The following is a 57,671-nucleotide window of genomic DNA, read 5'->3' as shown; positions in this document are numbered from 1 at the left end:
ACGGGTCCACCCGTGAGACCTCCCACAGGACCCAGGACCAGGCCACGGCCCGGAGGACCACGGCGAGGGCGTACGCGTCCCCGGGCAGACCGCGACCGGGGTCGCTGGCGAAGGCGATGTGCAGCCACGTCGTGAGGAAGACCAGCGACTCGGCCAGCGCCCACAGCAGGTGCCTCGGCCACCGCACGGCGGACAGGGCCAGGAAGGGGAGGACCCACAGGCCGGACTGCACCGACAGGGACGACGCGGTCAGCGCGACGACGAGCAGCATGAGGGCGGACAGCTGGACCACCCCGCGCCCTCCCCCCGCCCGTCCCGGTGCCGACAGACGCACCCCCAGGCCCAGGGCCAGCAGCCAGCCCCCCACGGCCACGGCCGTCGTGAGGGCCGTCGGCACGGTGAGCCCCACGAGCCGGGGCACCATCTGGAGCGCGCCGTAGCCCGCGGGCTGACCCCACCACTGCTGCGCCGCGGAGAGCGCCTCGGGCTGGACGGCGACGAGGGGCAGGATCACGGCCAGAGCACCGAGGACCGCGCCCACCACCGTCTGCAGGGCGGGCAGCAGCCGGCCGCGCCGCCACGCGACGATGACGACCGCGGCCAGCACGAGCAGCGGGAACGGGCGGACGAGGCAGGAGAGTCCTAGGAGGACGCCCGCCGTCCAGCTGCGCTCGCGGCGCCACGCCCACAGGCCGAGCAGCAGGAGGCTCACCCCGAGCAGGTCGGTGGAGACGAGGGCGAGCAGGGCCAGCACCGGGCTCACGGCCAGGTGAGCCGCCTGCCACGGCCTCCCGGGTGCGAGGCTCACCAGCGCCAGCACGGCCAGGCCCACCAGCACCACGGACAGCAGTGCCCAGAGGGAGAAGATCCACTGCTGGGCCGCCAGACCGCCGCCGGAGCGGGGCGAGACCTGGGCCAGGAGCCACATCACCGCGCCGGGCAGCGGGGCGGTCCCCGTGGCGGCACCCTCACCGGCCCAGGGCAGCGAGCCCCGCGCCAGCGGGGAGCTGACGTGCACCACGGGGAGGTCGGAGTAGCACGCCCGCCAGAACTGGTCCGGCGTGCTCCAGCCCTTCATGAGGCAGTGGCCCTTCTGCCAGACCCCGAGCCCGAGGACCAGCGAGCCGAGGAGCGTCAGCGCGGCGGCGACGCCGGCCAGCCCACGGCCGCCGACCACGGCATACCGGCCCAACGGCCCGCCGACGACCCCCGTGGCCCGGGCGACGACCGGGTCCACCCAGGACGGCACCTGCCAGGGGCGGTCATCACCCCCTCCCGCCGTGCGCGGGTCCGCCGGAAGGCTCACCCCGTCGGCTCGGGCTCCGTGCCGTCACCGGGAGGCGCGGGCTGCGTCGGCGTGGGGGCCGGCGTCGTCGGGTCCGGGACGGTCGGCGCGGGGCTGGTCGGCTCCGGCGCCGGGCTGGTCGGATCCGGCTCCGTGTCGGTCGGCTCCTCCGTGGGCTCGGTCGTGGTGGGCTCCTCGGTGGTGGGCTCCTCCGAGGTCTGCGTCGGCTCCTCGCTCGTCGGGGCGGGCTCGGTGGCGGGCTCCTGCGTGGTGGGGGTGTCGTCGGTCGGACCCCCGGTCCCGACCCGTGGCGCGAACTCGAGCACCTCCTCGCCGTCGAGGGCGAGCCGCATGAACCCCCCCCACACCTGCGCCGGGAAGGTCCCACCGGTGATCTGCTCCAGCCCGGCGACGTCCTGCATCGGCACCGTGCCGTCCCCCTTGTACATCACCACACCCGCCGCGAGCTGGGGGGCGAACCCGTCGAACCAGGCCGACACGTTGTTCTCGCTGGTGCCGGACTTGCCGGCGGTCGGACGGCCGAGGTCCCCGGCCGCCATTCCCGACCCCTGGTCGATGACGTAGGTCATCGCGTCGGTCGTGTCGACCGCCGCGTCGCGCTCGACGCCGGCCTCGGTCTCGGGCTCGGCCTCGTAGGTGACCTCGCCGGCCACCGTCTCGACCCGGTCGATGAGGTAGGGGGTGGCGCGCTCGCCCTCGGCGGCGAGCGTGGCATACGCGTTCGTCATCTCCAGCAGGGTCGGCGAGGCGGTCCCCAGGACGTTGGTCAGGTCGGTGTCCAGGCCCGGGGTGTCCTCCGGCAGGCCGAGGTCGACGGCCGCCTCCCGGGTGCGGTCCGGGCCGATCTGCTCGTTGAGCTGCACGTAGATGGTGTTGACGGACTCGGCGAGCGCGACCCGCAGGTCGATGAGGCCGAAGGAGAGGTCCTGGAAGTTGTTGACCTCCGTCCCGTCCTCGCCGAAGGTCATCGGGGTGGGGCCCTCGAAGGTCTGGAGGGTGTCGACGCCGTCCTCCACGGCGGCGACCAGGGTCACCGGCTTGAAGAGGGAGCCGGCCTGGACCCGGGCGTCGGTGGCCGCGTTGAGCTGCGTCTCCTGGTAGTCGTCGCCGCCGTACATCGCGGTGATGGCCCCGTCGCCGGGTCGGACGGCGGTGAGGGCGACGGTGATGTCGTCCGTGCCCGTCCCGGTGGGACGGTAGAGGTCGACCGCCTCCTCCGCCGCCTGCTGGTGCCGTTCGACGATCGTGGTGGTGACCCGCAGCCCGCCGCCGTCGATCTCCGCGTCGTCCACCCCCAGGAGCTCCCTGAGCTCGCTGCGCGCCTGCTCGGCGATGTAGCCCTCGACCCCCTGCGCCGCCGTCGAGGGGCTCGGCTCCTGGATCTCGGGCAGGCCCAGGCCCTCCCGTTCCGCGGGCTCCAGCCAGCCCTCCTCGACCATGCCGTCCAGGACGTAGGCGACCCGGTCCTCGGCCCGCTGCTCGTTGCCCTCGGCGTAGTCGGGGTCGAACAGCGAGGGGGCGTTGGTGACGCCGGCGAGGAAGGCGCCCTCCTCGACGGACAGCTCGGAGACGTCCTTGCCGAAGTAGGCCTGGCTCGCGGTCTGGATGCCGTAGGCGCCCCGCCCGAAGTAGATGGTGTTGAGGTAGTTCTCCAGGATCTGGTCCTTGGAGAGCTCGTTGTCGATCTTGACCGCGATGATGACCTCGGTGAACTTGCGCTGCAGCGTCTGGTCGGCCGTGAGGTAGTAGTTCTTGACGTACTGCTGGGTGATGGTGGACCCGCCCTGGAGCCCGTCACCGGTCAGCGTGCGCCAGGCGCCGCGCGCCGTGCCGGTGATGGACACGCCCTCGTTTTCGTAGAACGAGCGGTCCTCGGCCGCGAGCATCGCGTAGCGGACGTGCTCGGGCACCTCCGACAGCGGCACCGCCTCGCGGTCGTAGCCACCGGTGAAGCGGGCCAGCTCGGTCTCGCCGTCGGCGTAGTAGAGGATCGAGCTCTGCGCCTCGGCGAAGTCGTTGGGTTCGGGGACGTCGGTCCGGTTGTAGGCCCAGGCGAAGACCCCCACGGCCAGCAGGATCGCCAGCAGCCCGAGTCCCGTCAGCCAGAGCAGGACCCGACGCAACCTCCCCCCGCGGCGCGGACGGGAGGGCCGGCGGCCGGTGGGGGGACGGGAGGCGGAGGCGGTGCTGGATCGGCTCACGCTCCCTATTGTGCCCATCTCGTCGGGGGGCAGCCGGAATGCGTCCGCGTTCGGCGGCGTTCCCCGTACGTGAAGGGGCGGCCCGCTGGGCCGCCCGTGGTATGTCGGCAAGGAGCATGGATGTCATCGGTCAGGGTCGCGATCGTCGGCGTGGGCAACTGCGCCAGCTCGCTCGTGCAAGGTGTGGAGTACTACCGCGACGCCGATCCCTCGGCGTCGGTCCCGGGGCTGATGCACGTGTCGTTCGGCGACTACCACGTGGGCGACCTGGAGTTCGTGGCGGCGTTCGACGTCGACTCCGCCAAGGTCGGCCAGGACCTCGCCAAGGCCATCCAGGCCGGGGAGAACAACACGATCTCCATCGCGCAGGTGCCGGACACGGGGGTGACCGTCCAGCGCGGCCCCACCCTCGACGGGCTCGGCAAGTACTACGCCCTCACGGTGGAGGAGTCGCCGGTCGAGCCGGTCGACGTCGTGCAGGTGCTGCGCGACGCCGAGGTCGACGTGCTCGTGTCCTACCTGCCGGTGGGCAGCGAGGAGGCCGACAAGTTCTACGCGCAGTGCGCGCTCGACGCGGGCGTGGCCTTCGTCAACGCCCTGCCGGTCTTCATCGCGAGCGACCCCGAGTGGGCGGCCAGGTTCGAGGCGGCCGGCGTGCCGATCGTCGGTGACGACATCAAGAGCCAGGTCGGTGCCACCATCACCCACCGCGTGCTGGCCCGGCTGTTCGAGGAGCGGGGCGTGGCCCTCGACCGGACCTACCAGCTCAACGTCGGCGGCAACATGGACTTCAAGAACATGCTGGAGCGCGAGCGGCTGGAGAGCAAGAAGGTCTCCAAGACCCAGGCCGTCACGTCCAACATGGCGCGCACCATGGCCGATCGGGACGTGCACATCGGGCCCTCGGACTACGTCCAGTGGCTGGACGACCGCAAGTGGGCCTACGTCCGCCTCGAGGGTCGCGCGTTCGGCGACGTGCCGATCAACCTGGAGTACAAGCTCGAGGTGTGGGACAGCCCCAACTCGGCCGGCATCATCATCGACGCCATCCGGGCGGCCAAGATCGCCAAGGACCGGGGACAGGGTGGTCCGGTCGTCGGGGCCAGCGCCTACCTCATGAAGAGCCCGCCCGTGCAGATGCCGGACGACCAGGGGCGCGCCGAGGTCGAGGCCTTCATCCGCGGCTGACCACCGGGCACGGCTCGCGTAGGGTCGGGGCGTGTCCGACCGCCCTCACGACGCCGCCGGGGTGACCTCCACCGGGCGCGACCGGCAGCGGATCGCCGCCGTCGCCCTCGACGCCGGCGACCTCGACGCGGCGGCGGACCGCTTGCGCACGCTCACCGACCAGGGGCACCAGGTGGTCCTGCTGTGGTGCCGGGGCGAGCCCGGGCCCGGGTTGCGCTCCTTCCGCGCGCGGGTGCCGGTGCGCGCCCGTCCGCCCCGCACCCCGCGCGAGCTCGCCGGGCGTCTGCGCCGGCCCGGCCCGGCCGCGTGGTGGCGAGACGGGGGGCCCCTCGCCCGGGCCCTGCGCGCCGATCCTCGGGCACGGCGCACGCTGGGCGGCGTGAACGCGCTGGTGCCGGTGGGCCCGCAGGCGCACCGGCTCTTCGACCGCGCCGGCGCCGCACCCGCCCCCCTCCTCCGGCTGGAGGATCTCGACGACAGGGCGGGCGAGGCGGCGGTGTGGACCACCCTGCACCGCCGGTCCCGCGCCGGCGGGGCCCGTCTCGACGCCGACCTGGCGCGGGAGGTGCTCGCGCAGCTCCCACCCGGCGGGAGCCGCATACCTCCTCGGCGGCAGGCCCTCCTCGTGCCCCTGGTCGTGGCGCTGCACGGCACCGGGGAGTATGCCCTGGCCGCCCGGCTCGCGGAGCGGCTCGACGACGACCCCGCCCACGGCCCGGACGCGGCGGTGCACCGCGCCCTGCGCACGCTCGTGGAGCTGTCCCGCACCGGGGAGGCACCCGCCGACCTCGACGACACGGTCCGGTCGGTGCTCGCCCGGGCCGACGACGCCCTCGGCGAGGGCGTCGACGACGTCTCCGAGGAGGTGGTCCGTGCCACCACCCTGGCCCTGCAGCTCCTCTTCCACCGCGAGCTGCACGCGGACGGCCTCGACTCACCCCTCGTCACCGACCCGGAGACCTTCCTGGCCGGCTGGCGCGCCTCCCGGGTGGGGCAGCTGCTGGCCGCGCCGGTGCCGCGGCTGCCACCCCATCCGCGGACGGGAGCCGTGCACCCCTCCGGGGACGGGAGCCGCGGACCCCGGGTCGTCGTCGCGCCCGGGTCCTACCCGCAGTTCGCGACGCCGGTGGTGGAGGAGCTGACCCGCCGGGCCGACGTCCGGGTCCTGGACCTGCGGGCGAAGGAGCAGCTGCGCGGGCTCGGCACCCGCGGGGAGCTCGTCGCGGCCCGGCTGCGGCAGGCGGCCGGGCAGGCCTGGGTGCCGGACTACGAGCTGCTGGAGGAGCTCGAGGCGGCCGACGCGCTCTTCGTCGACTGGGCCGACCGCGGTTCGGTCGCGGCGGTGATGAGTACCCCCACGGGGGTGCGGGTCACGCTGCGCATCCACAGCATGGACGCGCTCTCCCCGTGGATCCACCTGCTGGACTGGACCAGGGTGGACGCGCTGGTCCTGGTGAGCGAGCACCTGCGCAGGGTCGTCGAGGCGCTCCTGGGCGACCGGCTGGCCGGCACGCAGGTGCGCGTGGTGGGCAACGTGCTCGACCCCGCCCGCATCCCGACCGGCAAGGCGCCGGGGCACCGCAGGACGCTGCTCATGGTCGGCTGGGCCCAGCGGGTCAAGGACCCGCTGTGGGCGCTCGAGGTCCTCGCGCTGCTGCGCCGGGAGGACCCGAGCTGGCGGTTGGTCCTCGTCGGCGTCGACTTCCCGGAGAGCACGGTCGCCTCGCAGCAGGACTACGCCCGGGCCTTCCGCCGACGGCTGGCCGACGACGACGTCCGCGGCGCGGTGTCCTTCGTCGGCTGGACCCGTGACCTGGCGCCGCACCTGGAGGCGGCCGGTTTCGTCCTCTCGACCAGCCGCCGGGAGTCCTTCGGTCTCGCCCTTGTCGAGGGAGCGGCGTCCGGCGCCGTACCGGTGGTCCGGGACTGGCCGATCTTCGCCCCCCTCGACGGTGCCCGCAGCCTCTTCCCGGACGACTGGGTGGTCGGGTCGGTCGAGGAGGCGGCGGCCCGGGTCGTCGCGCTCGCGGAGGACCCCGCGTGGTCGGACGCCTCGGCGCAGGCCCGCGCGGTGGTGCAGGAGCGCTTCGCCGCCGGGGTGACCCGGACGGAGCTGGCCGGCGTGATCCTGGGGGAGTGAGCCGACGGCCCGGCGTGGCGGCCGGGTCGGGTCGCCGCCGGGGGCCCGCCGAGCAGGTCCTCAGCCCAGCAACCCCCGCTCACGGGCGACCGCGGCCGCCTCGGTCCGGCTGCTGACGCCCAGCTTGGCCAGGATGTTGGACACGTGGACGCTCACGGTCTTGGTCGCGATGAACAGCTGCCGGCCGATCTCGCCGTTGCTGCGCCCGGCGGCCACGAGCGCCAGCACCTCGCGCTCGCGCGGCGTGAGCTCGACCTCGAGCCGTCCCCGCGGGCCCTGCCCGCCGGTCGGCGGCGGCGGCGCCGTGCGTCCGTCGAGCGCGCCGATCTCGGCCAGCAGGGGGAGGGCGCCCAGCCTCTCGGCCTCCCGGCGCGCCTCGGCCAGGAGCTCCCGGGCGCGCGGCGCACGCTCCGGCCCTGCGTGGGCCAGGACGGAGGCCAGCCGGGTCGCCGACCGGGCGCGCTCGAAGCGGTGCCCCAGCCGGTCGAAGGCGTCGTGGGCCTCCTCCCACGCCCCGATCAGCTCCTCGGGGGCGGGAGGTGCGGCGTCGGCGCGCCACCGCAGCCGCAGGTGCTCGGCCCGCAGGCGCAGGGTCCAGGCGGCTCCCTCGGGGCCGTCGTCGCGGCCCAGTTCCGCACGTCTGCGGGCCACCGCACGCTCGTCCTCCAGCAGGCGCTCGCCGACGGCCACCAGCTCAGCCCGCTCCTGTCCCACCGCCGCGACCGCGCGACCGGCCAGGTGCCCCAGCAGCAGGGCCCCGAACCTGACCTGCGCCGCAAAGCTCGACACGTGCCACAGCTCCGTGACCGTGGCCACGGCACGGTCGTAGGCCGTGACGGCCTGGGACACCTCACCGGTGTCGCCCAGGATGTCGATCGCCGGCCCGGTCGCCAGCACCACGGCCCAGCCGTCGTGCACCGTCGACAGCGGCAGCGCCTCGAGCGCCCGCGGCGCCGACGGGTCTCCCCGACCGGCGAGGGTGTGCAGCGCCAACGCCCCCAGGAGCGCGGCCAGGGGGGCGGGCGGCGACTCGTCCCGGACGTCGGCCAGCCGGTCCACCTCCGGCCAGTCGCCGACCACGTAGGCGGCGATGCCGGCGAGCAGGCGCGCGTCGAAGCCGAACGGCGCCCAGGGCCGACCGTGCTGGCGGGTCAGCTCGGCGGCCTCCCGGTAGGAGCCGAGGGCCTCCTCGAAGCGGCCCTGCTCGAGGAGGATGCCGCCCAGCTGGTGCAGGGCGCGGACCAGCCCGGCGGCATACCCGCTGGGGCGCAACCGGTCGATGACCCTGGCCATCTCCTCCACCGCAGCCTCCGGCTCACCCAGGAACGACGTGAGCCGTCCGAGGACGGTGGCAGCCTCGGTCTGCAGCCGGTCCTGGCCCAGCTCACCGGCGAGGTCGTGGGCCGCGGTCGCCGCCCGGGTCGCCACCTCGAACCGCCCCCGGTCGGCCAGTGCCCGCGCGTGCACGACGAGGGCCCGCACCCGACGGGCGGTGCTCTCCTCCCCCAGCAGGTCCAGCGACTCCTCGGTCGCGGCGAGGACGCTCACCCCGGGCTCGTCGAGGAGCAACGACGCCTGGGCCAGGGCGACGAGGAGGTCCGCCCGTGCCGTCAGCGCCGAGGGGTCGACCACCGCCACCTCCTGACGGAGCAGCGCGACAGCCCTGGGCGCGTCGCCCGCGGTCACCAGCGCCTCCACCGCCTCCAGCACGACCGTCGTGCGGTCGACCTCGGCCTGGGCGGCGACCTCGGGAGGTTCGAGCAGCTCCAGGGCCCCGAGCAGGTGCACCGCCGCCTCGGCGGGGCCGCCGACGCCGAGGGCGTCCTGCCCGGCCTGGACCGAGGCCCGGACCGCGGTGACCGGGTCCTGCCCGGCGCGGGCGTGGCGGGCCAGCTCGGCCGCGGTGCCCGGCACCCGGCCGTCGCGGAGGGCGCGGGCGCAGGCGGCGTGCACCCTGGCGCGCTCGCCGGGCAGCAGGTCGTCGTAGACCGCCTCGCCGAGCAGGGCGTGCCGGAAGACGTAGCCGGCGTCGGGCACCGGGACCAGGATGTTGGCCTCGACGGCTGCTCGCAGCGCCTCGTCGAGCTCGTCGTCGGGGAGTGCGACCACCTCGGCGAGCAGCACGTGCGGGACCCGGCGGCCGACGCAGGCCGCCGCCCGCACCACGGTCCGGGTGTCGTCGGGCAGACGGTCCAGCCGGACCAGCAGCAGGTCCGCCAGGTCCGTGGGCAGCGCGTCGTCACCGAGCTCGCGGGCCACGACCAGTTCCTCGGCAAAGAACGCGTTGCCCTCGGCTCGTCGCACGATCTCGTCCACCGCCCGCTGGTCGGCCAGCCCGGGCCGGACCGCGTGGACCAGCGCGCGGACGTCGGCGTCGCGCAGCGGGCCCAGGTGCATCCGGTGCACGGCCGGCATCCGCCCCCACTCGGCCAGCGCGCGGCGGAGGGGGTGGCGGCGGTGCAGGTCGTCGGCGCGGTAGGAGACGATCACCGAGACCGGGGCCGTGAAGCCCCGGGCGAGGAGGACGGAGAGCAGGTCGCGGGTCGAGCGGTCGGCCCAGTGGACGTCCTCCACGACGAGCAGCAGCGGCCGGTCGGCCCCCAGCACCTCGAGCACGGCGTGCAGCGCCTCGACGAGCTCGGCCCGCGCCGCGCCCTCGTCGCGACCGTCGCGGCCCTCACGACCCCGCACCGACGGGGGTGCGGCACCCGGCCTCCCGTCCGTCGGCCCTGCGGGCTGCTGGGCGGTCATGGCCCGGACCGCGGGTAGCAGGCGCGCCAGGCCGGGGTGGTGCGCCACGACCGGGGCGAGGATCTCGCGCGCCTCGTCGTCCACCCGCCCGAGGATCTCGGTGAACGGCAGCAGGGGGAGAGCGCTGTCGCCGAGGTCCAGGCAGTGTCCGACCAGCACCCGCCAGCCCTGCTCCGAGGCCCGGCTGCCGACCTCGCCCAGCAGTCGGGTCTTGCCCACCCCGGCGTCCCCACCGAGCACGACCGCGGCCGGCCTGGGACGCTCACCCAGGCCGACCGCGGTCCCCAGCTCCGACAGCTCCCGCTGACGCCCCAGCAACGGGGTGGCGGCGCGTTCCTCCGGTCTCACGTCCCCCATCATGGCGCGCGGCACGGACAGGTCCAGCCCGGTGCCGGCGGACGGGGACGGGGGTCGCCCCGTCACCGGGCGCCGACCACGGCCTCGGTGCACGGGGCCGGTGCGGCACCGAGGGCCGAGGGCCGCGGCCGCGTCGCCGCCGCCCGGCGGTGCCGGCGCAGGCGGGGCAGGACGGGCCCGCCCCAGGCGCGGCGCAGCTGCTCGCGGCGGTAGGCACCCTCGGTCTGCAGGAAGGTGGTGGTGAACATGCGACGTCCTCTCTCGACAGCAGGACCCGGGTGGGTCCGACACGTCCAGAGTCGGCCTCTGAGGTAGGCCGGGACATCGGGCGATCTCCCTGACCTGCACCCGCCGGCTACCTCAGATGCTCCCCGGCTCACCTCAGAGACACCCCCGGCAGGGCCTGTCGGGCGGACCGGGCCGGGTGCCGTCGCAGTCCTAGGAGCGGGCGATGTCGGCGAGCACCTGCACGGCGGCCGACGTGTGGTCCACCGGTGAGCGGTGGTCCAGCGGCTGGGCGTCCAGGACCGACCCGGGCTCGACCATCCCCCACACCGGGGTGCCGCTGCCGCGGTAGTCGCTCCACTTGCTCGGCAGGAACGGGTTCGTGGCGAGCAGGCCCTGGGTGAGGGCGTCGCTCACCAGCAGGACGTCCATCCGCCGGCACATCGCCAGGAACTCGAGGTAGCCGAGGAAGGGCCCGGTGCGCACGCAGTCCTCCAGGCCCCGCCGGTGGACCTCCTGCTCGACCTCGTCGGGCCGCCCGGCGAACACGTGCAGGCAGACCTCGTCGCGCAGCCGCTGCGGCAGGGCCTCCAGGGCGGCGAGGACGCTCCCCATGCCCCGGGTCGCGTAGAAGTTGCCGAAGTAGCCGATGTGCCGCCGGTCACCGGGGAGCGGGTACTCCGGGTCGGCCATCGCGTAGAACTCCTCGGGGAGGGTCGGGTGGGGGGAGACCCGGCTGCGCTCCCGGACCCGGTCGACCAGCTCGGCGTCCTCGACCCGCTCGAGCATGAGCTCGCGCTGGTGCTCGTTGGTGAAGACCAGGGTGCCGGCGAGGGCGAAGGCGAGCTGCTCGGCCCACTCGAAGGAGTTCCCGCTGGCCGGCGGGGTGAAGCCCGCAGACCGCATACCCTCGCGCAGGGTGTCCAGCAGGGCGTCCTCCCGGACCGGGGCGTGCCGGACCGCGCCGGTGACGTCCCGGGAGAGGGGGTCGGAGAACTCCGCCGTCCACTCCACGCCGGGGCGCAGCACGGCGAGCCGGGCCGCGAGCACGTGGCTGGCCGTGAAGTGCGCGCGGCTGTACATCCGGAGGTAGCCCTCCCCCTCACGGTCCCACTCCAGCGCCCGCTGCACGCCGCGTCGGGTGAAGCCGGTGATCCCGCGCCACGAGGAGAACAGGGTGGGGCTGGGCAGCTGCTGGCGGCGCACCACGAGGTGGTCGGCGATGCGGGCCAGGCCGCGGTCGGTCCGGCGCTCGGCCGACATGCGGTTCTGCAGCACGTCGACCGGCCGGCCCATCTCGCGCACCCGCTTGGCGGCGACGATCGCGGAGGTGTCGACGAACGGCGGGAAGCAGTAGGAGACGACGAGGTCGCGCGCCGCCGGTGCCGGGTCGACGGGACCGGGTGCGGACCCGCCGCCGTCGAGGTCCTCGCCGGGGCCGGGCGCGGCGGTCGTGTCAGCCATCGCCGCTCACTCTAGTGCGGCGCCCGGCAGCAGGGGCAGGAGCCGGTCGCTCCAGGGCAGGGCCACCCGGCGGGTCGACCCCGGCGCCGCGAGCAGGGAGCGCACCCGCCGGCCCGCGGCCTCGCCCGGTCGGTGGCCGAGCCAGAGGACCTCCTCGGCCGCGAGCGCCCGGTCCAGGACACGGGCCACCTCGGCCGGGTCCGCGTCGTCGACCAGGACCAGCCGCTGGTCGATCCCCGCCCGGAAGGCCAGGTCCCCACCGCTGATCATGGCCCGGGTGCTGTCGGTGCTGGCCGGGTGCCACCACGTCACCGCCTCGACCGGGGACCCCGCAGCACAGGACCCCGCAGCACCGGACCCCTCGCGGGGACCGGTCAGCAGCGGCAGGAGGCGCAGGAGGCCGGCCTCACCACCCAGCCCCAGCACCGGCCGGCCCCGTCGGTCGAGCAGCCGGGCGTGCGCGGCCAGCCGGTGCGTCCCGTCGGTGCCCGACGCGGTGGCGAGAGCGCCGAGGTCGGGCAGGCGGTCCGGCTGCCACCGCACCCCCGGGCCCGGGGTGGTCGTGCGCGCCAGCCGGTCGCCACCCACCGCGACGCCCTCACCGGCCCCGAGCGCCCTGAGCAGCGCGGGGTCGCCCACCAGGGCCGTGGCCTCCGCGCCGAGCCGCAGGTCCCAGCTGGGCAGCGGGTCGGTGAGGGCCCGACCACCCTCCGGCCCGCCCAGGACCACGGTCCACGACCCGCACAGCGCCGCGGCCCGTTCGGTCGCGGCGGTGAGGCCGGGCCCGTCGGCGAGGAGCCGGTGCAGCAGGTGCGCCACCTCCGCGGCGCTGTCGAGCCCGTCGGGGACGTCCACGGGGTCACCCAGCACGAGGACCCAGGCCGAGGCGTCGCCGGTGACGGCGCGGGGCAGGCCCGGGTGGGCCCACAGGCTCAGCCCGCCGTCCGGCAACGGGTGCCGGCGCAGGCCCTCGGGGGGCCGCCCGGCCGACCCGGGCGGCAGCACGGCGAAGGAGCGTGCGCCCGCGCGGGGCGCGGAGTCGCGGGAGGCGGTGGACCGGTCCGTCCGTGCGGTGACCACCGACCCCCCGTGGGTCCCGGGCCGCGGCGGGCCCCCGACCCGACGTCGCACCGCCCGGCGCAGCCGCCCCGCGCCCCTGCGGAGCCGCGAGGCGCCCGGGCCACGGGTGTCTCGCGTGCGGCTCGGGCGGGCGACGGTGGACTGGGCGCCCCCCGGGACACGCCGCACCCCGGCCTCGGCGACGAGCCGCTCGAGGAGCAGACGGTCGTGGCGCAGCGGGTAGGGCAGCGACAGCATGGTCTCCAGCAGGACGCGGTCGTTGAAGGGCAGCAGGATGCGGTGCCCGAAGTCCCCGTCCACGAACTTGTGCCACCCCCACCGCCCCATCCGCTGCTCCCAGTAGAGGACGTCGTAGTCGTCGAAGCCCAGCAGCGCGTCCGCGTCCATCGGCACCCGGTCGAGGTAGCCGCCGTAGAGCTCCTCGACGAGGTCGTCGCCGACGTCGGCGCCGCTGCCGAGGTAGAGCTCGGTGAGCCGTCGTGGCGTGAGGACGTGCTCGGGTCGGTGCCGGAGGAAGGTCGTCCCGGTCTCCCCGCCGTTGCTCTGCAGCTGCACGAGGTCGGTGGGCAGGTCGGCCCACATGGCGTGCGCCGCGCCCCGCGAGGGCAGCAGGGGGGCGTACGTGCGACGGTGCAGGACGTCGAAGGTCCCGTGGGCCGGAGGCTGTCGCCAGCGCAGGACGCGGTGCGGCAGGCCGAGCGCCCGGGCCACCTCCCGCGCCACGGTCACGTCCTCGACGGCGGCCGGGGCACGGGCGGCGTCCCGCGGGTTGAGGTAGGTGAAGGCGAACCCGCCGGCGCCCCGCAGGGCGGGCGCGGCCACGGCGGCGGTCACCCGGCTGTCCAGGCCGCCGGTGAGGCTGACCGTGGGTCGTCCCAGACCCGCGAGGAGCGCCGTGTGGGCGGTGATCCGCTCCCGGAACGCGGCATACACCGCGTCCACGTCCTCGGTCGCCACCCGGGGACGGAAGGGCCAGAATCGTCGCTGCTCGACCTCGAGGCCGTCCGCGTCGAGGCTCAGGCGCAGCAGCGAGTTGGGGACGAGCGCCTCCACCCCGAGGTATGCCGTGCGCAGCCCCGGCAGGTAGGTGACCCGGCCGGACCTGCGCTCGCGCAGCAGGTCGAGGAGATCCAGCGCGCGCTCGTCCTCGTCGAGGCCGAGGGCAGCGGCGACGAGAGCGGGCGCGCTCGCGACGGCGGCGCGGCGGGCGACGCGGCCCACGTGGACCGGTTGGCTGGCGTGGGTGTCGGGGACGACCAGGAGCTCCACCTCGCGGTGGGCGGCCGCGGGCGGACGGGCCTCGGCCACGCCGGTGCCCGCGCCGGGCGGCGGCCGGCGGCCGGCCAGCAGGGTCCAGCGTCCCCCCAGGTCGGCCGCCTCCCGGACCATCGCGTCCGTCCCCGACCGGGCCCAGGTCGTGGCGAGCCGGCTCGCGATGGCCGTGGGGTCGGTGATCCCGGCGGCGACGTCCACCGGGTGCCCCAGGAGGACCACGTCACGGTCGTCCAAGGGCCCCCTGGCGTGGCCGACGACGGTGCGCGGCTGCAGGTGCAGGGTGCTGCCGGGCAGGAGGCCGGGGAGCTGCCGCCATCCCCGGCAGTCGGCCGGCGCCCCGCCCTGCGCGTCCCCCACGAGCAGGAGGTAGCCGTGCGGGTGCGCGCCCAGCAGCACCGCCGCCTCGTCCACCTCCACTCAGGTCGCCCCCAGCGACCCGGCCAGCACGGCGGCGATCCGCGGACCGGCGTGGCCGTCCCAGAGCGGTGGCACCGGAGTGCTCCCCGCGGGGGGCCGCCCCGCGGCCAGGCGGCTCGCCACCGCCGCGGGGAGCTCGGCGTGGGTGGTCAGGGCGTTGGTGCCGTGGGTGATGGTCACCGGGCGCTCGGTGTTGGGCCGCAGGGTGAGGCAGGGCACCCCGAGGACGGTGGTCTCCTCCTGGACGCCCCCGGAGTCGGTCACCACGACGGAGGCGCCCTGCACGAGGGAGAGGAAACCGAGGTAGCCCAGCGGGTCGGCCGGCCGGATCCCCGGGTGGTCGAGCAGCCCGACGTCGAGCAGCCGCGGACGGCTGCGCGGGTGCATCGGCAGCACCACCGGGCAGTGGTCGGCCACCTGGTGCAGCGTGGCCACCGCCCGCCGGGCGTGCTCCCGGTCGTCGACGTTGCCCGGGCGGTGCAGGGTGGCCACGACGTAGTCGCCCTCCTCGGCCAGCCCCACCTCGCTGCGTGCCCGGGCCTGGTCCAGACGGCCCCGGTGCCGCAGGAGGGTGTCGATCATCGGGTTGCCCACCAGGTGCACGGTGGCCGGGTCGACCCCCTCGGCGCGCAGGTTGTCGGCCGCGTCGGCGCAGGTCACCAGCAGCAGGTCGCTGAGCCGGTCGGTGACCACCCGGTTGACCTCCTCGGGCATCGTCCGGTCGAAGGAGCGCAGCCCGGCCTCGACGTGCGCGACCGGGAGGTGCAGCTTGGCGGCCACGAGCGCCGCCGCCACGGTGGAGTTGACGTCGCCGTAGACGACCACCAGGGCCGGGCGCCGCGTGGTCATGACCTCCTCGAGACCGACCATGGCCGCCGCCGTCTGCCCCGCGTGGGTGCCGGAGCCGATGCCCAGGTCGACGTCCGGCCGGGGCAGCCCGAGCTCGGTGAAGAAGACCTGGCTCATCCGGTCGTCGTAGTGCTGCCCGGTGTGCACGAGCAGCTGCTCCACGTCGTGGGCACGGAGCGCCTGGAGGACCGGCGCCGCCTTGGGGAAGTTGGGACGGGCGCCCGTGACGTGCAGCACGAGCGGGCGCCCGGTCACCCGGCCCCCTGCCCCTCGTCCGCGGCGTGCACCTGCAGCTCGCCCGGCAGCCGCTCGCCCAGCACGCGCAGGAGCCGCTCGTCCGCCGGGTCCAGCCCCCGCTCGTCGGCGCGGGCGAGGTGCCACAGCTGGTAGTGGTCGACGATGCCGGCCACCCGCCGGGCCACGTGGTCCTCCCACCCGTCCGGGTCGCCGTGCGCGCCGCGGGCGAAGACCGCGCGCGGCACCACCAGCTCCACCGGGACGTCGTGCCGGCGGGCGGCGCCGAACACGGGGAGGTCGAGCACGAAGAGCGGCCGGAAGGAGAGCAGCTCGCGCTGCAGGCCGCACACCTCGTCGATCAGCCGCTCCGTGGCGGCCTCGTCCAGCCCGGTCGCCAGGACCCCCACCACCGGCAGCCGGGAGACGTCGGCGCCGCCGACGGCGCGCCCGGCCCGCATCGGCACGTCGACCTGGCCGGCGCCGTGGCGCGGGGCGAAGACGCGCCACGCCAGGTCGGACAGGGTCGCGCTGCGGCGCACGCGGGGGAGGACCTCCTCCAGGGCCAGGCGGTAGCCGGGCAGCCGGCGGCTCCACCGGGCGAGCGTCTGCTGGCGGCGTCGCTGGGCGGGGGTCGGGGTCATGCCGCTCCCGCCACGGCCAGGATGTGGTCGGCGGCGGCCTGGGCCCCGTTGCCCGGGTCGGCGTCCAGCGCAGCCGTAGCGAGCTCCCCGCCGCGCGCCAGCAGCTCGTCGACGAGGGGCCCGGCCGCGCCACCCGTGAGGGTGGGGGCGACGAGGGCCCAGCCCTGCCGGGCGGCCTCGCGCGCCCGGGCCTCCTGGTCGTCCAGCGAGGTGTGCGTGTTGGGGACGAGCAGGGTCGGCACCCCGAGCCGCAGGGACTCGTGGAAGGAGTTGTAGCCGGCCGCCGCGACGACGAGGTCGAAGGCCCGGTAGTGCTCGGACAGCGGGAAGTGCCGCACGAGGTGGACGTCACCGGCATACGCGCGCTCGGCGATCGCGGGGGCGGTGACGCAGACGCCGACCCCCCGCGCCGTCAGCGCCGCCGCGGCCGCCCCCACCTCGTCGTCGGTGTCGTTGATGTTGCCGGCCCCCAGCGAGACCAGCGCGAGGGTGCCCTCCGCGGGCAGACCGAGGGCCGCGCGCGAGGCAGCCCGCTCGTGCGCCTGGCCGGCGTCGACGAGGGTGACCGGAGGGACCCGTCGGACCGCCTCGTCGGGCACCGTGGCCGTCGCCCCGCGGTCCGCGGCGGCCGACAGGTCGCCGGGCTCGACCACCGCGTCGAACCAGGCCGCCTTCTCCAGCTGGTCGCTGTTGCGGCCCGCGCGCCACATCCCCCGCCGCGACCACACGGCGCGGGTCCGGGGGTGGCCGGCGAGGGCCTCGTCCAGCCCGGAGTAGGGGTGGGTGCCGTCGAAGACGAGCACGTCGGGGTCGACCCGGTGCAGGATCTCGCCGACCTGCTCGGCGAAGAGGCGCCGCCACGCCGCCGGCCGCAGCCCGGAGGCGCCCTGGGAGGCGAGGTACTCCCAGGGGAGGCCCTCGGCCTGCACGACCGGCACCGCCTGCGACAGCGACACCACGTGCCGGCGGACCTCCGGCGGCATCCGGCGCGCGTACGCCAGCAGCCGCGTCAGGTGCCCCATCCCCGCGCCGTTGCTGGACAGCAGGAGCACCGAGGACATACCGGCGATCATGGCACAGGGCGTTATGCTCGGGACGCGCCCGGCGGGCGCCCCCGACCCACCCTCTTGTCGTGAAGGAGACTGGCCACCGTGGCTGTCGACGCTGTCATCATCGGCCTGGGCTATGTGGGCCTCCCCCTGGCGCAGGAGGCGACCCGCGCCGGGATGAGGGTCCTGGGTTTCGACATCCACCAGGGCGTGGTGGACGACCTCAACGCGGGGCGTTCGCACGTGGACGACCTGGCCGACGCCGACATCGCGCAGATGCGCGAGGGGGGCTTCGAGGCGACGACGGACGAGGCGCGGATCGCCGAGGCCTCCACCGCGGTGATCTGCGTGCCGACGCCGCTGTCCCCGGACGGCGGCCCGGACCTGCGGGCGGTGGAGTCGGCGGTCGCGGCGGTGGCCCGCAACCTGCGTCCGGGGATGCTGGTCGTGCTGGAGTCGACGACCTACCCGGGCACCACCGACGAGGTGGTCCGCCCGGCGCTGGAGGCGGGCGGACTGGTGGCCGGTCAGGACTTCCACCTCGCGTTCTCCCCGGAGCGCATCGACCCGGGCAACACCAGCTTCGGGGCCAAGAACACCCCCAAGGTGGTGGGCGGGCACACCCCGGCGTGCAGCGACGCGGCGGCCGCGTTCTACGGCACCTTCGTGGACACGGTGGTGCGGACCAAGGGGACCCGTGAGGCCGAGACGGCCAAGCTGCTGGAGAACACCTACCGGCACATCAACATCGCCCTGGTCAACGAGATGACCCGGTTCTGCCACCAGCTCGGGATCGACCTGTGGGACGTCATCGACGCGGCCAGCTCCAAGCCGTTCGGGTTCCAGGCGTTCTACCCCGGCCCCGGGGTGGGCGGCCACTGCATCCCGATCGACCCGAACTACCTGTCGCACAACGTGCGTGCCCGCCTGGGCTACCCGTTCCGGTTCGTCGAGCTGGCGCAGGAGATCAACGCCGGTATGCCGGCCTACGTCGTCTCCCGCGCCCAGGACATCCTCAACACCGAGGGCAAGGCGCTCAACGGCTCGAGCGTCCTGCTGCTCGGGGTGACGTACAAGCCCAACATCGCCGACCAGCGCGAGAGCCCGGCGGTCCCGCTGGCCCGGCAGCTGGCCGCCAAGGGCGCGCGGGTGCTCTTCCACGACCCGCACGTGCAGGACTGGCACGCCGTCCCGGAGGCGGAGCGGGTGCAGGACGCCGCCGACGCGGCGGGCCGGGCCGACCTGACGATCCTCGTGCAGAACCACCGCGGCTACGACGTGGACGCGCTGGCCGACGCCTCCCGCACCTTCTTCGACACCCGCGGGGCCGCCACCGGAGGGGAGAAGGTCGTCCGGCTGTGAGCGCCGACCTCGGGCCCGAGCCGCGCCACCAACCCTCCGTCCTGCCCTACGCCGAGGCCGCCGAGCTGGCGCGCCGGCACGGCATGACGCAGGTCGCGGTGCGGCCCTCGCTGGGTGGCTACGTCCGGGAGATCTGGCGCTACCGCCACCTCATGTGGTCCCTCGCCAAGGGCGAGGTCGTCAGCCAGCACCGCGACAACTACCTCGGCATCCTCTGGTCGGTCATCAACCCGATCCTGCTCGGGGTGGCCTACTACCTCATCTTCGGCGTCCTGCTCGGCCTGGACCGCGACGTCGACAACTTCGTCGCCTTCCTCACCGTCGGCCTGTTCACCTTCTCCTTCATCTCGGCGACCCTCACCTCCGGGGCGCGCTCGCTGCTCGGCAACGTCGGGATGATGCGCTCGCTGGCCTTCCCCCGGGTGCTGCTGCCCGTCGTCAAGGTCATCTCCGAGTTCGTCAACAACATCCCGGCCTTCCTCGTCCTGGTGCTCATCGCCCTCATCACCAAGGAGCCGGTCACCTGGGAGTGGCTGCTCTTCCCGGTCGCGCTGCTCATCGTCGTCGTCATGGGGCTGGGCATCTCCATGCTCATCTCCCGCGCGGTGCACAACGTCCGCGACCTCGCCAACATCGTGCCCCTCATCACCCGGTTGCTGCGCTACGTCTCCGGGGTGTTCTTCTCCATCCAGGTGCGGTTCGCCAGCATCGACGACGCCCCGCGGTGGGTGGGCCTGCTGCTGGAGTACCAACCCGTGGCCGTGAGCCTCACCCTGGTCCGGGAGACCCTGCTGCAGGGCTTCGAGCTGCGCTGGCAGACCTGGGTCGTGGCAGCCGGCTGGGCGGTCGTCCTCTTCGTGAGCGGCTTCATCGTCTTCTGGCGGGGGGAGGGGACGTATGGCCGGGCCTGAGGACGCCGGCGGGCGCACCGCCGCGACGCCCACCACGGAGGACGAGCGGGTCCCCTCGGTCATCGTGTCGCACGTCGACATCCGCTACCGCATCTACGGCAGCCCCAAGCGCCCGGAGGAGACTGACGAGGAGGGGGCCGTGCGCCGCCTGCTCAGCCGGGGCGGGCAGGCCGGCCTGGGGGTGCAGGAGGTGCACGCGGTCAAGGACGTCTCGTTCGTCGCCTACCGCGGGGAGTCGATCGGCATCATCGGCCGCAACGGGTCGGGCAAGTCGACGCTGCTCCGCTCGGTCGCCGGCCTGGTGCCGCCGAGCAGCGGCACCATCTGGCTCGGGGGCCGCGCCGCCCTGCTCGGCGTCAACGCCGTCCTGCAGAAGAAGCTCAGCGGCCGCGACAACATCTGGATCGGCGCCCAGGCCCTCGGCCTCACGCCGGCGCAGGTCCGCCGTCGGATGGACGACATCATCGACTTCGCCGACATCGGCGACTTCATCGACCTGCCGATGAGCAGCTACTCCAGCGGTATGGCGGCCCGGCTGCGGTTCGCGATCTCCACGGCCGTGGTCCCCGACATCCTCATCGTCGACGAGGCGCTCGCCACCGGCGACGAGCACTTCCGGGCCCGGGCCACCGAGCGCATCGAGGAGATCCGCGAGCAGGCCGGGACGGTCTTCATCGTGGCCCACAGCCGCAAGCGGATCAACCAGCTGTGCACGCGGGTGCTGTGGATGGACGACGGGCGGCTGCTCGGCGACGGGCGTCCCTCGGTCGTCAACGGCCTCTACGGCCGCAAGTACGGCCGGCACCGCCAGGTGTGGAAGGAACGCTACGAGCAGATCGAGCGGGTCATGAGCGAGCAGGGCCCCGAGGCGGCCCGTGAGCTGCTGCGCAGGTGGGAGCCGGAGGGGAACTGGTGAGCCCACGCCGGATCCTCGTCGTCACCGTCGTCCACCACCCGGACGACGCGCGCATCCGGCACCGCCAGGTCGCCAGCCTGCTGGAGGCCGGCTGGGAGGTGACCTTCGCCGCGCCCTTCGAGGGGCACGGCGTCGAGCGCCCGACGGACGTGCCGGGGCTGCGCACCGTGGACGTCACCCGGTCCACCGGTCGGCGCCGGCTCGCCGCCCAGCGGGACGCCCGCCGGGTGCTGCGCGAGCTCGGGCCCCGCCACGACGTGGTGCTGCTGCACGACCCCGAGCTGGTCCCGGCCACCCTCGGCATCGCGCTCCCGGTGACGGTGTGGGACGTGCACGAGGACACGAGGGCCGTCGTCGCCCTGCGCTCCTGGGTGCCCGACCGGTTGCGCGCCCCGCTGTCCTCGGTGGCCTCCGCGCTCGAGCGCAGCGCGGAGCGGCGGATGGTCCTCATCCTGGCCGACGAGGAGTATGCCGACCGGTTCGCCCGCGAGCACCTCGTCGTCCCCAACACCACCCCGGTGCCGGCCGACCCGCCCCCGGCCGGGACCCCGGACGAGCAGGGGCGCCTGCGCGTCGTCTACCTCGGCAGCCTGGCCCGCGAACGCGGCGTCGCCGAGCTCGTCGCGGTGGGGGAGCAGCTGCACCGCCGCACCGGCGGACGGGCGGTGCTCGAGGTCGTCGGGCCGGCGCACGGCGCCGCCGTCACCGCCGAGCTCGAGGAGGCCCGGGAGCAGGGGCACCTGGAGTGGACGGGGTTCCTGCCGGCGCGCGAGGCGCTGGCCCGCCTCGACGGGGCCCTCGCCGGGCTGTCGCTGCTGCACGACGTCGCCAACTTCCGCCCGAGCATGCCGACCAAGGTCGTCGAGTACATCGCCCACGCGGTCCCCGTCGTCACGACGCCGTTGCCGCGGGCCGTCGACCTCGTCGAGCGCAGCGCCGCGGGGGTCGTCGTGCCCTTCCACGACGTGGAGCAGACCGTGCGGACGCTGCTCGGCTGGGTGGAGGACCCCGCGGCCGCCGCGGTCCTGGGTCGCCAGGGGCACGCCCTCGCCGCCCGGGAGCTGGACTGGGCCGTGCACTCACGCGCCTTCGTCGACGCCATGGACCGGCTGGCCGACGCGCCCCGCTGAGGGCGGCCGCGCCCTGGTGGCGATCTCGTAGACCTCGTCGTAGCGGGTCGCGATCGCGGACCAGGTCCGGTGCTCGCGCACCCACGCCCGGGCGGACCGGGCCATCTCCGCCCGGCGGGCAGGGTCGTGCAGGAGCTCGGCGAGCACGTCGGCGAGCGCCTCGGCGTCGCCCGGCGGGAAGGTCGCCCCGCGCTCGCCTCCGCCGACGACCTCCAGCAGGGCGGGGAGCGCCGAGACCACCAGCGGCAGGCCCATGGACATGGCCTCGTAGGGCTTGAGCGGGGTCACCAGCCGCGCCGCCCGCTCGTCGATCCGGGGGACGACGAAGACGTCGAGGAGGGCGTAGTAGTCGCCGACCTCCTCGTGCGGGACCTGCCCGGTGAGGACCACGTGCTCGGCGACCCCGCGCTCGGCGGCCAGCCGCTCCAGGGCCTCCTGTCGCTCGCCACCCCCGACGAGCAGCGCGCTCACGGCGAGTCCCCGGCCGCGCAGCACCGACACCGCCTCGACCAGCGTCTCCTGGCCCTCCCGCGGGTGGTCCAGGTTGCTCACGTAGCCGACGACCAGGCCCTCGCCGAGCGCGAGCCGCTCGCGCAGGTCGGCCCGCGGGGCGCGCGGCCCGATCGCCTCCGCGTCCACCCCGTTGGGGACGACCACGACCCGCGCCGGGTCCGGCCTGCGGCCGGCCCGGGTCGGGGGCCGCTGCACGATGTCCTCGCGCATGGACTCGCTCAACGTCACCACCGCATCGGCCTCGGTGAGGACCCGGGTCTCCAGCTCGCGCCGCAGCCGGTAGAGCTCGCTGCGGGTCGCCCGCCCGACGTCGGAGGTCCACACCGCCTCGAAGAGGCCGCGGACCTCGTAGACGACCGGTATGCCGGTGGCGCGGCCGACGGCGAGCGCGACCAGCGCGAGCTCGTAGCCGCGGTGCCCGGAGTGGGCGTGCAGGACGGCCGGCCGGTGCTCGGTGACGACGTCGAGCAGGCGACGGGCGAAGGCGTCGAGGTGCTGGTCGGGCGCCTCCCGGTCCGGTACGTCCGTGCGGGTGAGCCGCAGGTGGGGGACGCCGCCCACGTCCTGCACCGGCGGCGCCGGCTCGTCCGGGAAGTCCAGGGCGGTGGCGGCCAGCACGTCCTCGCCGGAGCGCCGGCGCTCGCGCAGGAGGTAGAACGAGCGCACGGCATACCCGCTGGTGCGCTGCGGGAGGGAGGCCTTGAGCACGTGCAGGACCCGGCCGGGGACCGGGTCGACCGGGCGGGGTGCGAGGTCGCCGGGCCACCAGTTTGGGTCGAACTCGCGCAGCCGGCCCTCCTGCTCGCGGACGAGCGTCGCGACCAGGGGCCGGTCGTCGGTCGCGGCCCAGCGACGCAGGACGGCCAGCCGGGCGCCGGGCTCCCCGGCCTTGGTCGCCGTGAGGGCCGCCTGCTGCAGCACGGCGGGTCCGACCGCGCCGTCGGGACGGTCGAGCAGCTCGTGGACGAGGGCCATGGCGTCCTCGTGCTCGCCGGCCCTCGTCCGGTCCGCCAGCCGCCCGACGTCGCCCAGGACGGCCTCGCGCAAGACCGTGGCGGCGTCCTCGGGCGATCCCTCCGAGCGCAGCGAGCCGAGCCCGGGCACCACCTCGACGACCGCTCCCGGCGCCAGCCCGCGGACCAGGTCACCGGACGCGTCGTCCTCGACGAGCAGGCGCTCCACCCGTCCGGTCTCCAGCAGCGGCAGCCACGGGGCGTCGAGGTCCTCCGGGCGCAGCAGGACCAGGAGGCGGGCGCTGACGGGGGCGACGAGCGAGGCCAGGACGGCGCGCTGGTCGGCGCCGTCGACGAGGACGACGTCGGGCCGACCGTCCTGCACCGCCGCGGTGAAGGAGGGGTATGCCGGACCCGGCGTGCCGAGGCCGGCCCGCAGCCGGGCCTCCACGAGGGCGTCGGGGACGCCGTCCCCGCGCAGCGAGGAGGGGACGGCGCCGTCGCCACCGCCGAGCAGGGTGAGGTCCACCACCGGGGAGACCCGCAGGGCCGTGCGCAGCGGCGGGCCCGAGCCCTCCTTCGGCAGGACCAGGACCCGGTGGTGCGAGCTCGGCTCCGGTGCGGCGTCGGCACCTGCCGCGCCCGCCGCGGCTGCCCTTACGGCGGTCTGCGGCCGGGCACGGACGGGGTCGGTGAGCGCCCGGCCCGTCCGGCTGCCCTGCAGCAGGTCGCGTGCCGAGAGGGCTCCTCCGGGGGGCAGCAGACGCAGCGCGAGGGCCGCCCAGCGCGCGGCGGTGCCGGGCTCGGCCTCCAGCACGCCGTCGGCCGCGGCGAGCAGGTCGGTGGCCGCCTCGACGGCCTCGCGCGGGTCCGTGCCCACCCGCCGCAGGTGACCCCGAGCACCGCCGGAGGCGGCGGCGTGCCGGGCACCGGTGCCGCTCCCCCCGAGGACCGCCCAGGCGCGCAGGACGACGTCGTCGGCCCCGAGCAGCGGGACGAGGGCCTCGACGAGGACCTGCCGCTGGGGGTCGTCGAGGGTGGTCCAGGGCACCAGTCGGGCGCGCTCACGGACCTCGGGCGTCGGGGAGCCGTCCCCACGGAGCAGGCGCACGGCCGCGCACAGGGCGTCGAGCTCGTCCTGCGGCAGGCTCGCGCGGCGCCGCGGGGGGCCTGCCGGGAGCCACCCCAGAGCGACCTGGGCGGCGGCCGTCCGCACCGGCGCCGCCCCGACGGCGACGCGGGTGGTCGGGGCCAGGGCCCGGGTGCGGGCGGCGACCGCCTTCGCGCCGGGGCCGAAGACCAGGACGAGGTCCGCCGAGCGCACGGCCGGGAGGAGCCGCGGGTCCAGCCGCGCGGCCAGGGCCGCCCGCGGGCCGGCGGGCAGCAGCCTCCCGGTCACCCGCAGCGGCGCCCGCTGCCACCGGGGCCGCCCGTGCCCGGCCCGCAGGACGGTCCGGCCGGGCACCGGTCCCGCACCGGGCCCGGTCTGCAGGATGGTGAGCGAGGGGAGCAGGACCTCGAGGTCCCGGACCAGCGCGGCATGCTCGTCGGGGTCGCCACCGACCAGGACCAGGACCGCCGGCCGGTCGCCCTGCCCGGCCGCGGGGTCAGCCGGCACCGCGGACCTCCGTCGTCGCCGTCCGGGCGACGTGCGCCGACCGGGGCCCCGCGGGGGGACCCGGTGCGGGTGGGTGGCCCCCGTCCCGCGGCGAGGACCCGTGCGCGTGCAGGTCGAGCCCGGGCAGCGCCCGGCGCAGCCCGGCCTCCTCGTCGTCGTCCAGCCACGGCGCCACGACCCAGCGGGGCCGGACCCCCCACCAGGAGCGCAGCACGTCACCGGCTCCCAGGAGGTCCTCCGGGAGGCCGGAGGCCCCCGGCCGCACGCTCTCGGTGCCGAGCCAGACTTCCACCGCACCGGCCTGCACGCGCACTCCCTGCCCGGCCAGCAGGGCCAGGACCGAGAGGTCGAGGACGACGAGCCGGTCCACGGTGATGTCGTCGGTCCGGGAGAGCAGCCAGGCCCGGCCGTCCAGCAGGGCGTCGTCGAGGCCCCGGTCCAGCTCGGCGCGGCGCACCCCCGCGGCGGCGTGGCCCTCCTGGTGCCACAGGCCGACCAGGGGCCCGGGCGGGTCGGTCCGCAGCCGTCGCTGGAGCCACGCGCTCGCGCGGCTGGTGGGGGGCGCCGAGAAGGAGCCGAGGTATGCCGTGGCCAGCCGGTCCGGGACGAGCGCGCCGACGGGGAGCCCGCGCGTCCAGCCGCGGGGGACGGGGAAGGGCAGCGCGCCGAGGGTGGCGTCGTCGACGGTGACCTCGCCCTCGTCCCGCCGGCGCCTGCTGAGCCGGCGGTGCCAGGCCATGAAGCTGGAGCGGAAGGCGCGACGCTCGGGGGCGGCCCAGGAGAAGGTGAAGTCGCCCCGGGAGAGCGAGCCGGCCCGCAACCGGGTCACCGCCAGCGGCAGCTCCACGTCGACGATCTGGCCGTGCAGCCGGGCCACCCGCTCGGCGAACTCGGAGTCGGCTCCCTTGCGCACCGGCAGGAACCCGCCGGTCCGCTCCAGGATGCTGCGGCGCAGCAGCAGGGAGGAGGCGTTCTCGCGCACCGCCCGGTAGCCCAGCCACTGGTGGGTCAGGTCGTCCTTGGCCCGGACCGCGAGGCTGCGGCTCATCGGGGCCTGCGGACCCGCCTCGACCAGGGCCTGCACCTGGTGCTCGATGCGGCTCGGGTGCGACCAGTCGTCGGCGTCCTGGAAGGTGATGAGGCTGCCCCGCGAGGCCTCGATCGCGGCGGCCCGGCCGAGGTAGGAGCCTCCGTTGCGCTCCATCGTCAGGACCCGGACCCGGGGGTCGAGCGCCGCCGCCCGCGCATACACCTCCGCGTAGTCGGGTCCCGAGCAGTCGTCGACCACGACGATCTCCAGCTCGGGGTAGGTCTGCTCGGTGATGGAGCGCACCGCGGTCAGCAGCCCGGTGTCCGGGCGCCAGCTGGGCATGATGACGGTGACCAGCTCGCCGGCGGTGGCCGAGCCCGGCACCGGGCCGGGCGCCCCGAGCCGGTCGAAGGGGCTGGGTGGCCCGCCGACGTCGACCGCGTCGTCCCCACCGACCGGGCGCAGCCGCGGCGCGGCGAGACCCCGCTCGGCGAAGCGGGTGCCCAGCAACCGCTCCCACCCGGCCTCCGGCAGGGCCACGGTGCTCGCCCCGTGCGGGTTCGCCAGGTCCACCCGGAGATAGAGGTCGGCGTCGGGGTGCAGACCCTCGGCGTCCGCCAGCAGCTGCTTCAGCTGCTCGTGGCGACCGGCGAGGTAGAGCGTCTGCAGCGCGGTCATCCGTAGCTGCGGGGAGACCCACGACAGGCCCTCACCCCGCCACAGGGTCTCCACCACCAGGGCCGCGGCCAGCAGCTCCTCCTGGGAGCGCAGCAGACCCGCCCACACGAAGGCGACCCCCGCGAGCGCCCGGCGTTGCGGGGTCGCGCGCAGGCATACCCTCGGCACGCTGTCCCCGAGGACGGCCGCGAGCAGCGTCGACGCCGTGTGCCGCCCCGTGCTGGCCCGGCCGGCGAGCACCTCGAGGGCGTCCGGGGAGCGGTGCCGGAGAGCCAGGTGGAAGAGCGCTGCCGGGTCGTCCCCGGCGGGACCGTGCCCCAGCTGCCAGGCGAGCCACGACGGGACCGGATCGGTGCTCATGGGGTGGACAGCTCTCCCTCGGGCTCTCGGGTGCGTCGTGCCGGGCCGGGGCGCCCGGCCCCGGGGTACAGTGAACACCGTCTGGCCCGGTGCCGGAACTCCGACACCCCACCCCGTGCAGGAAGGTCCGTCGCGTGCCCGTCCGCCTCGTCCCCGTCGTCGGCAGCGCCCTCGGGCTCGTCCTCGCCGTGGTGCTGGTCATCGGCGCGGCGATCGACAGCCCGGTGCTCGCGGCCCTGGCCGGAGGCCTGCTGGGCACCGCCGTCCTCGCGGTCCAGCTGGACTCCTGGCGCCGCGTCCGCAGCCTGCGCACCTACCTGCGCGACGAGATCCGGGCCAGCCGGGCGCCGGCTCAGCCCACGGCGGCGGCCGGGCCCTCGGAGGCGGACCTGCTCGGAGCCGTGCAGCTCCTGCAGGCGCAGTACACCGGGCGCCTGGACCGCATGCAGGCGGCGCTGGACGACGCCCTGGCCCGGACGGGCTCGCAGGCCGACCACGACCTGCGGTGAGCACGACCCCTCGCGCCACCACCACGGGGGTGGCGGCCGACCACGCCCGCATCGCCGGCCGACGCTCCAGGGCGCTGGTCGCCACGGCGCTGCGCACCCGGTCCGTCCACAGCCGGGAGGTGCTGGCCGAGGCGGCCTGGCCCGGCCACCTCCCCGCTGACCTGGCCGCGTGGGCGCACCGCGGCCCCCGGGCCGGGGTCCCCGACGACGCCGACCCGCTCGGCGTGGCCGACCACGCCCGTGTCCTCGCCGTCCAGACGGGTGACCCGCAGGACGTCGCGGTGGCGCGCGGGCTGCTCGAGCAGCTCCTGACCTCCCCCCACGCGGCGACGCTGCGTCGGGAGCACGTCGAGATGCTGGCCCAGCTGCGCGTCCTGGGGGGCGACCCCGGCGGCGCCGTGGACCTCGTCGCCGACCGCCGGGTCCGGCCCGGCGTGGCCGCGTCGGTGCGGGCCGACGCCCTGCACCCCCGGCTCCACCCCGCTGCCGTCGGGCAGGGCGAGGAGTGGGCGGCGGCCTTCTCCGCCGCGCTCGGCAGCGGCCGGCTCGTCCCCGTCCGGGCACCCGAGGACGGTGCCGCCCCGCACCTCGACACGCTGAGCACCCGGGCCGTCGAGCCGATGGGCGGGAGCGGTCTGGTGACCGTGCTCATGAGCAGCTACCGCCCCGGGCCGGCGCTGCTCACGGCCGTCCGCTCGGTCCTCGCGCAGAGCTGGTCCGACCTGGAGCTGCTCGTCGTGGACGACGCCTCCGGGGACGAGGAGACGGCCGGTCTGCTGGCCGAGGTGGAGCGGCTCGACGCCCGCGTCCGGGTGGTCCGCAAGGCGGTCAACGGCGGCACCTACCGCGCCCGCAACACGGCCCTGCGCCTGGCCCGCGGCGACTACGTCGTGGTGGTCGACTCCGACGACTGGTGGCACCCGCAGACGCTCGAGGTCTGCGTGGCGCCGCTGCTGGCCGACCCCGCTCTGCTCGCGACCCGGGCGCAGGGCGTGCGCGTCACCCCCGACCTCGTCCTCACCCGGCCCGGCTACCTGCCCCGCTTCGCCTCCGCCGCGACCGTGCTCTTCCGGCGCCTGCCCGTGATGAACCGCATCGGCTTCTTCGACCCCACCCGCAAGGGCGCCGACACCGAGTTCACCCGCCGCCTGGAGGCGGCGTTCGGGCCGGTGGTCCGCGACGTCGAGGAGACCACGACCATCCTGCGCGGCGGGTCCGCCACGCTGTCCTCGGAGGAGTTCGCCAACGGCTACCGTCACCCTGCACGCCAGCTCTACAAGGCGCTCTACACGCCCTGGCACGACGCCGTCCGCGGCGGCGAGGACACGGCATACCTCGACCCCGAGGCGTCGCGTCGCCTCCCGGAGCCGCTGCGCTGGGCCCGGCCCACCCACCCGCTGCTCGATGCCCGGCCGACGCGGCTCGACCTCGTCGTCGCCGGGGACTGGCGCAAGTTCGGCGGCCCCCAGCGCTCCATGTTGGAGGAGATCCGCGCGGCCCTCGAGGCCGGGCTGGAGGTCGGGGTCATGCACCTGGAGGCGCTGCGCTTCATGTCCGCCCAGGACCAGCCGCTGGCCGCCGCCTTCACCGACCTGGTGCGCTCGGGCGCGGTCACCTGGGTGCTCCCGGACGACGACGTCGACATCGACGTGCTCCTGGTGCGCTACCCGCCCATCCTGCAGTACCCCCCGGTGCTCGCCCGGGCCGCGCGCGTGCGCCAGCTGCTCGTCATGGCCAACCAGGGACCGCTGGAGCCCGACGGCAGCGACCAGCGGTACGTCGTCACCGACGTCACCCGGCGCGCCGGCGAGCTCTTCGGGGCGCCGGTCACCTGGGTGCCGCAGAGCCCGACCATCCGCCGGGTGCTGCGCGAGCAGGACCCGGAGGTGGTGCTCACCCCCTGGGACAACCCCGGGCTCATCGACGCCGACGCCTGGGCGGTGCGGCCCACCGACCGGCCGCCCGGTGCGTCGGGCACGGTGGTGGTCGGACGGCACTCCCGGGACGACCGGATCAAGTTCCCGCCGACGTGGGAGGAGCTGCGGCGGGGGTATGCCTTCGGTCCCGGCCACGAGGTGCGGGTCCTCGGCGGGGAGCAGACCGTGGCCGCGCTGCGTGCCGCCGCCGGCGCCCCGGGTGGGGAGCCGGCCGGGTGGACGGTCCTGCCGGCCACGACGGAGGACGTGCGGCCCTTCCTCGCCGGCCTGGACTTCTACGTCTACCTCGACAACCCGGACGCCCACGAGGCCTTCGGCCGGACCCTGCTCGAGGCGGCCGCCAGCGGCGTCCTCGTCATCGCCCACCCCAAGCACCGACCCACCTTCGGCGACCTCTTCGACTACGCGGGGCCGGGGGAGGCGCAGGCCCTGGTGGCGCGCTACACCGCCGACCCGGGCGCCTACCGCGAGCGCGTCGAGCGCACGGCCGCGCTCGTGCGCGAGCGCTACGGCCACGCGGGCTTCGTGGACCGTCTGCGGCCGCACCTGTCGGGGGACGACGAGGGGGCGGCGGAGGCGGACGCGCCGGCGACCTCGCCCGTCCGGGTCCCTCTGCGCAGCGCCGGCGACGGCACCCGCGCGGACGAGCTCGTGGTGGAGCACGCCGGGCTCACCGGGGCCGAGCTGCGGGGATGGCTGGTCCGCGAGGTGCCCGACCCGCCCGGGCCGGCATGGACCCCCGGGCCGCTGCTCGCCGGCGCGCCCTCCGGCGTGCGAGGCGTGCGCCTGCGGCAGGGCGGCCTGACCCTCACCGCCGACCGGGCCGGTGAGGTCGGCCCGGCCGGGGGCGACGCGACGGCCCTCGCGCACCGGCTGTGGGGCGCACCGCCGCCGGGCTGGGTGTGGTGGGCGGCCCCCAGGCATACCGAGGCCACGACGGCCCCCACCACCGAGGAGAGGTCATGAACCTGCGACGTGAGGTCATCCGGCGCATCCCGCCCCTGGAGAAGCGCGACGCCGAGCTGCGCCGCCGCAACCAGCGGATCCGCGCGCTGGAGGCGCGACGCACGGCGCTGGAGCAGGAGCTGGCGGCCGAGAGGGACTGGTCGGCGACCCTGGTCGACCCCGCCGAGCTCGCCCGGCGCTCCAGCTTCACCCAGCACCTCGTGACCCTGCGCCGGGTGACCGTCGCGCTGCGCGAGCTCGACCCCGGGCGACGCCACCCGTTGCGCCAGGTGCCGTTCAAGCTGCGCAACTACCGCCTCGCCGCCAGCCACGGCATCCCCACCCCCCGCATCCTCGGGGTGTGGGAGGACCCGGCGAGCATCGACCTGGACGCCCTTCCCGACGAGGTGGTCGTCAAGTCCGACGGGGGCGCCGGCAGCCATGGGGTGCTGCCGCTGCGGCGGGTCGCCGGGGGCGGCTACGAGACCCTCGACGGGGTGCTCTCGCTCAGCGCCGCCGAGGTGCGGGAGCACTTCATCTCCCGCACGGCGCAGCACCGGATCAGCGGGCCCTTCTTCGCCGAGGAGGTGCTCCGTCAGCCCGGGGGAGGCCCGATCCCCGACGACGTGAAGATCAACGTCAGCTACGGGGAGGTGCAGCACGTCATGCTCCGGCGCGTCTCCCGGCACGGTCACCTGCGGTCCATGGGCTACCGGTACGTCGACGCGGACGGGGCGGAGCTGGGCGCGGTCATGATCGGGCGCGAGGACGACTCCTCCGTCCCGGTGCCGACGGACCTGCCGGAGATGGTCGAGATGGCCCGGCACCTCTCCCTCGCGACCGGGCTGCCCTTCATCCGGGTGGATCTCTACGGCACCGAGCGGGGGGCCGTGCTCGGCGAGCTCACCCGGACCCCGGGTGGTCGCCAGCCGTTCCGCGCCGACCACGACGAACGGATGGGTCTCGGGTGGGAGGCGGCCGCCAGCCGCCTCGAGCTCGACCTCGTGGCCGGCCGGCCCCCGGGCATCCTGCACGGCGAGCAGCCCATGCCCGAGCTCTACCCCGAGGGGCACGTCTCCCGCTCGGCCGACCCCGGGGCGTGGGCGCCGCGCGTCGTACCCTGCGCGCAGTGCGGATGAGCCCGCTCAGCGCCCCGGCGCCGGGTCCTGCGGCAGCTCCCAGCTGATCTCCTCCGGCGGGGTCGTCGTCACCCCGAGCCGGGTGAGCTCGTGGTGGAGCACCGGGGTCAGCGAGCGCACGTAGGTCGCGGTCAGGTGGCTGCCCTGACGGTTGACGACGACGCCGCCGACGACGGGCGCGCACCCGTCGAGCCGCTCGGGCGCGGGGCAGACCCAGGGCAGCAGCTCCACCAGCGGGGCGTCGAGCCGGCCGGCCACCTCGGTCAGCAGACGGGTCCCCGAGGCGGGGGCGGCCGGGCTCCAGCACGGCGTGATGTCCTCGCGGTGCTGGTCCAGGCACTCGAAGCTGCTGACCCCCTCGGCGACCCCGCGCGGCTCGGGCAGCGGGGTGTCGGCGACGAGCACGACCCGGGCGCCCTGGTCGGTGGCGGGCCGCAGCAGGTCGACCATGGACCCGGCGAGCTCCGCGGGGTAGCCCTGGCCCACGGAGGTGAGGACGAGGTCGGGGGCGTGCTCGGGCTCCCCGAGGTGCCGCGCGAGCATCCGGTTGTAGTCGTGGCACTCCGGCGAGCGCCCCTCCGCGACGAAGCCGCACGCCGACTTGGTGTAGAAGCGCACCCGCCAGCCCTCCTGCACCCCGATGGCGTGCAGCGCCGAGCTCCACTGCTCCATCTTGGAGTCGCCGACGACGGCGACCTCGACGTCTCCGTCGGGGTCGCCGAAGGTGCAGTCCTGCTCGTCGGGCAGCTCGGTGCCGCTCGTGCTGACCTGGCAGCCCTCGCGGTAGGCGAGCGAGATGTCCTCGTCGGCGACGGCCGGGTCGGGGACGGGTCGGTCGACCTGGCCGGTCACGGCCCCCGGGTCGTCGACCAGCTCCAGCTGCGCGGCGTCGCGACTGGCCGGGTCGACCAGGGCCAGGGCCCCCACCGACCCCGGCACCGCCCCGGCGTCCGGCTCCTCCAGGGAGGGGGCGCTCGCCACGAGTGCGGCGGCCAGGGCGGCCGAGGTGGCCATCGCCGCGGCGCCGGCCAGGAGGGCCGGTCGGGGGGAGCGGGTGAGGGCGGGGGAGTACCGCAGCGGGTTCTCGACGAGGTGCAGCGTCAGCCAGGACAGCAGGACCGCGAGGAGCGCCACGCAGAGACGGACCGGCAGCCCGGCCTCCGGCACCCGCTCGGCGAGCAGCTGGAGCAGCGGCCAGTGCCAGAGGTAGAGGCCGTAGGACAGCCCGCCCACGAGGCGTAGCGGCGCGACCCCGAGCAGCCGTCCGACGGGGGAGCCGCCCGGGTGGAGGCCGGCCGCGATGACGGCCGCCGTCGCGAGGGTGGGCAGCGCGGCGGCGCTGCCCGGCCACGGGGTCGCCGTGTCGACCGTGACGAGGGTGAGGGCGATGCCGGCCACCCCGGCGGCGGCCAGGACCGTCCGGGCGGTCCGTGGCAACCGCTCCAGCCGTGAGGTGAGGAGCACGAGCAGCGCACCGACCCCCAGCTGCCAGACCCGGGTGGTGGTGGCGAAGTAGGCCTCGCCCGGCGAGGCCGCGGTCCGGACGACCGACCACCAGAAGCTGGCGAGGACGACGACGGTCAGCGTCAGGGTCAGCAGCGGAAGGAGCCGCAGCTGCTGACGCCGGACCAGCCACAGCACGGCGATGATGAGCAGCGGCCACACCACGTAGAACTGCTCCTCCACGGAGAGCGACCAGTAGTGCTGCACCAGGGAGGGGTTCTGGTCCTCGGCGAGGTAGTCGACCTCGCGCCACGCGAGGAGCCAGTTGACGACATACCCCGTCGCCGCGAGGACCTCGGTGCCGAGGTCGGCGTGCCGCCCCCGCGGCAGGAGCAGCCATCCCGCGAGCGTCGTGACCACGAGCACCAGGGACGCCGCCGGCAGCAGCCGGCGCGCCCGGCGGGCGTAGAAGCGCGGCAGCGAGATGCGTCCGTCCCGCCGGGCCTCGCGCACCAGCTGGCTGGTGATGAGGTAGCCGGAGATGACGAAGAAGACGTCGACGCCGGCGAAACCCCCGCCCGACCCGGGCAGCCCGACGTGGTAGGCGAGGACCATGAGGACCGCGATCGCGCGCAGGCCCTCGATGTCCCCGCGGAGGCGGGCGGTCCCCGGGGCCGGGGAGACGGCCCCGGTCGGGGGCGCGGTGGCGGCGGTCATCGTCTCCCTCCGGAGGGCTGGCGCGGCACGTCGTCCAGCGCGATGTCGCCCGGCGCCGCCTCGGTGAGACCCAGGGCGCTGAGCTCGCGGTAGAGGAAGGGGGTGAGGGAGCGGGCGTAGGTGTCGGTGAGGTGGCTGCCCTGCCGGTAGACCAGCTGCCCGCCCAGGGCGACCGGGCAGGTGGTCTCCTCCGGGCAGATCCACGGGTTGAGGTCGATGACCGGGGCGCCGGTGGCCTCGTGCACGGCCCGCAGGTGGGGCCGGCCGAAGGTCCCCCGCGGAGGGCGCTCGCAGGCCAGCAGGTCCTCCGGGTGCTCGGCCGCGCACTCGTAGGCCTGGTGGTCGGGGTGGGCGTTGTCGTCGACGACGACCACGTCGATCCCGGCGTCGGTGAGGGCCCTGGCCCCCTCGACCATGCCCGAGCGCTCCGCCGCCTCGAAACCGCCGGAGCCGAGGAGCACGAGGTGCGGCGGGTCGGCCAGCAGCTGCCGCACCACCTCCTGGCCGAAGGCGTCGCACTCCGGCTCGGTCGCGCCGGACACGGTGGGCGAGCAGGCGCTCTTGAGGTAGAGCTCGAGGCGCCAGGACTCGGCCTGCGCGATCGCCTCCAGGGCGGAGGCGTACTGCCCGAGCTTGGAGTCGCCCCAGAGGGCGACGCGCGTCGGCGCGTCGACGTCCCCGTAGACGCAGGTCGGGTCCGGCACCACGACCCCCTGCTGCACCTGGCAGCCGTCGGCGTAGTAGCCGGGCACGTCCTCCCGGGCCAGGGACGGGTCGGGCTGGACCGGGCCCGCCCGGTCGTAGGCCCGCCGGGGCAGCCCCACCGGCTCCCAGACCTCGGCCGTGGCGTCGGCCACGAGCGCGGCCGGGCCCGGTGCCGTGGTGGCGCCCAGGGTCGGTCGGGCGGCCCACGCCACGCCGGCGGCCCCGGTCACCAGGGCCATGGCGGTGCCGGCGGCGAGCAGCGAGCGCGCGGGGCGGACGCCGAGGTGGGCGCTGTAGCGGACCGGGTCCTCGACGAGCAGGCGCAGCAGCCAGGCCAGCAGCACGGTGAGCACGCCGACCAGGACGAGACCGGCCGGACCCAGCGGGCCGCGCTGCTCCTCCACGAGCACCAGCAGCGGCCAGTGGACGAGGTAGATGCCGTAGGACAACCCGCCGACCCACACCATCGGCGGCACCGAGAGCAGCCGCCCCACGAGCGTGGGGGTGGCGGAGGTGCCGGCGGCGAGGATCAGTGCGCTGCCGACGACCGGCAGCAGGGCGGCGGACCCCGGCCAGGGGGTGCCCGGACCCACGGCGAGCACGGTGAGCAGGACGAGGGCGAGCCCGGCGGCCGCCGCGACCTGCGCCGCCCGGGCCGGCAGCCGGCGCAGGGCGGGCACGGTGAACGCCAGGAGGGCGCCGGCGCCCAGCTCCCACAGGCGCGTCGGGGTGATGAGGTATGCCGTCTGCGGCGACTGCGCGGTCGCCACCACCGACCACCCCAGCGACAGGGCGGTGACCAGGCCGAGCACGACGGCCAGGGGGCGGCGCGGGGAGGTGCCGGTGCGCGCGGCGAGCGCGAGTCCGACGACGACCAGGAGCGGCCAGAGCAGGTAGAACTGCTCCTCGACCGCCAGCGACCAGTAGTGCTGCAGCGGGGACACGCCCGCCCCCTCGGCGAGGTAGTCGACCGACCGGGCGGCCAGGACCCAGTTGACGACGTAGAGCGTGGAGCCGAGCACGTCGGCGAGCAGGTCCGGACGGCTGCTCGTCGGCAGCACGACCCAGCCGGCGGCGAAGGTGGCCGCGACGACCACCAGGGCCGCCGGGAGCAGCCGCCGGGCCCGGCGGGCCCAGAAGTCACCCAGCGACACCCGGCCGGTCCGGTCGATCTCGCGCAGCAGGATGCCGGTGATGAGGAAGCCGGAGATGACGAAGAAGACGTCGACCCCGGCGAAGCCGCCGCCGAGTCCCGGGACGCGCAGGTGGTAGAGCAGCACGGCGAGGACGGCGACGGCACGCAGACCCTCGATGTCCCGCCGTCGGGCACGCCCCCGTGCGGTGGTGGGGTCCGGGCGCGGCATGGGGCTCATCGTGCCAAACGCCCGGAGGGTCGCCGGCGTCGAGCGGTCAGTCCCGCCCGTAGAGGTCGCGGGTGTAGAGCTTGTCGCCGAACTGCTCGCTGTGCTCGTCGAGACGGTTGGCGATGATGACGTCGGCCGTGTCCGTGAACGCGCCGAGGTCGCGCACGACGCGGCACCCCTGGAAGGTGTCGCGGTCGTAGGACGGTTCGTAGATGACGATCTCCACCCCGCGGGCCTGCAGGCGCGACATGACGCCCTGCACGCTGGAGGCGCGGAAGTTGTCGGAGCCGGCCTTCATGATGAGCCGGTAGATCCCGACCCGGTGCGGGTGCCGGTCCAGGATGTCGGCGGCGATGAAGTCCATCCGGGTCGTGTTGGCGTCGACCACGGCGGTGATGAGGGTCTGCGGGACGGTCCCGTAGTTCGCCAGCAGCTGGCGGGTGTCCTTGGGCAGGCAGTAGCCGCCGTAGCCGAAGCTGGGGTTGTTGTAGTGCGCGCCGATGCGCGGGTCCAGACCGACGCCCTCGATGATCTGCCGGGTGTCGAGGCCGCGGGTCACGGCATACGTGTCGAGCTCGTTGAAGTACGCCACCCGCATCGCGAGGTAGGTGTTGGCGAACAGCTTGATGGCCTCGGCCTCGGTGGAGTGGGTGAGCAGCACCGGGACGTCGGTGTCCAGCGCGCCCTCCAGCAGAAGGTCTGCGAACTCCTGCCCGCGCTCGCCGGTGTCGCCGACGATGACCCGGGAGGGGTGCAGGTTGTCGTGCAGGGCGCGGCCCTCGCGGAGGAACTCCGGGCTGAAGATGATGGTCGCGCCGGGGTGCTCCGCGCGCAGCTGCTCGGTGTAGCCGACGGGGATGGTGGACTTGATGACGATGGCGGCGTCAGGGTTGGTGGCGCGGACGTCGGCCACGACCGACTCCACGCTGCGGGTGTCGAAGAAGTTGGTCTCGGTGTCGTAGTCCGTCGGCGTCGCCACCACCACCCAGTCGGCGTCGGCGTAGGCCTCCTGCGCGTCGGTGGTGGCGTGCAGGGCCAGCTCCCGGGTCGCGAGGTAGGCGCTGATCTCCGGGTCGTGGATCGGGCTGCGCCGCTCGTTGATGAGCGCGACCTTGGCCGGGTCGATGTCCAGCGCGGACACCTGGTGGTGCTGGGCCAGGACGACGGCGAGGGAGAGCCCCACGTATCCGGTGCCGGCGATGGCGATCTTCATGCCTCTCCTTCGGGTCGGTGGCGCCCAGTATGTCCCGGCGCGGGTGAGAACATCATGAGGCGGTGGGGCGGGGATTAGGCGTGGGTCCGCCCCGGTCGGTATCGTGGTCGGGTTCACCGCCGTCCACGACTCCGGGACCCCGGGGCCTGTGGACAGTTCCTGCGGCCGTGCCGCGACGATGGCATGCTGGCAGCGAAGCGGTGAGACGTGTGAAGCCCTCCTGTCACGGAGAGACCGTGACCGCTACAGACCGAAGGAGGTGGGTCCTCACCATGCGTCAGTACGAACTCATGATCATCCTCGACCCCGAGACCGATGAGCGCACCCTCCAGCCCACGCTGGAGAAGATGCTCGCCGTCGTCCCCAAGGACGGTGGCACCATCGACGAGATCGACGTCCTGGGCCGGCGCCGCCTGGCCTACGAGATCAAGAAGCAGGCCGAGGGGATCTACGCGGTGGTCAACCTGACCACGGAGCCCGCCACGGCCAAGGAGCTGGACCGTCAGCTCGGGCTCAACGAGTCCGTCCTGCGGACCAAGCTGCTGCGCCGCGACGCCTGATCCGCGCCCGCCGCCCACCCCGACCGCACGACCCGCGAAGGAGCACCTGACATGGCCGGAGAGACTCCGATCACCGTCGTCGGCAACCTGACCGCCGACCCCGAGCTGCGCTTCACCCCCAGCGGTGCGGCCGTCGCCAACTTCACCGTGGCCTCGACGCCGCGGCAGTTCGACCGGCAGACCAACGAGTTCAAGGACGGCGAGACGCTGTTCATGCGCTGCTCGGTCTGGCGTGAGGCTGCCGAGCACGTCTCGGAGTCGCTGCACCGCGGTGACCGGGTCATCGCCACCGGCCGGCTGGTCTCCCGCTCCTGGCAGACCCAGGAGGGCGAGAACCGCACGGTCATGGAGATGCAGGTCGACGAGGTCGGTCCGTCCATGCGGTATGCCACCGCCCAGGTCACCAAGGCCCAGCGCGGCCAGGGTGGCGGCGGAGGCGGCTGGCAGGGCGGCCAGGGTGGCCAGTCCGGCGGCCAGCAGGGCGGCTGGGGCGGCAGCTCCGGCGGCCAGCAGGGCGGCCAGGGTGGCCAGTCCGGCGGTCAGCAGGGCGGTGGCCAGCAGGCCCCGGCCAACGACCCCTGGGCCACCGGAGGCGCCAGCAACACCCCCGGTGGGGGATCCGGCGGCTCCGGCGGGGGCTCGGGGTGGGGCGGCGCGCCGTCCTACGACGAGCCGCCCTTCTGAGCCGACCGCCCCACCACCAGCACCACACCGTTCAACCACCACCATCCCGAGCGATGAGCTCGGGCTCTCACGAAAGGGGAGAGCACCACGATGGCCAAGCCCGTCATGCGTAAGCCGAAGAAGAAGGCGAACCCGCTCAAGTCCGCGAAGATCGAGTCGATCGACTACAAGGACACCGCGCTCCTGCGCAAGTTCATCTCCGACCGGGGCAAGATCCGTGCCCGTCGGGTGACCGGTGTCTCCGTCCAGGAGCAGCGCCGCATCGCCAACGCCGTCAAGAACGCCCGCGAGATGGCGCTGCTGCCCTACAGCAGCTCCGCCCGCTGAGTCGGCGAAGGAGCACTCAGATGAAGATCATCCTCACCCAGCCCGTCACCGGCCTCGGTGACGCCGGCGACGTCGTCGACGTCAAGGACGGCTACGCCCGCAACTTCCTGCTGCCCCGCAAGGTGGCGACGCCCTGGACCAAGGGCGGTCAGAAGCAGGTCGACTCGATCAAGGCCGCGCGCGACAAGCGCGCCGTCCGCAGCGCCGAGGACGCCGCCGCCGCCAAGGCCCGGCTCGAGGGCGCGGAGATCACCGTCGCCGCGCGCGCCGGTTCCGGCGGGCGCCTCTTCGGCGCCGTCACCCCCGGTGAGATCGCCGACGCGATCCTCGCCGGTGGCGGCCCCCAGGTCGACAAGCGCCGCATCGAGGTCCGCACCCCGATCCGCAGCGTCGGCGAGCACGCCGTGCACGTGCGTCTGCACGAGGACGTCGCGGCCGACCTCACCGTGAGCGTCGTCGCCGGCTGACCGACGGCTGCGCGCACGCAGCGGACGGCCCCGTCTCCCCTCGAGGGAGGCGGGGCCGTTCTGTGCGCCGGGGTCCCGGCGTCCCGGTGACCGTGGAATCGTGGCCGCGGCGGCACTTCGCCGGTCGGATGCCTGCTCGGTGGGGCTGGTGACCGTGGATTCGTGGCCGGGGCAGCATTCTCCCGGTCGAGGCGCCGGTGGGAGCCGCACGGGTCGTCAGCCGGTGTGCTGGCGACGCGCATGGGCCGCGTGGAGGGCTTGCCCGACCTGGGCGAAGAAGGGCTCGGGCGTCGTCCGAAGGCCCAGGACCGGGATCTGCAGGCTGACCATCGAACGGTCCCTGAACTGCAGGTCGTTGTGCCGCAGGGCGTCGTCGAGACCGGCCGTGCCCTGGAAGTGCTGGGCGCCGTGGATCTCGACGTGCACCCCGAGCTCCTCCCAGAACACGTCGAGGTAGACCCGCCCGTTCCGGCCCGTCCGCACCGCCTGCCGGGTCGGCTCCGGAAGGCCGCGGCGACGGCACTCGGCGGCGAAGTCCAGCTCGTTCAGCGAGTGCGCACCGTCGCAGACGTCCCTGATGACATCGTCCAGCACCGAGGCTGCCGGGCCCTTCCGCGTCTGCTGCCAGCGGACGAGCAGGGCGTCTGGCGTCACGAGCCGCTGCTGCACGGTCATCGCCACGACGGTCGCCGCCTGCCGGTCGGTCCGGGCCCACCGCGCCGCACGGACCACCGCGACGTCGCTCGGTGTGCGACGAAGTCCCGCGGTGGTGCGTGGGCCCACGTCACGCAGCCGGTGGTGCCGGACCCCCTCCAGCCGGCGGACCGTGGCGTTGTTGGGCACGGTGACGTGGATGACCGGCTCGTCCCAGTGCTGCAGCCCGGCAGCCAGCAACGCCGTCGCGCCGTCCAGGACGCTGTGGGTCCCGGACTCCCAGATGGCCCACCACCACAGCGCCCGGCCGGTCGGCACGTCCGAGGTGATGCAGAGGGTATGCGCGCCCGCCCGGCTCCACGCGCCGTGGTCGACCTCCGTGGCGATCTCCCCCGGTGTCAGCCCGGCCTCCAGGAGCATCCGCCTCGTGACCACCCCGTCGTGCGGCTCGGCCAGCCCCCGAGCGAGCCGGTGCCGCCGGGCGCGTTCGAGCGCCTGGGTCGTCCTGCGCTCGGCGCGCGTCGTCGGCATACCCCAGTCTGCGGCGTGCGCGCCACCTCGCCCCGAGGTCGTCCACAGGTGAGCGTGGTCGGTCCTCCTGCTGACCGGTGTAGCACCGCCACGGCAGCACGCGACGGATCAGGGCGCCCGTCGGTCATTTGGGTCGGGTAGCGCGCGCCGATAAACTGGCTGGACGCGTCAAGCGCCGAGGGGAGAGCAGCGTGATCTTGGCTCTCCTGGGGGCGCACCTCGCCGCAGCGGTCGTCGCGCCCTCCCTCATGCGGGCCCTCGGTGGCCGGGCGTTCGCGGTGCTCGCGCTCGTGCCCGCCGCGTCCGCCGCCTGGCTCGCGACGCAGGCCGGTGGCAGGGGCGCCGCGCACGAGGAGTCCGTCGCCTGGGTCCGGGACCTCGGCCTGAGCCTGACCTTCCGGCTCGACACCCTGTCGATCGTCCTCGCCTTCGTGGTGACGGTCGTCGGCGCGCTGATCCTGCTCTACTGCTCCCGCTACGTCGACCTGGGCTCGACCGGGGGCAGCCCGGGCCTGCTGGGCGGGGCGCTCGTCGGCTTCGCCGGGGCCATGCTGGGTCTGGTCACCACGGACGACCTCCTGGCGCTCTACGTGTTCTGGGAGATCACGACCGTCCTGTCCTACCTGCTCGTGGGCTACCTCACCACGAGCGCCGCCAGCACCCGCGCCGCCCGCCAGGCCCTGGTGGTCACCGCGGGCGGGGGGCTGGCGATGCTGGTCGGCGTCGTGATCCTCGGCGAGACGGCGGGGACCTACCGCATCAGCGAGCTGGTGGCCGACCCGGTCACCTCGACGGGCCCGCTGGTCGCCTGGGGGGTCGGCCTGCTGCTGCTGGGCGCGGTGACCAAGTCGGCCCTGGTGCCCTTCCACTTCTGGCTGCCCGGCGCGATGGCCGCCCCCACCCCGGTGAGCGCCTACCTGCACGCCGCGGCGATGGTGAAGGCGGGCGTCTACCTCGTGGCCAGGTTCGCCTCCGGGTATGCCGACCTGACCGTCTGGCAGGTCATGGTCCTGGGGCTCGGGGCGGGCACGATGCTCCTGGGCGGGATCCGCGCGACCCGCCAGCTCGACCTCAAGCTGCTGCTGGCCTACGGCACGGTGAGCCAGCTCGGGATGCTGGTCCTCCTGCTGGGCTACGGCACCGAGGGTGCCGCGCTGGCGGGGCTCACGCTGCTCCTCGCGCACGCGCTGTTCAAGTCCGCGCTCTTCCTCACCGTCGGGGCCATCGACCACGCCACCGGCACCCGCGATATACGCCACCTCCGCGGGGTCGGTCGGCGCGCACCCTGGCTCATGGTGGCGGGGACCCTGGCCGCCGCCTCGATGGCCGGGCTGCCGGTGCTGCTCGGGTTCGTGGGCAAGGAGGCGGCGCTCACGGCACTGCTGACGCCGGCGGCCGGGTGGGCCTCGCTGCAGGGCGCAGCGGCCCTGTCCTTCGTGCTCGGCTCGGTCCTCACCATGGCCTACTCGCTGCGGTTCGTCTGGGGCGCGTTCACCGACGGTGCGCGTCCACCGGCCGGTGGGCCGGTCTCCGTCGCGCCGCGCGCCCACGTGTGGCACGCCCCCGGCGCCGTGCTCGTCGGGGTCCCGCTCGCGCTGGCGGTCGCCGGCCTGGTGCTCGGGCCGGCCTCCGTCCGGCTCGAGCGGGGGCTGGAGGGGTACTCCGCCACCGTGCAGCAGATGTCGGCCCCCGGGCCGGAGGTCCACCTGGGCCTGTGGCACGGGGTCAACGCCCCCCTGCTCGTCTCGGTCGCGGTGTGGGCCCTGGGCGGCCTGTGGTTCTGGGTGCAGGCGCGCCGCCCGGCGGAGGTCCCGATCCCGCTGTCGCCCGTCGACGCGGCCCGCGCCTACCACGGCCTCATGCGGGGCCTGGACCGGCTCGCGCTGGAGACCACCGGCTTCCTGCAGCGGGGCTCGCTGCCGGTGCTGCTCGGGACGATCTTCACCGTGCTGGTGCTGCTGCCCGGGACCCAGCTGCTGCTGGGGCAGAACCGCTGGCCGCGGGTCGACGGGCTGCGGCTCGCGGACAGCGCGGCGCAGGTCGCGGTGGCAGCCCTCGTCGTCGCCTCGGCGGTGCTGGCCGCCCGGGCCCGGCGCCGGCTGCGGGCCGCGTTCCTGGTGGCCGTGACCGGCTATGGCACCGCCATCCTGTTCCTGCTGCACGGAGCCCCGGACCTCGCGCTGACCCAGATCCTCGTGGAGACGGTGTCGCTCGTGGTCCTGGTGCTGGTCCTGCGCCGGCTGTCCGGGCGGTTCCCCGACGACCCGAGCGCCCTGACCCGACGGCTCAGGGCGCTGCTCGGCGTCGCGGTCGGCGTGGTCGTGGGCGCGACCACGCTGGTGGTCTCCGCCAGCCGGGTCCACCCCCCGGCCGCCGCCGACCTGGCCGAACGGTCCGTCGACTACGGCGCCGGCCGCAACATCGTCAACGTCATCCTCGTCGACGTCCGCGCCTGGGACACGATGGGCGAGCTGTCCGTGGTGCTCGCCTGCGCGACCGGTGTCGCCAGCCTGGTCTTCCTCCGCGAGGAGGCGATGGACCGGGTGCGCGCCGGGCTGCGCACCGCCCGCGGTGACCGGGCGGGGATGCGGGCGGGCACCTCCGAGACCACGGGGGCGATCCTGCCCAGCCGCCGGATCACCGGCATCCTCGCCCTCGACCCGGAACGGCGCTCGGTCATCCTCGAGGTGGTGACCCGGCTGGTCTTCCACACCATCCTGCTGTGGTCGGTCTACCTGCTGCTCTCCGGCCACAACCAGCCCGGGGGCGGGTTCGCCGCCGGCATCGTGGCCGGGCTCGCCCTCTGCCTGCGCTACCTCGGTGGCCGAGGGTATGAGCTGCGGGCCGCCCTCCCGGTCATGCCGGCCGTGCTCCTGGGCAGCGGCCTGTTCATCGCCGCCGGGTCCGCCGTGATCCCCATGCTCTTCGGCTCCCCGGCCCTGCGGACCTGGGACGCCTACCTCACCATCCCGCTGGTGGGTGAGGTGCACCTGGTGACCTCCCTGCTCTTCGACATCGGCGTCTACCTCGTCGTCATCGGCCTCATGCTCGACGTGCTGCGCAGCCTGGGCTCCGGCATCGACGCGCAGATCGCCCGGGAGCGCGAGAGCGCGCCTGCCGAGGCGGAGGTGGGCCCGTGAGCGTCAACCTCACCCTCACCCTCGTCGCGAGCGTGCTCGTGGGCACCGGGGCCTACCTCTTCCTGTCCCGGTCGCTGGTGCGCGCGCTCATGGGCTTCCTCCTCATGGGCAACGGGGTCAACCTGCTGTTCATCATCGGCTCCGGCCCGGCCGGCTCGCCGCCCATCGTCGGCGCCGGCGACGGCGGCCCGATGGCCGACCCGGTGCCCCAGGCGCTGGTGCTGACCGCCATCGTCATCACCCTGGCGATGACGGCCTTCGTGCTCGCCCTGGCGCACCGGGGCTGGCAGGTGGGCCGGGACGACCTGGTCGCCGACGACACCGAGTCCGCGCGCATCCACGCCCGCGCCGAGGCCGACGACCTCGGCTCCGAGCCGGGGGCACGTGAGCAGGCGGAGGAGATCGCGGCCGAGACCGAGCGCTCGGAGCGGGGCCACCACGGGCGACGCGACGACGCCGCCACGGACGAGGAAGGGGGCACCGCATGAGCGACGGCTACGCCTGGATGGTGCCCCTGCTGGTCCTGCTGCCGCTCATCGGGGCCGGATTGACGCTGGCCGCGGCCGGACGCACCGCCGTGCAGCGGGTCGTGAGCGTCACGGCGCTCTCGGGGATGACCGTGCTGGCCGGGGTCCTGCTGTGGGCGAGCGACACCCAGGGCCCCCAGGTGATGTTCGTCGGGGGCTGGGCCGCCAACGAGGGCATCGTCCTGGTGGTGGACCGGCTGGCGGCCCTCATGGTCATCGTCTCGACGGTCGTCACCCTGGCGGTGCTCGCCTACTCCATCGGGCAGGGCGCCAGCGGCTTCGACGAGGAGAGCGACGGGCACTCCCCGCTGCCGGTCTTCCACCCCACGCTGCTGGTCCTCGCGGCCGGGGTGACCACCACCTTCATCTCCGGCGACCTGTTCCACCTCTACGTCGGGTTCGAGATGCTGCTGGCGGCGAGCTTCGTGCTGCTCACGCTGGGCGGCACCGCGGAACGGGTCCGGGCGGGCACGACATACGTCCTCGTCTCCCTGCTGTCCTCCATCATCTTCCTGGCCGCCATCGGGCTCACCTACGGCGCCACGGGCACCATCAACCTGGCCCTCCTCAGCGAGCGGCTCGGGGAGATCGCCCCCGGCACGGCCGCGCTGCTGCAGCTCATGCTGCTCGTCGCCTTCGCCGTCAAGGCGGCCGTCTTCCCCATGTCGGGGTGGCTGCCCGACTCCTACCCGACGGCGCCCGCACCGGTGACGGCGGTCTTCGCCGGGTTGCTGACCAAGGTCGGCGTCTACGCGATGATCCGCACCCAGACGCTGCTGTTCCCCGGCTCCCCCTTCTCCGACCTGCTGCTGGTGGCGGCCTTGCTCACTATGGTCGTCGGGATCCTCGGCGCGATCGCCCAGGACGACATCAAGCGGATGCTGAGCTTCACCCTCGTCAGCCACATCGGCTTCCTGCTCTTCGGGATCGCCCTGGGCAGCACCCACGGGCTGGCCGCCGCCATCTTCTACGTCGTCCACCACATCACCGTCCAGACCACGCTCTTCCTGGTGCTGGGGCTGGTGGAGCGGGTGGGCGGCTCGACCGACAGCACCCGGCTCGGCGACCTGGCCCGCATCTCACCCCTGGTGGGGGTCCTGTTCTTCATCCCGGCGATGAACATGGCCGGGATCCCGCCCTTCAGCGGCTTCCTCGGCAAGGTCGGCCTGGTCCAGGCCGGGGTGGCCGAGGGGTCCTGGCTGGCGCTGCTGCTGGTGGCGGGCTCGGTGCTCACCTCCCTGCTCACCCTGTATGCCGTGGCCAAGGTCTGGGGGCGCGCGTTCTGGTCCGAGAACGCCCGCGGCATCACCGGCCAGGGGCCGGTGCGCGGCGGGCACCACGAGGCCCTCGGTCTGGGGGTGCTGGCCCCGACCGTGGCGCTGGTCGCGGTCGGCCTCACCCTGACCGTGGTGGCCGGGCCGCTCTTCGACATCACGACGAGGTCCGCCGTCGACCTCGTGCTGCGCGAGCCCTATCTCGACGCCGTGCTCGGGGTCCGGGCGGAGGCCGGGCCGTGACGGGCGCCGACCGGCAGAGAGGACGGCGGGGCGTGCGCCGCCTGCTCCCACCCGTGTCCCCGTGGGGCCTGCTCTGGCTCACCGTCGTGTGGGTGCTGCTGTGGGGCTCCCTCAACGTGCTCAACCTCCTGGGCGGGCTCCTCGTCGCGCTGCTGGTGCTCGTGCTCTTCCCGCTCCCCCGGGTGGACCTGCACCTGCGGGTGCGGCCGCTGGGGCTGCTGGTGCTCCTCGGTCGGTTCCTCGTGGACCTCGTGCGCGCGTCGGTGGAGGTGGCCTGGCTCTCGGTCCGGCCCGGGCCGGTCGCCACGGGGGTGGTGATGGACCTGCAGCTGGCCACCGACGACCCGCTGCTGCAGACGCTGACCGCGGAGATGGTCTCGCTGGTGCCGGGCTCGGTGGTCGTCGAGCTGGACCCGGGCAGCCGGGTGCTGACGCTGCACGCGCTGAACGTGCGCACGCGTCACCAGGCCGAGCAGGTCCGGCACAAGGTGCGGGCGCAGGAGGCGCGGGTGCTGCGGGCCCTGCATCCCGACCCGGCCTCGGTGCTGGACCCTCGTCGGCACCGGAACGGCAGCCGGGGAGCAGGCCCCGAGACCACGACCACGCAGGAGGCGCCGTGACCATCGACCTCGTCGAGCTCGTCCTCACCTGGATCGTCGGTGGGCTGCTGGCGGTCTCCGCCACGCTGACCCTCATCCGCATCACCATCGGACCCAGCGTGCTGGACCGGGTGGTCGCCACCGACGTCCTCGTCTCCATCGTCATCTGCGCGCTGGGGGCCTACGCCGCCCTGAGCGACGCCTGGACCACGCTGCCGCTGCTCATCTCGCTCTCCCTCGTCGGCTTCCTCGGCTCGGTCGCCGTGGCCCGCTTCGTCGCCCGCGACCGGGACACGCCGGCGCCCGAGCCGGTGCCGGACCGGCTCGAGGTCGGCGAACGGGACGCCGGTCCGCAGGCTCCCGCCGGCGGGCGTCGCACCCCGGAGGGGGAGGGATCGGTATGACGGTGGTCGACGTGCTGGACGTCCTGGGGCTGGTGTGCCTGCTCCTCGGGGCCCTGCTCTGCCTCGCCGCGGCCATCGGGCTGCTGCGCTTCCCCGACCTGCTCACCCGCATGCACGCCGGGACCAAGCCGCAGGTGCTGGGTGTCCTGCTCGTCATCCTGGGCGTCGGGCTGCGCTCGCGCTCGGGGCTCGACATCGGGATGCTCGTGCTCATCGGGCTGTTCCAGCTGCTGACCATCCCGGCGGGGTCGCACATGGTGGGCCGTGCCGGTTTCCGCACCGGCCAGATCGCCCCGGCCCACATCCACCTGGGGCAGCGCGACGGGGAGGTCGACGACCGACCCGAGGGGTAACCCCCAGTCGCCAGCCCTCCAGGTATCTGCCGCGCAGACATCGGCTCTGTCCAGCAGGCCCCGCCGCGCACACGACCTGGAGCACCATGGACCCGACGACCCTGCCCCGACGCACGCTCATCCTGCTCACGGTCTGCGGCGCGCTGCTCATCTCCCTCACCGAGATCGACCGGCTCATCCGGATGGTCCAGGCCGGCCCGGAGGGGTTCTCGCTCGGGCTGGCGCAGGTGAGCTCTCCGCGGCTGCCGCTGCCTCCGCCCGGAGCGACGTCGCAGCCGTGGCTGGCCATCCACCAGCTCGGCATGCGTGGCGACGCCGCGGCCATGGCGCAGGCGGACCTGCTCGTCGGGCTGTGGCTCGGGGTGGACGTGGTCCTCGCCGTCACCTACGGGCTGCTCCTCTCCTCGCTGCTGTCCCGGGTCGTGGCGCGCGGGGCCGTGCAGCCGGGGGCTCCCCTGCGGATGCTCACCTGGCCCCGTCCGTGGTTGGTCTGGCTCGCCGTGGCCGCCGACGTGCTGGAGAACGTCCTGCTGGCCCTGCTGGTCCTCGGGCCGGCCAGCGAGGCCCCGCCCGGGCTCCTGGTGCCGATCACCGCGTGGACCAGCGCCCTGAAGTGGGTGCTGCTGCTGGCGGTGGCGGGGCAGCTCGGGTACGCGCTGCTCGGCACCCCGGCAGGCCGCACCTGGCTCTCCCGCCGGGGGCGCGCGGTCTACGCCCAGCGGTTCTCGGCGCTGGCCTTCGCCCCGGTCGCCGTGCTGGCCCTGGTCCCGGGCAGCGGGATCCTGGACCAGCTCCCGGACATCCAGCGCACGTGGTTCGCCACCGGTGACGGTCGCACCGCCGTGCCGGGCTGGGTGCACGCCCTCCTGGCCTCGGCGCTGCTGCTCCTCATCACCCTCGGCCTCGTGCTGCTGGGTCGGTTGATCGCCGACAACGTCGCCCGTCGGGTGGTGGGCGCCTCTGACCTCGCGCCCCGTCCCGCGCCGGCGCTGCGGCAGTGGCTCTTCGGCCCGGCGGTCGTCGTCGTGCTGTGGGGGTGGGCCGGGCTGGCGGGCACCGGAGAGGTGCGGTGGGGCTGGACCCTGGCCTTCGTCGCGGTGCCGGTGCTCATCGTCCTGGGGTCGTGGGTCACCACCCGGCGCGCCCCGGCCCTGGTCGGTCCTCCCCCGAGGACCTACGACGCCGCGACCGCCGCCCAGGTGCGTCGCGTCGGCGACATCCTGGCGCTGAGCGGGCTGGTCGTGGGCACCCTGGCGCTCATCCGTTCCCACCTCGTGCTCACGGTCCTGGGCGAGGGCACGTCCTTCCAGCGCTGCGTGCCGCTGCTCGCGCTGGCCGCGGCGATCGTCGTGTGGTGGTTCGGGCCGTGGGCCATCGACCGGCTCCAGGCGCTGCGCTGGGGCGGTGGGCTCTTCACCCCCGGTGCCGGCACCAGCACGGTGGTGGGGGAGGACGAGATCGGACCGTGGGGGCGGCCGACGCAGCCCGGGTCCCGGCGCCTGTGGTGGCTGGCGTGGTCGTTGATCTGGGTGAGCACCGCGGTGGTCGTCGCGCTGGCGGTCTGGCCGGTGTGCCTGTCCGCCGTGCTCGGGGTGATCGGCGTCGTCATGCTGGGGCTGGGGGCGCTCATGCTGCTGGTGGGCTCGAGCGTGGTGCTCCACCACTTCTACGCCCCGCCGCAGCTCTTCTGGTGGCCGGCCCTGCGGCTGCGCGAGGCTCCGGTGGCCCTCCTCCTCACCGCTGTCGTCGTCGCGGCCCTGGTCCCGGGCAGCAGCCACCAGGTCCACGGCATCCGGGGGTCGCTGGCCGGGCAGGTGCCCGGCGCGGTCGCCCGCCCTGCACCCCTGTCCGACGCGGTGGCCGACTGGCTGGCGCGTACCGAGGACTGCCTCGTGGAGACACCGCAGGGCTCGGCCCGCCCGATGATCCTCGTGGCGGCCGAGGGCGGTGGGATCCGGGCTGCGTACTGGAGCGCTGCAGCGCTCCGCGAGATCGGGCTGAACAACCCCTGCGGGCTGGACGCGGTCCTGCTCGCCAGCGGCGTCAGCGGTGGTTCGGTCGGGCTGGCCGTGAGCCGGTTCGCCGACGACCAGGCCCGTGCGGTCGACGAGGTCTGGGCCATGGGCGCCCCGGACGCGCTGGCCCAGGCCAGCCTCGGTCTCCTCGTCCGTGACCCCGCCTATGCCGTGACCGGGCTGCCCGCGGGGTCGGACGCACCGGGAGAGGGGTGGCACGACCGGGCGGCGCTGATGGAGCTGGCGTGGGAGCAGAGCTCGCCGGGCCTCGCGGGCGACTTCCTCGACCCGCCGCAGGACCGCCCTCCGGGACAGCTGAGCGCCGCCCTGGTGCTCAACTCGACGGCCACCTCCTCGGGGTGCCGGGTGCTGGTGAGCCAGGTCGACCTCGGGTCCGGCCCGGTGTCGGACTGCGCGGACCTGGGCTCGCCGCTGGCCTACAGCCGGGACTTCTACGCCGACTACCTGCCCCCGGCGCCCGCCAGTGGAGAGGGGTCCGCACCCGGGACGGAGACGTGCGTCGGGTCGGTCCCGGCGTCGACGGCCTCGATGACCTCGGCGCGTTTCCCCTACGTGACGCCCTCGGGCGTGGTGGGCCCCTGCGGCGACGCACCGCAGGCCCAGCTCATCGACGGTGGCTATGCCGAGGGCAGCGGCCTCGGCACCGTCGTCGACCTGGCGCCCCGGCTGCTGGCGGAGGCGGCCGCGCAGGACCCGACCGCGCGGGTCGTGCCGATCGTCGTCTACCTCGACAACGGCCGCGGCAGCGACCTGGTGCAGCCCCCGCCGGAGCCGGTGTCGGAGGTGCTGGTCCCGCTCGTCGGGAACGGCAGCGCCGCGTCCACGCAGAAGGACACCCCTGCGCTCCTGCAGCGGGCCCGCGAGCTGACCGTCGCGGTCAGCCCCGACGTCCCGACCGTCTACGTCGTCACCCAGGCGAGCCGTCCCGCGGTCGAGGCTCCCCTCGGCTGGGTGCTGTCCCCGGCCAGCCGGGAGGACATGCTCGACTCCCTGGGTGAGGGGGTGGACGAGGCGGTCGCCCGGTGCGGGCGCAGCGCCGAGCCCACCGACGTTCCGGTCGAGGGGAGACCGGCGCGGTATCCCGGCCTGGCCGAGCTGCTCGTGGCGCTGGACGGGTGCGAGCGGCTGCGGCGCTGAGGCCCGCGGCTCAGCGCTCGGCGCCCACCACCATCCAGGTCTCCCCGCGGGCGCGACGCCACATGAGCAGGGCGCGCACGGTCATGAAGCCGGTGAAGGCGACCCACAGCCAGACCAGGCCGGTCGTGCCGTCCACCCCGCTGAGCCGGACCCCGAGCACCATCGGGAGGTAGGCCACGGTCGCCGCGGTCTGCGCCCACGCCAGCCAGCGGGTGTCCCCGGCCCCGATGAGCACCCCGTCGAGGATGAAGGCGATGCCGGCGATCGGCTGCCCGACCGCGACGACGACGAGCGCCGCGCCCAGGGCGGAGCGCACGTCGAGGTCCTGGCTGAAGCCGAGGGGGATGACCCGGTGCAGGGCCAGGATCACAGCGGTGAGGATGACCCCGAACCAGATGGACCACCGGAGCATGAGCGTGGTCGCCGCGCGCGTCCCCTCGCGGTCGCCGGCCCCCAGGGTCTTGCCGGTGAGCGCCTGGGCGGCGATGGCCAGGGCGTCGAGCGCGAAGGCCAGCGTGGACCACACCGTCATCGCGACCTGGTGGGCGGCGAGCTGCTCGTCGCCCAGCCCGGCCGCCGACCAGGTGGTGAGCAGCAGCGCCGCGCGCAGGGCGACGGTCCGCACGAGCAGGGGTATGCCGCCGCGTGCCGCGCGCAGCACCCCGGCTCCGTGGAAGGTGAGCGAGGACCCCAGGCGGCGGGCGCCCCGGACGACGACGACCACGAGGCCGAGCGCCATACCCGTCTGTGCCAGGACCGTCCCGATCGCGGCGCCGGCGATGCCCCACCCGACGCCGTGCACGAGCAGCAGCGACAGCAGGGCGTTGGCGGAGAAGCCGACCACCGAGGCGACCAGCGGGGTGCGGGTGTCCTGGAGGCCCCGCAGGACGCCGGTCGCAGCCAGCACGACGAGCATCGAGGGGATGCCGAGCGCCGACCAGCGCAGGTAGGTCACCGCCTCGGCCGAGACGTCGGGTCCGGCGCCGAAGAGCTGCACGAGCGGCCCCGCCAGGACGGCGGTGACGACCGCGCCCACCGTCCCGAGGAGCAGCGCCAGCCAGATGCCGTCGATGCCGGCGCTGACGGCGCCGCGCTGGTCACCGGCCCCGAGGCGACGGGCCACGACCGCCGTGGTGCCGTAGGCCAGGAAGACGAAGATGTTGACGGCGGTGAGCAGGACCGCGCTCGCGACGCCGAGGCCGGCCAGGGCGGAGGTGCCGAGGTAGCCGACGATGGCCGAGTCGGCGAGCAGGAACAGCGGCTCGGCCACGAGGGCGAGGAACGCCGGGACGGCCAGGCGCAGGATCTCCCTGGCCTGGCCGTCCCGTGGTGCGGTATGGCTCACCCGACCGAGTCTGTCACCGGCGGGCGACACCCCCGGTCATCGGGCTGCGGCCTCCTCCGGCACGCGCTCTCCCTCGATGCTCTGCTGACCGCGGTGGGTGACGGTGATCTTGCGCGGCTTGGCCTCCTCGGCCACCGGGAAGGTCAGCGTGAGCACACCGTCGGTGTAGTCGGCCTCGATGCGGTCCAGCGCCACCCCGTAGCCGAGGGTCAGCTGCCGGGCGAAGGTGCCGGCGGGCCGCTCGTGAGAGAGCCACTGCTCGACGTCGGTCTGCTCCCGGCGCTCGGCTCGCAGGGTGAGGGTGCGGTCCTCGACGTCGATGTCGATCGACCCCGGGTCGACCCCGGGGAGGTCGACACGCGCGACGAAGTGGTCGCCGGCGCGGTAGAGGTCCATCGGCATGGCGGACGCGGTGGTGGGGGCCGTGCGCAGCTCGGACATCAGGCGGTCCATCTCGCGCAGCGGGTCGAAGCGGTTCATCAGGGTTCCTCCTTGTCTCGACGCGGGTGCATTGGCACTCGTGCTTATAGAGTGCTAAACGCGGGTGGGGGTGTCAACCTTCCCGAGGGGGTCGAGGAAGACTTTTCCTCCACAGGGTGTGCGGGGAGTCCTTGCAGGTCAGCGCGGTGGTGTGACTCAAGTTTCTGGGCTGTCCACAGCACTGTCCACACCTGCCTGCGGCGTGCCGGTCTGTCGTCCCCACCGTGTCCCCAGGGTGTCCACACGTCCTCCACAGGGCAGTGCTGCGGGCCGGGTCCCGGGGCCGTACGGTGGGCCGTCGGCGACTTCGCGCGAGGGTCTGTCGGTGGGCGGTGCTGCACTGGTCCGCACAGGAGTTCGATAGTCGGGAGGCCGGTATGGCGCTGAGCGAGATGGAGGTCTACGGACCGCCGGACCAGGGCCCGCGTGGGGGCCCGGAGGACCGCCTGCCGCCGCAGGACGTCGCCGCCGAGCGTAGCGCGCTGGGCTCGATGATGCTGTCCAAGGATGCCATCGCCGAGTGCTCGGAGATGGTCAAGGCGCAGGACTTCTACCGCCCCGCGCACGAGACGATCTTCGAGGCCTGCGTCGACCTCTACTCGCGCGGCGAGCCGGTGGATGCGATCACCGTCGGCGACGAGCTGACCAAGCGGGGCGACCTGCAGCGGATCGGCGGCACGGCATACCTCCACCAGCTCATCGCCGAGGTGCCGACAGCCGCCAACGCCGCGTTCTACGCCGAGATCGTCGCCGAGCGAGCGGTGTTGCGCCGGCTGGTCGACGCCGGCACGCGGATCGTCCAGATCGGCTACCAGGGCGGCGACGTCGAGGACATCGTCAACGCCGCCCAGGCGGAGGTGTATGCCGTCGCGGACAAGCGTGGCGGCGAGGACTACCAGGCGCTCGGCATGCTCATCGAGCCCACGATGGACGAGATCGAGCACGCGGCCGGGTCCTCGGGAGAGATGACCGGCGTGCCGACGGGCTTCGCCGAGCTCGACGAGCTGACCAACGGCCTGCACCCCGGTCAGATGGTCATCATCGCCGCCCGCCCGGCTGTCGGGAAGGCGCTCGCGCTGGAGACCCCGCTGCCGACGCCCGGCGGCTGGACCACCATGGGCGAGGTCACCGTCGGTGACGAGCTGCTGGGGGCTGACGGTCGGCCGACCTCCGTCGTCGCGGCGACCGAGGTCATGCACGACCGTCCCTGCTACGAGGTGGAGTTCTCCGACGGGTCGGTCATCGTGGCCGACGAGGAGCATCTGTGGGCATGTGCTGAGGGTGACGGGCACCGCGTCCTGACGACCGGAGAAGCTGTCACCGCTCTGGAAGCCGGAGACAGTCTGCAGATCGGACGAGGCGGAGACCAACCGGAGACCTGGGCCGTCCGTGAGATCCGCTCCGTGGCGTCGGTCCCGGTGCGCTGCGTGCAGGTGGCCGCTCGTGACCACCTCTATCTTGCGGGTCGGTCCATGATCCCGACCCACAACTCGACCATCGCCCTGGACTTCGCCCGGGCCGCGGCGATCAAGCACCAGATGGCGACGGTCGTCTTCTCCCTGGAGATGAGCCGGACCGAGATCACCATGCGCCTGCTGTCGGCGGAGTCGGAGATCCCGCTGCAGAACATGCGCAAGGGCAACATGCGCGACCGCGATTGGACGCGGCTGGCCGAGACGCAGGGCCGCATCACCGATGCGCCGCTGTTCATCGACGACAGCCCCAACATGTCGCTCATGGAGATCCGGGCCAAGTGCCGCCGGCTCAAGCAGCGCAACAACCTGCGGATGGTCATCATCGACTACCTGCAGCTCATGAGCTCGGGCAAGCGCGTGGAGTCGCGCCAGCAGGAGGTCGCCGAGTTCTCCCGGGCGCTCAAGCTGCTGGCCAAGGAGCTCGAGGTGCCGGTCATCGCGCTCTCCCAGCTCAACCGTGGGCCGGAGCAGCGAACGGACAAGAAGCCGCAGATGAGCGACCTGCGCGAGTCCGGGTGTCTCACCGCGGACACCCGTGTCCTGCGTGCCGACACCGGTGCCGAGGTCACCCTGGGGGAGCTGCACGAACGAGGCGCGAAGGATGTGCCCGTCTGGTCGCTGGACGAGTCCCTCCGCTACGTCCGACGGCACCTGACCCACGTCTTCCGCACGGGCCGCAAGCCGGTGTTCCGGCTCACCCTGGCCTCGGGCAAGACGGTCACTGCCACCGAGAACCATCCCTTCCTGACCTACGACGGCTGGAAGCAGCTGGGGGACCTGCACGACGGAGACCGGCTCGCGGTGCCGCGTCACGTGCCGGCACCCGAGCAGCACGAGCCGTGGGACGACGACCACCGTGTGGTGCTGCTCGCCCACATGCTGGGGGACGGGTCGATGCTGCGGCGGCAGCCGCTGCGCTATGCCTCCATCGATGAGGAGAACCTGCGCGCGGTCACCGCGGCGGCCCTGTCGTTCGGTGTGATGGCCGTCCGCGACGAGTATGCCGCGGCGCGATGCACGACCTTGCGGCTGCGGGCGCCCTTCCGGCTCGCCCGGGGACGGCGCAACCCGATCGCCGAGTGGCTGGACGACCTGGGCGTGTTCGACAGGCGGAGCCACGAGAAGTTCGTCCCAGAGCAGGTGTTCCACCTGTCGAAGCGGCAGATCGGCCTCTTCCTACACCACCTCTGGGCCACCGACGGGTCGGTGACGGTCAACCGGACGCAGGACGGCGGCCGCGTCTACTACGCCTCGACCTCCCGACGTCTCGTCGACGACATCAGCCGCTTGCTGCTGAGATTCGGGATCTCGTGCCGCATCCGCACCGTGCGGAAGACGGGCTACCGGGACGGCTACACCCTGGACATCTCCGGATCGGACAGTCAGCGCCGCTTCCTCCAGGAGATCGGCGTGTTCGGTGGTCGATCTGCCTCGGCGGCGCAGCTGCTCGAGGTCATCCGTGACCGCCAGGCCAACACCAACGTCGACACCGTGCCCCGAGAGATCTGGGGTGACGTGCGGCGCGTCATGGGCGACCGCGGCATGACCACCCGGCAGCTGCAGGCAGCGGCAGGCTCGCAGTACTGCGGGAGCACCTTCTACCGGCACGCTCCCTCCCGGGAGCGGCTGGGCCGGATCGCCACCGTGCTGAACAGCGCCGAGCTGGAGCTGTATGCCGTGAACGACGTCTTCTGGGACGAGGTGCGCTCCGTCGAGCTCGTGGGGATCGAGGAGGTCTACGACGCGACCGTGCTGGGCAACCACAACTTCGTGGCCAACGGCATCGCCGTCCACAACTCGATCGAGCAGGACGCGGACGTCGTCATCCTGCTGCACCGCGAGTCGCTCTACGAGCGCGAGTCACCCCGTGAGGGCGAGGCGGACGTCATCGTCGCCAAGCACAGGAACGGCCCGACGGACACCGTGGTGGTCGCCTTCCAGGGGCACTACAGTCGGTTCACCAACATGGCGAGCAACTTCTAGGCGCCGTCGTCGGCGGGTGCGGTGGCCGTGGGGCTCGTCGTCTCCCGCGTGAGGGCGGGCACCAGTGTCGAGATGCAGCCAATCTTGCGCAGCGACCGTCCCTATGTAACATTCCCCACGGTTATCGTAAGAGCGATCTTCATCACTTTTCGTTATGAGTGTTGCTTCAGCGGTGTGCTGATCGACACGGAGGCAGGCCTATGACGCTCACGTTCGCGCAGGTCATGGACAGCGCCGGTATCGACCCGTTGGAGGCGTTGGTGATTCGGCACGCCTACGTGCGTGAGCACGGGGACGGATCAGCGGGGATCCACGGGGACTCCTCTGATGCCGAGATCATGGGTTACACCAGCAATCAGTCGGCCAACACCCGCGCCTTCCCGGCCGCACCGCCCGGCGTCTGGGTGGTGTTCCTGCCCGAGGGCGGTGACCGTGCTCGCCTGTGGTCGGTGGTCCGGAATCATGGTGAGACTTCCAACGACGGCGTCAGGCGCACGTTCGACCTGGAGCGGTCGGACCAGCTGAGCGACCTGCAGTCACGTCTGGTGATCGGTTGGAGGTCACCGCGCACCTGGGCGCTCAAGGCCACGACGGCGGCGCGCTATCCGGTCATGGAGATCGCCGACGCCGAGCCTGTATGGTTCCCCGGCTTCGACGCGCTCACGTTGGACTACTCACAGCTGCAGGCGGTGGTCCGTGAGCACCGGTACGCCACCTGGCGAACCGCGCTCTCATCGGTCATGGGCATCTACCTCATCACCGACACCCGGGACGGTCGACAGTACGTCGGCAAGGCAGACGGCACCGAGAGTGTGCTGCAGCGCTGGACTGCCTACGCGGCCAACGGCCACGGAGGGAACGTGGAGCTCAAGGGACGTGACCCGATGACTTTCCGTTTCTCGGTGCTGCGCGTGTTTGACCCTGCCACGCCGACGCGGGAGATCAACGCCGCCGAGAGCCACTACAAGCGTGCACTCGACTCCCGCCGACACGGGCTCAACCGCAACTGACGGAACCACCAGGTGCGCGACCGGTGTCCAACGCCGATCTGTCGAGCAGTGAATCGGCAACTGTCGCGGCGCGGGAAGGCCGCTGCGCAGAGGCTCTTCGGTGATGGTCGAGGATGGGGGCACGCACCACGAGAGGACGCCCCACCTTGCCGTCGAAGCCGGACGCCAACTTCATCTGGTCCATCGCCAACTTGTTGCGCGGGCCGTACAAGCCCAAGGAGTACGGCGACGTCGTCCTGCCGATGACGATCCTGCGCCGCCTCGACTGCGTTCTGGCAGCGACGAAAGAGGCCGTGCTGGCCGAGCAGAAGCGCTCGGGTGACCAGACGGCCAAGGACCTGCTGGACGTCAAACTGCGCAAGGCAGCGAAGTACTCGTTCTACAACACCTCGCCCTACACGCTCCCGTCGCTGACCGGCGACAGCGCCAACATCAAGGCCAACCTGCTGTCCTACGTCGACGGCTTCAGCGACAACGTTCGCGACGTCTTCACCCGGTTCGGGTTCGAGGAGCAGGTGCAGCGGCTCGAGGAGGCCAACGCCCTCTACCTGGTTGTCCAGGAGTTCGCCAAGCTCGACCTGCGCCCCCAGCACGTCAGCAACACCGAGATGGGCTCGGTCTTCGAGGAGCTGATCCGCAAGTTCGCGGAGGCGAGCAACGAAACCGCTGGTGAACACTTCACCCCCCGTGAGGTCATCGCCCTCATGGTCGACCTGCTGCTGGTCGGCGACGAGGACGCGACCACCCCGGGCAAGGCTGTGAACCGTCGCGTCTACGATCCCGCGGCCGGCACCGGTGGGATGCTCTCGACGATGGACGAGCACCTGCGCGAGCAGAACCCGGCCGCCCGGCTGCTGATGGCTGGGCAGGAGATCAACCCCAGCTCGTATGCCGTGTGCAAGGCGGACATGATCATCAAGGGTCAGCCGGTGGACGCCATCGCCCTGGGAAACACGCTCACCGACGACGCCCACGCGGGCAAGGACTTCCACTACTGCCTCTCCAACCCGCCGTTCGGGGTGGAGTGGAAGACCTCCCAGCGCGAGGTCGTCAAGGAGCACAAGCAGCTCGGCTTCAACGGACGCTTTGGGCCCGGCCTGCCGGCCGTCTCCGACGGATCCATGCTGTTCCTGCTCCACCTCATCGACAAGATGCGGACAGTCGACCCCGACGACGAGAATGTGCGAGGAAGGGCAGCGATCGTCCTCAATGGGTCGCCCCTGTTTACCGGACGTGCAGGATCAGGCGAGTCGGAGATCCGCCGCTGGGTCATCGAGTCCGACCTGCTCGACGCGATCATCGCCCTGCCAACCGACATGTTCTACAACACCGGCATCGCCACCTACATCTGGGTCCTCGACCGCAAGAAGCCGTCCGAGCGCCGCGGCTACGTCCAACTCATCGACGGCTCGGGCATGTTCACCAAGATGCGCAAGTCGCTGGGGTCCAAGCGCAAGGAGCTGGCGCCGGCCGGCATCGAGACCCTCGTCAAGCTGTACGCCGCGTTCGACAACACCGCCGACAGGCGCTCCAAGGTCTTCCCGGGCGAGGCCTTCGGCTTTCACACCATCACCGTCGAACGTCCGCTACGCCTGGCCTACCAGGCCACGACTGAGCGCATAGATGCGGCGATCGCGGCCAACGCCGTCCAGAAGCTTGACGAGACTACCCAGGAGCAGCTCCGTCGCGCGTTGCAGACTCTCGACCGCGACACCGTGTGGAAGGAGCGGCCCGCGTTCGACCAGGCCCTGGGCAAGGCGCTCGGGGAGGCCAGCCTCCAGGTCGGATCACCGGTCCGCAAGGCCATTCACGCCGCGCT

The 57,671-nt window shown here is 74.2% G+C and carries 40 protein-coding genes (2 of these 40 running past the window's edge); 23 read left to right on the top strand and 17 right to left on the bottom strand.

Features of this window, described 5'->3' with window-relative positions; all coding sequences use genetic code 11:
• Positions 1 to 1,306 carry the 5' portion of a hypothetical protein gene (locus tag Q0967_RS15555; protein WP_298752019.1) on the bottom strand. The gene continues 59 nt to the left of window position 1, outside the view, so 1,306 of the gene's 1,365 nt are visible here — the first part of the coding sequence; its start codon is at positions 1,304 to 1,306; its stop codon lies beyond the left edge, outside the window.
• Positions 1,303 to 3,507, bottom strand: a complete 2,205-nt coding sequence (locus Q0967_RS15550; protein ID WP_298752021.1) for a transglycosylase domain-containing protein — start codon at positions 3,505 to 3,507, stop codon at positions 1,303 to 1,305. The genes Q0967_RS15555 and Q0967_RS15550 overlap by 4 nt, the downstream gene beginning before the upstream one ends.
• A gap of 120 nt (positions 3,508 to 3,627) precedes the next feature.
• Between Q0967_RS15550 and Q0967_RS15545 the strand changes: the two genes are divergently transcribed.
• Together Q0967_RS15545 and Q0967_RS15540 are read left to right on the top strand one after the other, a co-directional pair.
• The gene (locus tag Q0967_RS15545; RefSeq protein WP_298752024.1) at positions 3,628 to 4,695 is read left to right on the top strand and encodes an inositol-3-phosphate synthase; all 1,068 of its coding nucleotides are present in this window, start codon (positions 3,628 to 3,630) and stop codon (positions 4,693 to 4,695) included.
• Between the two features lie 31 nt (positions 4,696 to 4,726).
• Positions 4,727 to 6,835 carry a glycosyltransferase family 4 protein gene (locus Q0967_RS15540; RefSeq protein WP_298752026.1) on the top strand — a complete coding sequence of 703 codons (2,109 nt, stop codon included), beginning with the start codon at positions 4,727 to 4,729 and terminating at the stop codon, positions 6,833 to 6,835.
• Positions 6,836 to 6,895: 60 nt separating this feature from the next.
• Here Q0967_RS15540 and Q0967_RS15535 read toward each other — a convergent pair whose 3' ends face one another.
• The 7 genes from Q0967_RS15535 to Q0967_RS15505 all read right to left on the bottom strand — a co-directional run bounded on the left by Q0967_RS15535 (position 6,896) and on the right by Q0967_RS15505 (position 17,192).
• On the bottom strand, positions 6,896 to 9,934 hold the full coding sequence (locus Q0967_RS15535) for a helix-turn-helix transcriptional regulator (RefSeq protein ID WP_298752028.1): 3,039 nt from the start codon (positions 9,932 to 9,934) through the stop codon (positions 6,896 to 6,898).
• 71 nt (positions 9,935 to 10,005) lie between these two features.
• Positions 10,006 to 10,191, bottom strand: a complete 186-nt coding sequence (locus Q0967_RS15530; protein ID WP_298752030.1) for a hypothetical protein — start codon at positions 10,189 to 10,191, stop codon at positions 10,006 to 10,008.
• A gap of 190 nt (positions 10,192 to 10,381) precedes the next feature.
• The gene (locus Q0967_RS15525; RefSeq protein ID WP_298752032.1) at positions 10,382 to 11,632 is read right to left on the bottom strand and encodes a hypothetical protein; all 1,251 of its coding nucleotides are present in this window, start codon (positions 11,630 to 11,632) and stop codon (positions 10,382 to 10,384) included.
• Positions 11,633 to 11,638: 6 nt separating this feature from the next.
• Positions 11,639 to 14,404: a hypothetical protein gene (locus Q0967_RS15520; RefSeq protein WP_299450885.1), complete on the bottom strand. Its 2,766-nt coding sequence runs from the start codon at positions 14,402 to 14,404 to the stop codon at positions 11,639 to 11,641.
• The gene (wecB, locus tag Q0967_RS15515; RefSeq protein WP_298752036.1) at positions 14,405 to 15,508 is read right to left on the bottom strand and encodes a non-hydrolyzing UDP-N-acetylglucosamine 2-epimerase; all 1,104 of its coding nucleotides are present in this window, start codon (positions 15,506 to 15,508) and stop codon (positions 14,405 to 14,407) included.
• On the bottom strand, positions 15,505 to 16,131 hold the full coding sequence (locus Q0967_RS15510) for a hypothetical protein (RefSeq protein ID WP_298752038.1): 627 nt from the start codon (positions 16,129 to 16,131) through the stop codon (positions 15,505 to 15,507). Before Q0967_RS15510 ends, wecB begins: the two co-directional genes overlap by 4 nt.
• On the bottom strand, positions 16,128 to 17,192 hold the full coding sequence (locus tag Q0967_RS15505) for a glycosyltransferase (RefSeq protein ID WP_298752041.1): 1,065 nt from the start codon (positions 17,190 to 17,192) through the stop codon (positions 16,128 to 16,130). The genes Q0967_RS15510 and Q0967_RS15505 overlap by 4 nt, the downstream gene beginning before the upstream one ends.
• 90 nt (positions 17,193 to 17,282) lie before the next feature.
• Here Q0967_RS15505 and Q0967_RS15500 point away from each other — a divergent pair, with 90 nt between their 5' ends.
• From Q0967_RS15500 to Q0967_RS15485, 4 genes are read left to right on the top strand one after another with little or no spacing between them, the layout of a single operon-like run.
• Positions 17,283 to 18,542, top strand: coding sequence for a nucleotide sugar dehydrogenase (locus Q0967_RS15500; protein ID WP_298752043.1), 1,260 nt, complete (start codon positions 17,283 to 17,285; stop codon positions 18,540 to 18,542).
• Entirely contained in the window at positions 18,539 to 19,453 is a 915-nt protein-coding gene (locus Q0967_RS15495; protein WP_298752045.1) for an ABC transporter permease, read from the top strand. The genes Q0967_RS15500 and Q0967_RS15495 overlap by 4 nt, the downstream gene beginning before the upstream one ends.
• Positions 19,440 to 20,369 carry an ABC transporter ATP-binding protein gene (locus Q0967_RS15490; RefSeq protein WP_299450880.1) on the top strand — a complete coding sequence of 310 codons (930 nt, stop codon included), beginning with the start codon at positions 19,440 to 19,442 and terminating at the stop codon, positions 20,367 to 20,369. The genes Q0967_RS15495 and Q0967_RS15490 overlap by 14 nt, the downstream gene beginning before the upstream one ends.
• Positions 20,366 to 21,499 carry a glycosyltransferase gene (locus Q0967_RS15485; RefSeq protein ID WP_299450877.1) on the top strand — a complete coding sequence of 378 codons (1,134 nt, stop codon included), beginning with the start codon at positions 20,366 to 20,368 and terminating at the stop codon, positions 21,497 to 21,499. Before Q0967_RS15490 ends, Q0967_RS15485 begins: the two co-directional genes overlap by 4 nt.
• Here Q0967_RS15485 and Q0967_RS15480 read toward each other — a convergent pair.
• Positions 21,449 to 24,583 carry a glycosyltransferase family 4 protein gene (locus tag Q0967_RS15480; RefSeq protein WP_299450874.1) on the bottom strand — a complete coding sequence of 1,045 codons (3,135 nt, stop codon included), beginning with the start codon at positions 24,581 to 24,583 and terminating at the stop codon, positions 21,449 to 21,451. The two genes, Q0967_RS15485 and Q0967_RS15480, sit on opposite strands and share 51 nt — an antisense overlap.
• Positions 24,573 to 26,651, bottom strand: coding sequence for a glycosyltransferase family 2 protein (locus Q0967_RS15475; RefSeq protein ID WP_299450871.1), 2,079 nt, complete (start codon positions 26,649 to 26,651; stop codon positions 24,573 to 24,575). Before Q0967_RS15475 ends, Q0967_RS15480 begins: the two co-directional genes overlap by 11 nt.
• A gap of 134 nt (positions 26,652 to 26,785) precedes the next feature.
• Between Q0967_RS15475 and Q0967_RS15470 the strand changes: the two genes are divergently transcribed.
• From Q0967_RS15470 to Q0967_RS15460, 3 genes are read left to right on the top strand one after another with little or no spacing between them, the layout of a single operon-like run.
• Positions 26,786 to 27,160 carry a hypothetical protein gene (locus tag Q0967_RS15470; protein ID WP_298752055.1) on the top strand — a complete coding sequence of 125 codons (375 nt, stop codon included), beginning with the start codon at positions 26,786 to 26,788 and terminating at the stop codon, positions 27,158 to 27,160.
• Positions 27,157 to 30,063: a glycosyltransferase gene (locus tag Q0967_RS15465; RefSeq protein ID WP_298752058.1), complete on the top strand. Its 2,907-nt coding sequence runs from the start codon at positions 27,157 to 27,159 to the stop codon at positions 30,061 to 30,063. The genes Q0967_RS15470 and Q0967_RS15465 overlap by 4 nt, the downstream gene beginning before the upstream one ends.
• Positions 30,060 to 31,181, top strand: a complete 1,122-nt coding sequence (locus tag Q0967_RS15460) for an ATP-grasp fold amidoligase family protein (RefSeq protein WP_298752060.1) — start codon at positions 30,060 to 30,062, stop codon at positions 31,179 to 31,181. Before Q0967_RS15465 ends, Q0967_RS15460 begins: the two co-directional genes overlap by 4 nt.
• A gap of 6 nt (positions 31,182 to 31,187) precedes the next feature.
• On the opposite strand, the gene Q0967_RS15455 is transcribed toward Q0967_RS15460, so the two are convergent.
• From Q0967_RS15455 to Q0967_RS15445, 3 genes are read right to left on the bottom strand one after another with little or no spacing between them, the layout of a single operon-like run.
• Positions 31,188 to 33,341 (bottom strand): acyltransferase family protein, encoded by a 2,154-nt coding sequence (locus Q0967_RS15455; RefSeq protein ID WP_298752062.1) that lies wholly within the window; start codon positions 33,339 to 33,341, stop codon positions 31,188 to 31,190.
• Positions 33,338 to 35,410 carry an acyltransferase family protein gene (locus tag Q0967_RS15450; RefSeq protein ID WP_298752063.1) on the bottom strand — a complete coding sequence of 691 codons (2,073 nt, stop codon included), beginning with the start codon at positions 35,408 to 35,410 and terminating at the stop codon, positions 33,338 to 33,340. The genes Q0967_RS15455 and Q0967_RS15450 overlap by 4 nt, the downstream gene beginning before the upstream one ends.
• Before the next feature lie 46 nt (positions 35,411 to 35,456).
• A complete protein-coding gene (locus Q0967_RS15445; protein ID WP_298752065.1) occupies positions 35,457 to 36,623 on the bottom strand; it encodes a nucleotide sugar dehydrogenase in 1,167 nt (388 codons plus the stop codon).
• Positions 36,624 to 36,895: 272 nt separating this feature from the next.
• Between Q0967_RS15445 and rpsF the strand changes: the two genes are divergently transcribed.
• The 4 genes from rpsF (at position 36,896) to rplI (ending at position 38,661) form a co-directional block, all read left to right on the top strand.
• On the top strand, positions 36,896 to 37,183 hold the full coding sequence (rpsF, locus tag Q0967_RS15440; protein WP_298752067.1) for a 30S ribosomal protein S6: 288 nt from the start codon (positions 36,896 to 36,898) through the stop codon (positions 37,181 to 37,183).
• Between the two features lie 51 nt (positions 37,184 to 37,234).
• Entirely contained in the window at positions 37,235 to 37,867 is a 633-nt protein-coding gene (locus tag Q0967_RS15435; protein ID WP_298752069.1) for a single-stranded DNA-binding protein, read from the top strand.
• Between the two features lie 90 nt (positions 37,868 to 37,957).
• Positions 37,958 to 38,194 (top strand): 30S ribosomal protein S18, encoded by a 237-nt coding sequence (rpsR, locus tag Q0967_RS15430; protein ID WP_010147233.1) that lies wholly within the window; start codon positions 37,958 to 37,960, stop codon positions 38,192 to 38,194.
• Between the two features lie 20 nt (positions 38,195 to 38,214).
• Complete coding sequence (gene rplI / locus Q0967_RS15425) at positions 38,215 to 38,661, top strand: 50S ribosomal protein L9 (protein ID WP_298752079.1); 447 nt, start codon at positions 38,215 to 38,217, stop codon at positions 38,659 to 38,661.
• 216 nt (positions 38,662 to 38,877) lie between these two features.
• On the opposite strand, the gene Q0967_RS15420 is transcribed toward rplI, so the two are convergent.
• Complete coding sequence (locus Q0967_RS15420) at positions 38,878 to 39,846, bottom strand: hypothetical protein (RefSeq protein WP_298752081.1); 969 nt, start codon at positions 39,844 to 39,846, stop codon at positions 38,878 to 38,880.
• Positions 39,847 to 40,037: 191 nt separating this feature from the next.
• Between Q0967_RS15420 and Q0967_RS15415 the strand changes: the two genes are divergently transcribed.
• From Q0967_RS15415 to Q0967_RS15385, 7 genes are all read left to right on the top strand, one after another.
• Complete coding sequence (locus tag Q0967_RS15415; protein WP_298752084.1) at positions 40,038 to 42,986, top strand: Na+/H+ antiporter subunit A; 2,949 nt, start codon at positions 40,038 to 40,040, stop codon at positions 42,984 to 42,986.
• Entirely contained in the window at positions 42,983 to 43,474 is a 492-nt protein-coding gene (locus Q0967_RS15410) for a Na(+)/H(+) antiporter subunit C (protein ID WP_298752086.1), read from the top strand. The genes Q0967_RS15415 and Q0967_RS15410 overlap by 4 nt, the downstream gene beginning before the upstream one ends.
• Complete coding sequence (locus Q0967_RS15405; protein ID WP_298752088.1) at positions 43,471 to 45,030, top strand: Na+/H+ antiporter subunit D; 1,560 nt, start codon at positions 43,471 to 43,473, stop codon at positions 45,028 to 45,030. Before Q0967_RS15410 ends, Q0967_RS15405 begins: the two co-directional genes overlap by 4 nt.
• 32 nt (positions 45,031 to 45,062) lie before the next feature.
• Positions 45,063 to 45,650 (top strand): Na+/H+ antiporter subunit E, encoded by a 588-nt coding sequence (locus Q0967_RS15400; protein WP_298752090.1) that lies wholly within the window; start codon positions 45,063 to 45,065, stop codon positions 45,648 to 45,650.
• The gene (locus tag Q0967_RS15395) at positions 45,647 to 46,033 is read left to right on the top strand and encodes a monovalent cation/H+ antiporter complex subunit F (RefSeq protein WP_298752092.1); all 387 of its coding nucleotides are present in this window, start codon (positions 45,647 to 45,649) and stop codon (positions 46,031 to 46,033) included. The genes Q0967_RS15400 and Q0967_RS15395 overlap by 4 nt, the downstream gene beginning before the upstream one ends.
• Positions 46,030 to 46,386 carry a monovalent cation/H(+) antiporter subunit G gene (gene mnhG, locus Q0967_RS15390; protein ID WP_298752094.1) on the top strand — a complete coding sequence of 119 codons (357 nt, stop codon included), beginning with the start codon at positions 46,030 to 46,032 and terminating at the stop codon, positions 46,384 to 46,386. Before Q0967_RS15395 ends, mnhG begins: the two co-directional genes overlap by 4 nt.
• Before the next feature lie 86 nt (positions 46,387 to 46,472).
• Entirely contained in the window at positions 46,473 to 49,559 is a 3,087-nt protein-coding gene (locus Q0967_RS15385; protein WP_298752096.1) for a hypothetical protein, read from the top strand.
• A 10-nt stretch (positions 49,560 to 49,569) separates the two neighbouring features.
• Here the strand turns inward: Q0967_RS15385 and Q0967_RS15380 are convergent, their stop codons facing one another.
• Positions 49,570 to 50,904 carry an MATE family efflux transporter gene (locus tag Q0967_RS15380; RefSeq protein ID WP_298752098.1) on the bottom strand — a complete coding sequence of 445 codons (1,335 nt, stop codon included), beginning with the start codon at positions 50,902 to 50,904 and terminating at the stop codon, positions 49,570 to 49,572.
• A gap of 36 nt (positions 50,905 to 50,940) precedes the next feature.
• A complete protein-coding gene (locus Q0967_RS15375) occupies positions 50,941 to 51,387 on the bottom strand; it encodes an Hsp20/alpha crystallin family protein (protein WP_298752186.1) in 447 nt (148 codons plus the stop codon).
• A 374-nt stretch (positions 51,388 to 51,761) separates the two neighbouring features.
• On the opposite strand from Q0967_RS15375, the gene Q0967_RS15370 reads away from it, so the two are divergent.
• The 3 genes from Q0967_RS15370 to Q0967_RS15360 form a co-directional block, all read left to right on the top strand.
• The gene (locus Q0967_RS15370; protein WP_298752101.1) at positions 51,762 to 54,842 is read left to right on the top strand and encodes a replicative DNA helicase; all 3,081 of its coding nucleotides are present in this window, start codon (positions 51,762 to 51,764) and stop codon (positions 54,840 to 54,842) included.
• Positions 54,843 to 55,042: 200 nt separating this feature from the next.
• Entirely contained in the window at positions 55,043 to 55,852 is an 810-nt protein-coding gene (locus Q0967_RS15365; protein WP_299450856.1) for a GIY-YIG nuclease family protein, read from the top strand.
• Between the two features lie 146 nt (positions 55,853 to 55,998).
• On the top strand, positions 55,999 to 57,671 hold the 5' portion of the coding sequence (locus Q0967_RS15360; RefSeq protein WP_299450854.1) for a class I SAM-dependent DNA methyltransferase. 307 nt of this gene lie beyond the right edge of the window; only the first 1,673 of its 1,980 coding nucleotides appear in the window; the start codon lies at positions 55,999 to 56,001; its stop codon lies off the right edge, out of view.

Source organism: uncultured Serinicoccus sp. (assembly GCF_947500995.1).
Classification (GTDB): domain Bacteria; phylum Actinomycetota; class Actinomycetes; order Actinomycetales; family Dermatophilaceae; genus Ornithinicoccus.
The sequence above is the reverse complement of the archived record's forward strand: the minus strand, read 5'-3'. Positions and strand labels throughout refer to the sequence as shown.

Excerpts from the sequence above, each read along its gene's own strand:
- Q0967_RS15525 (WP_298752032.1), bottom strand. The coding sequence starts at position 11,632 with ATGGCTGACACGACCGCCGCGCCCGGCCCCGGCGAGGACCTCGACGGC.
- Q0967_RS15475 (WP_299450871.1), bottom strand. The coding sequence starts at position 26,651 with ATGAGCACCGATCCGGTCCCGTCGTGGCTCGCCTGGCAGCTGGGGCAC.
- Q0967_RS15365 (WP_299450856.1), top strand. The coding sequence starts at position 55,043 with ATGACGCTCACGTTCGCGCAGGTCATGGACAGCGCCGGTATCGACCCG.
- mnhG (WP_298752094.1), top strand. The coding sequence starts at position 46,030 with ATGACGGTGGTCGACGTGCTGGACGTCCTGGGGCTGGTGTGCCTGCTC.
- Q0967_RS15405 (WP_298752088.1), top strand. The coding sequence starts at position 43,471 with ATGAGCGACGGCTACGCCTGGATGGTGCCCCTGCTGGTCCTGCTGCCG.
- Q0967_RS15370 (WP_298752101.1), top strand. The coding sequence starts at position 51,762 with ATGGCGCTGAGCGAGATGGAGGTCTACGGACCGCCGGACCAGGGCCCG.
- rpsR (WP_010147233.1), top strand. The coding sequence starts at position 37,958 with ATGGCCAAGCCCGTCATGCGTAAGCCGAAGAAGAAGGCGAACCCGCTC.
- Q0967_RS15445 (WP_298752065.1), bottom strand. The coding sequence starts at position 36,623 with ATGAAGATCGCCATCGCCGGCACCGGATACGTGGGGCTCTCCCTCGCC.
- Q0967_RS15435 (WP_298752069.1), top strand. The coding sequence starts at position 37,235 with ATGGCCGGAGAGACTCCGATCACCGTCGTCGGCAACCTGACCGCCGAC.
- Q0967_RS15420 (WP_298752081.1), bottom strand. The coding sequence starts at position 39,846 with ATGCCGACGACGCGCGCCGAGCGCAGGACGACCCAGGCGCTCGAACGC.
- rplI (WP_298752079.1), top strand. The coding sequence starts at position 38,215 with ATGAAGATCATCCTCACCCAGCCCGTCACCGGCCTCGGTGACGCCGGC.
- Q0967_RS15530 (WP_298752030.1), bottom strand. The coding sequence starts at position 10,191 with ATGTTCACCACCACCTTCCTGCAGACCGAGGGTGCCTACCGCCGCGAG.
- Q0967_RS15510 (WP_298752038.1), bottom strand. The coding sequence starts at position 16,131 with ATGACCCCGACCCCCGCCCAGCGACGCCGCCAGCAGACGCTCGCCCGG.
- Q0967_RS15490 (WP_299450880.1), top strand. The coding sequence starts at position 19,440 with ATGGCCGGGCCTGAGGACGCCGGCGGGCGCACCGCCGCGACGCCCACC.
- Q0967_RS15455 (WP_298752062.1), bottom strand. The coding sequence starts at position 33,341 with ATGACCGCCGCCACCGCGCCCCCGACCGGGGCCGTCTCCCCGGCCCCG.
- Q0967_RS15505 (WP_298752041.1), bottom strand. The coding sequence starts at position 17,192 with ATGTCCTCGGTGCTCCTGCTGTCCAGCAACGGCGCGGGGATGGGGCAC.
- Q0967_RS15545 (WP_298752024.1), top strand. The coding sequence starts at position 3,628 with ATGTCATCGGTCAGGGTCGCGATCGTCGGCGTGGGCAACTGCGCCAGC.
- Q0967_RS15385 (WP_298752096.1), top strand. The coding sequence starts at position 46,473 with ATGGACCCGACGACCCTGCCCCGACGCACGCTCATCCTGCTCACGGTC.
- Q0967_RS15460 (WP_298752060.1), top strand. The coding sequence starts at position 30,060 with ATGAACCTGCGACGTGAGGTCATCCGGCGCATCCCGCCCCTGGAGAAG.
- rpsF (WP_298752067.1), top strand. The coding sequence starts at position 36,896 with ATGCGTCAGTACGAACTCATGATCATCCTCGACCCCGAGACCGATGAG.
- Q0967_RS15450 (WP_298752063.1), bottom strand. The coding sequence starts at position 35,410 with ATGCCGCGCCCGGACCCCACCACCGCACGGGGGCGTGCCCGACGGCGG.